The sequence below is a fragment of the Spirosoma oryzae genome (genome assembly GCF_003002825.1).
In the GTDB taxonomy this organism is placed as follows: Bacteria; Bacteroidota; Bacteroidia; order Cytophagales; family Spirosomataceae; genus Spirosoma; species Spirosoma oryzae.
In genome coordinates, this window is the sequence record NZ_PVTE01000013.1 from 114908 (window position 1) to 172578 (window position 57671).

40 protein-coding genes and 3 tRNA genes are annotated in these 57671 nt (G+C 49.1%); 22 read left to right on the plus strand and 21 right to left on the minus strand.

The window, feature by feature from the left end; translation table 11 throughout:
• Positions 1–191: 191 nt before the first annotated feature.
• The 5 genes from CLV58_RS16190 to CLV58_RS16205 all read left to right on the plus strand — a co-directional run bounded on the left by CLV58_RS16190 (position 192) and on the right by CLV58_RS16205 (position 3873).
• Positions 192–265: transfer RNA gene (locus tag CLV58_RS16190), tRNA-Cys, on the plus strand.
• 1 nt (position 266) lies between these two features.
• Positions 267–339: transfer RNA gene (locus tag CLV58_RS16195), tRNA-Phe, on the plus strand.
• 5 nt (positions 340–344) lie between these two features.
• A tRNA-Tyr gene (locus tag CLV58_RS28395) sits at positions 345–426 on the plus strand.
• A 109-nt stretch (positions 427–535) separates the two neighbouring features.
• On the plus strand, positions 536–1234 hold the full coding sequence (locus CLV58_RS16200) for a DNA/RNA non-specific endonuclease (protein ID WP_245882354.1): 699 nt from the start codon (positions 536–538) through the stop codon (positions 1232–1234).
• A 1049-nt stretch (positions 1235–2283) separates the two neighbouring features.
• Positions 2284–3873, plus strand: coding sequence for a matrixin family metalloprotease (locus CLV58_RS16205; protein WP_146141450.1), 1590 nt, complete (start codon positions 2284–2286; stop codon positions 3871–3873).
• Between the two features lie 379 nt (positions 3874–4252).
• On the opposite strand, the gene CLV58_RS16210 is transcribed toward CLV58_RS16205, so the two are convergent.
• From CLV58_RS16210 to CLV58_RS16225, 4 genes are all read right to left on the minus strand, one after another.
• A complete protein-coding gene (locus tag CLV58_RS16210; RefSeq protein WP_106138874.1) occupies positions 4253–5881 on the minus strand; it encodes a cysteine peptidase family C39 domain-containing protein in 1629 nt (542 codons plus the stop codon).
• Positions 5882–6066: 185 nt separating this feature from the next.
• A complete protein-coding gene (locus tag CLV58_RS16215; protein WP_106138875.1) occupies positions 6067–7374 on the minus strand; it encodes an HlyD family secretion protein in 1308 nt (435 codons plus the stop codon).
• A 1-nt stretch (position 7375) separates the two neighbouring features.
• A complete protein-coding gene (locus CLV58_RS16220) occupies positions 7376–9697 on the minus strand; it encodes a peptidase domain-containing ABC transporter (protein ID WP_106138876.1) in 2322 nt (773 codons plus the stop codon).
• A gap of 25 nt (positions 9698–9722) precedes the next feature.
• A complete protein-coding gene (locus CLV58_RS16225; protein WP_146141451.1) occupies positions 9723–11123 on the minus strand; it encodes a DUF6734 family protein in 1401 nt (466 codons plus the stop codon).
• 1622 nt (positions 11124–12745) lie between these two features.
• On the opposite strand from CLV58_RS16225, the gene CLV58_RS28400 reads away from it, so the two are divergent.
• Positions 12746–12907 carry a hypothetical protein gene (locus CLV58_RS28400; RefSeq protein ID WP_170108720.1) on the plus strand — a complete coding sequence of 54 codons (162 nt, stop codon included), beginning with the start codon at positions 12746–12748 and terminating at the stop codon, positions 12905–12907.
• Between the two features lie 75 nt (positions 12908–12982).
• Positions 12983–13177, plus strand: a complete 195-nt coding sequence (locus tag CLV58_RS16245) for a hypothetical protein (protein WP_106138881.1) — start codon at positions 12983–12985, stop codon at positions 13175–13177.
• Positions 13178–13547: 370 nt separating this feature from the next.
• On the opposite strand, the gene CLV58_RS16255 is transcribed toward CLV58_RS16245, so the two are convergent.
• The 3 genes from CLV58_RS16255 to CLV58_RS16265 all read right to left on the minus strand — a co-directional run bounded on the left by CLV58_RS16255 (position 13548) and on the right by CLV58_RS16265 (position 18301).
• Positions 13548–14975 carry an alpha/beta fold hydrolase gene (locus tag CLV58_RS16255; protein WP_106138883.1) on the minus strand — a complete coding sequence of 476 codons (1428 nt, stop codon included), beginning with the start codon at positions 14973–14975 and terminating at the stop codon, positions 13548–13550.
• Positions 14976–15093: 118 nt separating this feature from the next.
• On the minus strand, positions 15094–15900 hold the full coding sequence (locus CLV58_RS16260; RefSeq protein WP_106138884.1) for an AraC family transcriptional regulator: 807 nt from the start codon (positions 15898–15900) through the stop codon (positions 15094–15096).
• Positions 15901–16150: 250 nt separating this feature from the next.
• A complete protein-coding gene (locus tag CLV58_RS16265) occupies positions 16151–18301 on the minus strand; it encodes a hypothetical protein (RefSeq protein ID WP_106138885.1) in 2151 nt (716 codons plus the stop codon).
• A 338-nt stretch (positions 18302–18639) separates the two neighbouring features.
• Between CLV58_RS16265 and CLV58_RS28405 the strand changes: the two genes are divergently transcribed.
• The 6 genes from CLV58_RS28405 to CLV58_RS16295 all read left to right on the plus strand — a co-directional run bounded on the left by CLV58_RS28405 (position 18640) and on the right by CLV58_RS16295 (position 22860).
• Entirely contained in the window at positions 18640–18816 is a 177-nt protein-coding gene (locus CLV58_RS28405; protein WP_170108721.1) for a hypothetical protein, read from the plus strand.
• A 583-nt stretch (positions 18817–19399) separates the two neighbouring features.
• Positions 19400–19678: a hypothetical protein gene (locus CLV58_RS16275; RefSeq protein WP_106138887.1), complete on the plus strand. Its 279-nt coding sequence runs from the start codon at positions 19400–19402 to the stop codon at positions 19676–19678.
• 476 nt (positions 19679–20154) lie between these two features.
• Positions 20155–20442 carry a hypothetical protein gene (locus CLV58_RS16280; RefSeq protein ID WP_146141452.1) on the plus strand — a complete coding sequence of 96 codons (288 nt, stop codon included), beginning with the start codon at positions 20155–20157 and terminating at the stop codon, positions 20440–20442.
• A 50-nt stretch (positions 20443–20492) separates the two neighbouring features.
• A complete protein-coding gene (locus CLV58_RS16285; protein WP_106138889.1) occupies positions 20493–21407 on the plus strand; it encodes a hypothetical protein in 915 nt (304 codons plus the stop codon).
• 16 nt (positions 21408–21423) lie between these two features.
• Positions 21424–21795: a hypothetical protein gene (locus tag CLV58_RS16290; protein ID WP_106138890.1), complete on the plus strand. Its 372-nt coding sequence runs from the start codon at positions 21424–21426 to the stop codon at positions 21793–21795.
• A 63-nt stretch (positions 21796–21858) separates the two neighbouring features.
• Complete coding sequence (locus CLV58_RS16295; RefSeq protein ID WP_106138891.1) at positions 21859–22860, plus strand: hypothetical protein; 1002 nt, start codon at positions 21859–21861, stop codon at positions 22858–22860.
• A 73-nt stretch (positions 22861–22933) separates the two neighbouring features.
• Here the strand turns inward: CLV58_RS16295 and CLV58_RS16300 are convergent, their stop codons facing one another.
• Entirely contained in the window at positions 22934–24382 is a 1449-nt protein-coding gene (locus tag CLV58_RS16300; protein ID WP_106138892.1) for a hypothetical protein, read from the minus strand.
• 380 nt (positions 24383–24762) lie between these two features.
• Between CLV58_RS16300 and CLV58_RS16310 the strand changes: the two genes are divergently transcribed.
• The 3 genes from CLV58_RS16310 (at position 24763) to CLV58_RS16315 (ending at position 27238) form a co-directional block, all read left to right on the plus strand.
• The gene (locus tag CLV58_RS16310) at positions 24763–25092 is read left to right on the plus strand and encodes a hypothetical protein (RefSeq protein ID WP_106138894.1); all 330 of its coding nucleotides are present in this window, start codon (positions 24763–24765) and stop codon (positions 25090–25092) included.
• A gap of 25 nt (positions 25093–25117) precedes the next feature.
• Positions 25118–25360, plus strand: coding sequence for a hypothetical protein (locus CLV58_RS28055; RefSeq protein WP_146141453.1), 243 nt, complete (start codon positions 25118–25120; stop codon positions 25358–25360).
• Positions 25361–25549: 189 nt separating this feature from the next.
• On the plus strand, positions 25550–27238 hold the full coding sequence (locus CLV58_RS16315; RefSeq protein WP_146141454.1) for a hypothetical protein: 1689 nt from the start codon (positions 25550–25552) through the stop codon (positions 27236–27238).
• Between the two features lie 481 nt (positions 27239–27719).
• Here CLV58_RS16315 and CLV58_RS16320 read toward each other — a convergent pair whose 3' ends face one another.
• The 7 genes from CLV58_RS16320 to CLV58_RS16355 all read right to left on the minus strand — a co-directional run bounded on the left by CLV58_RS16320 (position 27720) and on the right by CLV58_RS16355 (position 37871).
• Positions 27720–28739: a 5'-methylthioadenosine/S-adenosylhomocysteine nucleosidase family protein gene (locus tag CLV58_RS16320; protein ID WP_106138896.1), complete on the minus strand. Its 1020-nt coding sequence runs from the start codon at positions 28737–28739 to the stop codon at positions 27720–27722.
• Complete coding sequence (locus CLV58_RS16325) at positions 28740–31274, minus strand: GAP1-N1 domain-containing protein (protein WP_146141455.1); 2535 nt, start codon at positions 31272–31274, stop codon at positions 28740–28742.
• Complete coding sequence (locus CLV58_RS16330; protein ID WP_106138898.1) at positions 31261–32112, minus strand: TRAFAC clade GTPase domain-containing protein; 852 nt, start codon at positions 32110–32112, stop codon at positions 31261–31263. The genes CLV58_RS16325 and CLV58_RS16330 overlap by 14 nt, the downstream gene beginning before the upstream one ends.
• Before the next feature lie 2 nt (positions 32113–32114).
• Positions 32115–33080, minus strand: a complete 966-nt coding sequence (locus tag CLV58_RS16335) for a TRAFAC clade GTPase domain-containing protein (RefSeq protein WP_106138899.1) — start codon at positions 33078–33080, stop codon at positions 32115–32117.
• A gap of 2 nt (positions 33081–33082) precedes the next feature.
• The gene (locus tag CLV58_RS16340) at positions 33083–34342 is read right to left on the minus strand and encodes a GTPase-associated system all-helical protein GASH (RefSeq protein WP_106138900.1); all 1260 of its coding nucleotides are present in this window, start codon (positions 34340–34342) and stop codon (positions 33083–33085) included.
• Positions 34343–34932: 590 nt separating this feature from the next.
• On the minus strand, positions 34933–35253 hold the full coding sequence (locus CLV58_RS16345; RefSeq protein WP_106138901.1) for a hypothetical protein: 321 nt from the start codon (positions 35251–35253) through the stop codon (positions 34933–34935).
• Positions 35254–36785: 1532 nt separating this feature from the next.
• Positions 36786–37871 carry a hypothetical protein gene (locus CLV58_RS16355; RefSeq protein WP_146141456.1) on the minus strand — a complete coding sequence of 362 codons (1086 nt, stop codon included), beginning with the start codon at positions 37869–37871 and terminating at the stop codon, positions 36786–36788.
• A 641-nt stretch (positions 37872–38512) separates the two neighbouring features.
• Here CLV58_RS16355 and CLV58_RS16360 point away from each other — a divergent pair.
• The gene (locus CLV58_RS16360; protein WP_106138904.1) at positions 38513–39220 is read left to right on the plus strand and encodes a helix-turn-helix domain-containing protein; all 708 of its coding nucleotides are present in this window, start codon (positions 38513–38515) and stop codon (positions 39218–39220) included.
• A gap of 759 nt (positions 39221–39979) precedes the next feature.
• Here CLV58_RS16360 and CLV58_RS16365 read toward each other — a convergent pair.
• Complete coding sequence (locus CLV58_RS16365) at positions 39980–41383, minus strand: DUF389 domain-containing protein (RefSeq protein WP_106138905.1); 1404 nt, start codon at positions 41381–41383, stop codon at positions 39980–39982.
• 326 nt (positions 41384–41709) lie between these two features.
• On the opposite strand from CLV58_RS16365, the gene CLV58_RS16370 reads away from it, so the two are divergent.
• The gene (locus CLV58_RS16370) at positions 41710–43020 is read left to right on the plus strand and encodes a DUF2254 domain-containing protein (RefSeq protein WP_106138906.1); all 1311 of its coding nucleotides are present in this window, start codon (positions 41710–41712) and stop codon (positions 43018–43020) included.
• 32 nt (positions 43021–43052) lie between these two features.
• Positions 43053–43403, plus strand: coding sequence for a hypothetical protein (locus CLV58_RS16375; protein WP_106138907.1), 351 nt, complete (start codon positions 43053–43055; stop codon positions 43401–43403).
• 22 nt (positions 43404–43425) lie between these two features.
• Here CLV58_RS16375 and CLV58_RS16380 read toward each other — a convergent pair whose 3' ends face one another.
• The 4 genes from CLV58_RS16380 to CLV58_RS16395 form a co-directional block, all read right to left on the minus strand.
• Positions 43426–44382 (minus strand): polysaccharide deacetylase family protein, encoded by a 957-nt coding sequence (locus CLV58_RS16380; protein WP_106138908.1) that lies wholly within the window; start codon positions 44380–44382, stop codon positions 43426–43428.
• Positions 44383–44748: 366 nt separating this feature from the next.
• Entirely contained in the window at positions 44749–47880 is a 3132-nt protein-coding gene (locus CLV58_RS16385; protein ID WP_106138909.1) for an efflux RND transporter permease subunit, read from the minus strand.
• A 102-nt stretch (positions 47881–47982) separates the two neighbouring features.
• Positions 47983–49065, minus strand: coding sequence for an efflux RND transporter periplasmic adaptor subunit (locus tag CLV58_RS16390; RefSeq protein ID WP_106138910.1), 1083 nt, complete (start codon positions 49063–49065; stop codon positions 47983–47985).
• Positions 49066–49153: 88 nt separating this feature from the next.
• Positions 49154–50482 carry a TolC family protein gene (locus tag CLV58_RS16395; RefSeq protein WP_106138911.1) on the minus strand — a complete coding sequence of 443 codons (1329 nt, stop codon included), beginning with the start codon at positions 50480–50482 and terminating at the stop codon, positions 49154–49156.
• A 366-nt stretch (positions 50483–50848) separates the two neighbouring features.
• Here CLV58_RS16395 and CLV58_RS16400 point away from each other — a divergent pair, with 366 nt between their 5' ends.
• From CLV58_RS16400 to CLV58_RS16410, 3 genes are all read left to right on the plus strand, one after another.
• Positions 50849–54031: an efflux RND transporter permease subunit gene (locus CLV58_RS16400; protein ID WP_106138912.1), complete on the plus strand. Its 3183-nt coding sequence runs from the start codon at positions 50849–50851 to the stop codon at positions 54029–54031.
• A complete protein-coding gene (locus CLV58_RS16405) occupies positions 54028–55239 on the plus strand; it encodes a TolC family protein (protein ID WP_106138913.1) in 1212 nt (403 codons plus the stop codon). The genes CLV58_RS16400 and CLV58_RS16405 overlap by 4 nt, the downstream gene beginning before the upstream one ends.
• Positions 55240–55321: 82 nt before the next feature.
• The gene (locus tag CLV58_RS16410) at positions 55322–56545 is read left to right on the plus strand and encodes an efflux RND transporter periplasmic adaptor subunit (protein WP_106138914.1); all 1224 of its coding nucleotides are present in this window, start codon (positions 55322–55324) and stop codon (positions 56543–56545) included.
• A gap of 74 nt (positions 56546–56619) precedes the next feature.
• Here CLV58_RS16410 and CLV58_RS16415 read toward each other — a convergent pair whose 3' ends face one another.
• Entirely contained in the window at positions 56620–57624 is a 1005-nt protein-coding gene (locus CLV58_RS16415) for a cation diffusion facilitator family transporter (protein WP_106138915.1), read from the minus strand.
• Positions 57625–57671: the final 47 nt, after the last annotated feature.

Genomic DNA, 57671 nt, shown 5'->3' on the forward strand with positions numbered 1-57671 from the left:
ACGGCTGCGAGATTTTTTTGCTGAAAAATATTGCCTCGTAAAATCGCCCATCTATATTTGCGACATGAAAGCTCTTGGGCACACCACATTCTTTTCGTTTTATTGCTTTAGTCGGAAGCAAGCGGACGAATAGTGCCTAATCTATAGCCATTATGTAAGCCGCTTGCTCCACAGTAAGCGGCTTTTTTTGTGCCTAGTATGCTCATTGGATGGGCGTTGGTCTGCAAAACTGATGTAGTCAGTTCGATTCTGACACTAGGCTCCATGGAACTGTTACCGAGATGGTCAAGGTGCTGCACTGAAAATGCAGTTATGTCGGTTCGAGTCCGACCGGTTCCACAAATGAGTATGCGCCGAAGCAGGAGAGTCGGGGCGGTCTGTAAAACCGTTGTTCATACTGAGTAGGTTCGAATCCTATCATACCCACTTTACTTACATAAACTTGTAAGATTCAAGAAAGGACAGCTCCTTGCGGCAACGCAATTGCTTATCGGGGCTGGCAGGGTATGGGGCGCGTAGACTGTATCGTGCAGTCATGAGAAGCACCTTTTATCGATTGGCGGTTCTGTTTGTTTTTGTTCAGTTCAGCAGTTGCAAAACCGGCCCCACCCCAGATCCAGTCCCAACCACGCCTACCCGCGACAATAATCTGGCGATGGGCAACCCGTCGCATGCGGCAACGGCCGATATCAATAACTATCTGCCTGACAAAGGCACGTATGTTATAAGTTACAATGCAGGGCGTAGTGGCCCTAACTGGGTGAGCTGGCGCCTGTCGGCAGCCTGGAAAGGGAGTGCGTCGCGCTACAGCGGCAACTTCATTCCCGATACAGAGTTACCGGGCGTAGCGTATCAGGTGAGCCATGCCGACTATACGAACACGGGCTTTGATCGGGGGCATATGTGTCCCAGCGATGATCGGGACAGTACGGCCGCCGAGAACCGCACAACGTTTCTGTTGACCAACATCGTCCCACAGGCCCCCACGCATAACCGGCAGGCCTGGCGACTGTTGGAGGAGTATACACGATCATTGTTGACGGCGGGGAACGAATGCTATATCATCGCTGGCTCAACCGGGCAGGGTGGTACGGGGGATAATGGTACTGCGTCGACGCTGGCGAGTGGTAAACTGATCGTACCGAATGCTTTGTGGAAAGTGATTGTGGTACTGCCGGTGGGCAGCGACAATGTACAACGTGTCAATGCGCATACACGAATCATTGCGGTTTAGATGCCAAATACAAACCACAGTAGGAGAAGGAAAGTGGAGTGACAACCGGGTGAGTGTGGATCAGATCGAGATTTACTATCGAATGTGCCGCAGAGCGTGCAGAGGACGATTGAAGCGAATGTTGATCAGCTAACGCTACAATGTAGTTTTGGCAAACAGCAGACACGCACACGCTTAGCTGTCTTCTGGGGAGACCCTATTCAAGATGAAGTTGATCAATAATAACATGGGATGAGGTTAGAGTAGGGCGTTGCTACAGTAGCTTTTTCATGCTTTCGGCGATAGCAAGCGAGCCTCATTAAGGCTGGAATACAAGCAAACCCATAATCGAGATGCAGAATCAACATGCGCCTTGAGATGGTACTTGCCCTGATACATCTGAGCAGAATCGTACATGTGAAAGCAGAGTTAGGAATAATCGCTATCGAATAGTACGCATGGATATTAAAAATATACTCTTCTCGTATTTATAATTATTAAAAGAATATTTATAGCTTTGAGGTATATGTCTAGTTAAGTATTTAGGAAAAACCTATCCTTTGTTAATTACCATGAAGGTAGATATTGAGTATAAAACCTAAGGAATCATACTCAAATGTGTGTTGACATACTCATAAAAACGAGATATAGTAATTAACGTATATTCATTAAGAGAAGCTTGTTTTCTGCCTTTGTACAGTATTATCTTCGATGCATTAACACTGAAGACTAGTGATACTGACGCATGTCTTTGGTGCATAAATCTCATTAAAAGGGCAGCTTTCACATCCTTTTCAGGCTGCAATACAAGTTGCTGTTTTCAATTACATAAACCTCAATACAAAATCTTTCAAGTATCAATCATCTGTATTCTGCCACGATCCAGAGTAAAATACCTGTACAGAACGGCATTCAACTAAAACTAGGCTCTGCTGTCCGCTTCGACCTATTCAAGTGGTGTATTGTTACAGGTACCCACTAGTAGTAAAATCTTAATCTCTTTTCTAATCTGTATTGCTGTAAACAGCCTCATTTGTCCAGTAAATCCTATATAATCAATAGTTATAACCTTGCATAAACTCTATCTTATGAAGACTACTTTTTACCTGCTGATGATGCTGTCCTGCTTAAGTTTTTTACCCGCACTAGGGCAGGCGAAATACGATGACTTTCCAACCACAGTGCCCCGTAACGCGGATGTTGGTAAGAAAAAATCGAACAAAGATGGCCCGTCAACCAACTTCGTACCTATTGGGACAAGCTGGGGCCGACGGGTGCTTTCCTATGCGTTTGAAAATGGGACTGACGATATAGCTGGCGATAACGAACGGCAGGCTATCCGGGATGCTTTCGCGTTGTGGGCCGCGCAGACTGACTTAGCCTTTGTAGAGACCTGTAATCCGAGCGAAGCTGACATCTCCTTTAAGTGGGCGTCGGGCTACCATGGCGATCCAAATTGTCCGGGTGGGGGCGCCTTCGATGGTCGTTATACGGTTATCAATGGGCAATACGTGGGCGGGGCGATTCTGGCACACAATCTAGGCGGCCCAGCGCCAAATAGTTGCGATGGCCAGGCGGCTGATATCCACTTCGACGAAGATGAAGACTGGACGCTTGATCTGCGGGGGGACGGTAATCAAGCAATTGATTTAGTCAGTATAGCCGCTCACGAAATCGGGCACGCCCTGGGCCTATTTCATACATCCGTGCAGGGTTCATTGATGTGGGCTACTTACGGAGGTTCGCACCGTTTCTTGGGTTCAGATGACATCGCGGGTATTCAAAGCATCTACGGACCCCGGCAAAATGGTATTATCCGTTCACCTAATATTGACCTGAATACGCAACCAATATGCGGAGGGGTGATATTGGTTGTTGATGCACCTGTCGGTACGTCGGTAAGCTGGTCTTCGTCGGATCCTAACGCCTTATCCGTTGGTAGTAATGGCTACGCTTCCCGGCAGAATAATTTTAACGGCCAGGTAACAGTAACAGCGGTGGTCAGTACGAACTGTAGCAGCGTTACGCTCACTAAAGTAGTAAGCGTAGGAGCGGGACGGACGGGCGGCACTTACAGCTACGGTGGGAATACTTACAACGTAACTGGAAATACTGGTATTTCCGTATCCAACTCGTCGAATACAATTTACTTCAATCTCAATAATTCGACTGATCCCAATGCATCCTACTCATGGAGCGTTACCAATACGAACGGAAATGTGTATCATAGTTTGAGTACGGGTAAGACCGGTTCAATCACATTAGGCGGGGGAGCTTCTGCAACGGTCACATGTACTATAGCAACGCCTTGCGGACAAACTTCCATTACGTTCTCGTGCTATAACTATAGTGGCTCATGGCTGGTGGCTTACCCCAATCCCACTAGCGATCTGATGACTGTCACTGCCTTTAAGGAGAGTGGGGGGCCAAGTGAAGAGCGATCATCCAGTAACAGAAGTGATGTAGGAATTAACGCTACCCCAACCGCAGCAGAAACAACCGTTAAACTTCTTGACAAGAACAACAACGTTTTACGAGAGGGTAAGCTCGTTAACGGTGAAGTCCAGTTTTCGCTAGCTCAATTGCCCAACGGCATTTATTATCTACAGATGAATACGGATGAGCGCCGTATCAAAAGGCAGATTGTTGTTCAACATTGACCAGTTGCCCGGCTTTGTAAGTCAGTACAGTGATAACAAAGCCGGGTCAGAAGTAACGAATTAAATACAACTAAGCACCCGTCTCGTTTAGGGCGGGTGCTTAGTTGTATTTAGTGGTTGGCTTTACTGATTTCCTATTTATTAGTGAGTGTAGTCAATTAATACACAATGGTTGGTTAATTGACTATCTCAGCTAACGCTTCAACTGCCTGAGTTGTATATAGATCTGTTGCTCATGTGGATTAGGCCACACACAGTAGTATCCTATCAAACATTCAGTTTCTGTATAAGCGCTGCAATTTGATAGATGATACACCCATCAGCACCTACTTAATAATAATTTTGATAATAGGTTTATGAGAAGTTTACGAATAAATTACTAATATTTCGAAGCACTTTCTGACAGTTCACCCGTTAAGGGAGAATACAAGGAATATCGCACCAGATCGCTCATTCGATAAGGAGTTGGAAGTAATTTTCCATCAAGTATAATAGCGGGAGTGTAAATGAAATTATTCTGTTCGCTCCAAGCCTGAGTGTGACGAATTAGCTCATCCCATTGAGAACTCTGTGAATCAATTGGATACAAGTTCGCCCACGACTCAAAATTTCTTGACCCAAACCAAGAGTCAAGTGCAGATACTAGCTGCTCAGGTTGGTAGTTGGCAAGCGCGTACATATGTCGTACGACTTTAACCCGTTCATCTGAGGGATTATCGATGTCGGCGACAAAGCGCATGATGATCCGTACACGGTCCGGAAAGCGAAAGAGTAATTCACTAAGATACTGATGAGCCAGCGCACAGGGCTTACAGAAAGGATTACTAAGTACGATAATTGTAACAGGGCTTTGGGGATTTCCTAAACAAATATCAGCTGGTTCGTCAATATGCCCTAGTAATGATTGTTCACTTAATACAGCCTGAAAAATAGTTTTATTTTGCCGGATTGATAATAAGTCACGCTTCAGCTGATCAATTTGTTGATAGGAATTCAAGTAAGGTTTTATGATAATGTTCACAAAGCCCACAATTGATAAGCAAGAAGCCAATAAATAAAAATCTGTGTAACTAAATGCCAACGGCTTACTGACTATTAGTCCCATGGTAATAGTCAGTAACCAAATTAAACTCTGCACTCCTACGCATAAGGGGCACCACTGCTTAATTACCTTAGCTTGGTAATATATCGAAAATATGGTGTAAGGCATGCATAGTAAACTTTCTACGAATAGAATCGCGATCAGACTAGGGGTTGATCCAGCAAACGCAGCAAGAAGTAAACACAAATAATTACCAGTGAAATAAATAAATCCAATTTCGGCCATACTGATAAGACCTCCTAGGGAGGCAGCAGGCGAACGTAGAACCCGCTTACAATTTGTCTTTGGGGTAAGCTGACAGAGGGATTGTAGGAGAGAGTGACCTGAATTATATTCTTCTCTGATCAATAACCAAGATAGTATACTGCCACCTAAATAGAACGTAGCTATTATAAATATAGCGGGATTAGACGTGAGTAGCCAACCCAAGCTGAGCAGAAAAATCAGAAAAAAGATCTGGAAAATTTTTCGAAAATTGGCTGCTACCTCCCGAGAATAGTTTGTCTTGTAATCAGCTTCTCCTGACTGTTTATCGGCCGCTACCAGTAAAGCGATTCCCGTCCATTTTGCGCTAAACTCCTTGTAATCTTCACGAATGACGCCTTGATCCGAATCGAAATAAATTACTTCGTTATCTGATACAGATAATAAGTCGATAAAATAGGACTGCTCATCTCCCGCTGATAATTGAGCGATGGCGGGGAAGGGAAGAGAAACGAGTTGATCAGACTCCACGCGAATAGCTATTGTCTCAACATGCCATCGATGCAGAGCGGTCGCAATAGACTCCAGGCTAGACTGGTTTAGTTCCTGAAAAGTGCGTCGAATCGTTGTAGCCGTCACTGATACGTTCAACTGGCGCAAAATATGGCGTGTGATCTTATATTGATTATCAAAGTGGGTCATACTGATGTGTATTTTTAATGCCAATAGTTTTAACGAGCCAATTTGCTTGAAAAAGATTTCGGATAGTAAATGAACAAGATTAATATAGTACTAGACTAGCATTAACAGAAGATTATTAAATGTCATGAGTCAGCATACATGTTATGACCAAGTGACGAGTAGCTGCAGTTTATCGTCTCTCTGGTTCAGTTGTATTCCCGGCTACTGTTGCTGATCAATTCTTTGAACTGATACACTATTTTTTCCAGAAGCCGGTGCGAATCTGTAATGACTTCTGCACTTCCTGTTAGGCCTACCTTATAGGGAAGACGTTGATCCGCACTTGTTTGCAAACCGGCTGGAAGGAGGACTCGGGCCAGTATAGAGCCATCTTTGGAAGGTATTTCGCTAATAGATACGATCTTTCCCCGTACAACTCCATACCGCTCAAACGGGTAGGCTGCTAATTTAATTAATACTCGCTGGCCGATCCGGACTTGACCATAATTTTGCTGGGCAATTCGAATCTCTCCGAAATAACCTTTAGCCGTAGGAGTGACGAGAAATAATTCTTGACCACTTGTAATTGGTTGGTTTTCCTGAACCAGCGACGAATTGAACAAACGCCCATCGACCGGGGCAAAAAGTATATATTGATGTTGCCAGTTTAGCACCGCTGCGCGCAGAATCTGTAAGCTCTGCATGAACGTCTTGCGCTCGTCGGACTGAGTTCGTTGTAATTCCAATAACTCGACCTGCTTACTGTGCTGATTTATCTGATTGGCCACCAATGCTGATTTTGTCTGCTGAAATGGTAACTGACGGGCTAACAATTTGCTCTCTTCTCGTTTCAGATCAAGGGGAGAAATGACCCGTTGGGCCAACAACTGCTTCTGAATGGCAAACTCTTCTTCAGCCAATACAGCATCTTTCTGCTGGATAGTCTGTTGTTGCTCTAGGGCTTGAGTCGCTTGCTGTAAATCAGTCAGTTCCTGTTTTAATAAGTTCTGCTTTTGGCCATAAAAACCAGGCTCAAGGGAAGCACAGAAGGCAACGTAATCAGTATAGAATGTTTGAAAATTAGCTTGTAGCTCTCCCAGTTGTTGGAAGTGTGTCAAGTGCATACGGGATACATTCGCAAATTCCCCTTTTTCCATATAAGCTCTCGCGGCTGTTAGGGCTAGGCTTAGTCGGTGAATTTCACTTGGTTTAGCGAGACTTTCCAGATAAGCCAACGCCGTTTCTGACTTTACCCAGGCTCCATCCTTGACTAGTAGCCGTTTCAATTTACCGTCATGGGTAGCTAGCACTGCTTTTGGCGTGTTTACGGGCGTTAATAGAAATTCAGCGCGCACGATGTCAGGGTATTGAATCACCCAAGCGAGGACAATTAAGCTAAGTAGGATTAAAAAGATAACGCTAGTCCCCCAGTGCATAATCCAGTTGGGTGGCCGGGAAAGCATTTCCTGTGCTTCTTCCGATCGTAAATCCACGGGTGTAATAAGTGGGTCCATGTCAAATACTTACTTCTAGTTGATTTTTTACCAGCTGCCAGTATGCTCCCTGTTGACGGATTAATTCCTCATGGCTTCCGGTTTCTATAATTTTCCCTTTGCCCAAAACAATAATCTTGTTGGCTTGGCGGACGGTACTTAATCGATGAGCCACAATCAACACAGTCCGGCTGGCAAAAAAAGTTTGCAGATTGTTGACAATGTCCGTCTCATTATTGGCATCCAAAGCATTAGTAGCTTCATCGAAAAAAATAAATTGGGGATCTTTGTAAACAGCACGCGCAATTAAAATGCGCTGCCGCTGCCCCTGAGAGATACCATTTCCCTCAGCTCCGATCTTAGTATTGATACCAGCGGGTAGCCTATCTATAAACTCCTGAAGATTGGCCATCCGAACAGCCTGAGTTAAACGATTCCGGTCAATATGATCATCTCCCACCGCGATGTTGCGGGCAATGGTGTCTGAAAATAGGGCTCCATCCTGCATTACAACCCCGCATTGGCTTCGCCATTGAGAATGATTAACGGAGCGCAGAGTAGAAGCACCCAGGCGTATTTCGCCCGTAAACGGTTCATAGAAGCGGAGCAGTAATTTTAATAGAGTTGTCTTTCCACTACCACTCATACCAACGATGGCCGTTGTTGTTCCACTAGGAATAGTCAGGTTAATCCCTTCTAGGACCAGTTCATTACCGGCTCCTGGATAGCGGAAGGACAGATTAACCATGTGAAGCGAAGCGGACAAAGGAAGTGGTATAGTTGCGCTGCCATCTTCAATTTGTTCATCGGCCAGAGTATGAATTTCATTAAGGCGCTCCAGGCTGAGTTTCGCATCCTGAAAACCCTGTACGAAACCCACCAATTGATCAATGGGAGCATTTAGCTGTCCAATAACATATTGCATGGCTAACATGCCTCCTAATGTTAGCTGACCATCAATCACTAATTTGGCCGCCAGACATGTAATCAGAACATTTTTACTTTCATTGAGAGCAAAGGTTCCGAATTGTTGAATCTGACTGTACGTTAATCCTTTCGTTTGTAACCCGAACAGCTTAATTTGAATCCGTTCCCATCCCCAACGCATGGGTCTCTCTGCATTGGCGAGCTTGATGTCCTGCATACCCTGTATGAACTGGACAAGGTAATTCTGGTTCTTAGCGGCTAAATCAAATCGCAATGCATCCAATTTTCTTCGCTGCCTGAGAAAAAGGCTTACCCATCCCACGTATAACAGAGTGAAAAGGCCAAAAATCAAGAAAATTGTACGGTTATAAATCAGTAAGACAACACCAAATATTAACAGATTAACAATCGAGAAAAAAACGGATAACGTCTGCCCAGTCAGAAATGATTGAATCCGGTTGTGATCACCAATCCGCTGCATAATATCTCCTAACTTCTTGGTGTCAAAGAATGACAACGGCAGATTCATTAGTTTGATAAAAAAGTCGGATAGGATATTTAGATTAACGCGAGAACTTATGTGAAGCAGAATCCAGGATCGAATAAAATCGATAGACAGACGGCCTGCAATCATCACTAGCTGAGCGGTCAGTACTAAGTAGATAAAAGACAGGTTTTGAGTATTGATGCCCACATCAACAATCGACTGCGTTAAAAAGGGAAATAGCAGTTGTAGGCCACTGGTGGCTAAAACGCCAAGTAGCAGTTGAACAAATAATCGCTTATAAGTTATTAAATAGAAACCAACGCTTTTGAAAGAGTAGGAAGTCATTTTTTCTTCGACTGTTTCGAAGAACGCGGGGGTAGGTTCAAGCAACAGGACTACGCCTTTATCGGTATTCCCCTGTCTCGTCGACAGCCAATGCTGACAGAATTCCTCAGCTGAGTAGGTTAATAAACCAGTCCCGGGATCGGCTACCTTTATAGTTATGGAGCGACTATTCTGGACTGCTGACAAAGAGGAAGTACCTTTACCTGTTTTCAGTTCGTAATCATCGCTTTCAGAATCTTCGGAAAAGCTTATTTTACGCCGTCCACCCATAATAGAAGCCATCCAGTTGCGGGTCGCTTTTACTTCGTAAACAACCACGAAATGATTTTGATCCCAGTGAACGATGCAGGGCAAGGGCACCTTTGTTAATAATGTGTCAAATGTGGCATGTGCTCCGAGGGTCCTGAGTCCGATCGTTTCACCGGCCTCCGCAATGCCCAACAACGAAACGCCTTCCCGATTAATCTGCGATTTATCCCGGATCGACTGCGCGCTGAATGATCGGCCGTAATATTTAGCAATCATACGTAAACACGTCGGCCCGCAGTCCATCTGATCGTGCTGGCGGTAGAATGGAAATGACATAGACGTCTGGGCTTACTTAGTAAGATTAATCCTTTTCACTGTCTGAAAGCCATTTGATGGCTCCCCAACTGAGTAACTCCCGAATCCTTGCAATGACAAGGTTCTGAAATGTGTCTGCTTGCTGTTGTATCTCAACAGAGTTATAATAGCCGGCAATTTCCTGAACCACATCCTGGATAGTTTTTTTCTGGTGAAAGGCATCCAGTAAAACCATATTCAGGCTGTCCAGCGTCATATGTACCGTATTGAGCGCATGCACGTTGATAAAATGCAGGGTCTGACAGAGCACCGATTCATAATGTTCAGTAATAAAGGCATCGTCATCAAAGCAGAATAACTGTTGTAGCAATTCACCTTCGGCCAGATTGAACACGAAGTCCACCTGTTCGTCCAGGCTCATTTGTTTTGCGTAGAAATATGTCCACCCATCGGCCTGGTCGTTCCGGGTTAAATTCCCCTGATTATAAGCATCCTTAAGGGAATTAAAGTAGCATGAGTCATATGCTGTAATTGATAGAGCGGGATGCTCGTAGGTTGGATTTGCTAACGGACCATTGTGGGTGCGACAAAGCTTAAGAACTGCATAATATGTATTAGGAAAATCACAACGAAGTCGCTTCCCCAAATTCATAGTTATTGCCGTATTGCGTTTGTACTGACCCATCGCATGCAGGAAAGTTTGCTTAACTGGAGCATCCTCAAAATTGGATAAACCAGGATAAGTAACATCGGTGATTGGCTGATCACCCAACTGACAACCCACTGATATTTGCTCGTGTTGAGCCAGGTAGTAGAGTAAACACTGCTCCATAAACATGTTAATGTCCCGGGCATGAAGTTGACGAATAAAATTCTGATTTCTTTCAACAAATGTTAAAGCTTCCTGGTAATAAGTGTCAAAAAAGTGAGCTTGGCATCCTCCAATTATACCAGCGTTGTAAGCATAGTATTCAATTGAATCAGTCGGTACGTAGTGTGGCAGATGTCCTTTCAGACTAGTTACTACTTGCACTGATTTCTTATACATTGGAAATTGATATTCCAGATTTTGAACAATTAGCTGATTGTTGAGTAAGCTTTCTGCAAAAGAGTCAAAAATAAATACGTCATTATCAACGTGTAAAAAAGGTTCCTTTTGGATACTCTGCGCATAAATCTTCGCTAGTCCCCAAAAAATAGGTGGCTGTTCGTCTAATTTATTTAACTCAACTCGTACAGATGTATAAGGTAATTTTAGTTGCTCAATCAGCACTTGATAACCGAGTTCATCGGTTACCAACTCGATTTTATCATAATATCTACGTAGCAGATTGGCACTTAAAGCCGTGCTCATCCAGTGGTATTCAGCCGAGTACCATCCCCCAGTTATTAATAGCGGATCAAAGTTTTTAGCACCGCCCGACCAAAATGATTGTACTATTTTCATGAGCAGCTAGAATTGATGAGCAATAAACATTTTAACGTTTAAACTTTAACATTGCTACGGTTCGAGGAAAGCATAGAATATATTAGAACTATTTATATGGCTTAGTATTTTTTCATTATTAAAACTATGTGTTGTGTAATTTAATTGTTAATATATAGGTGGTCATATCGGCAAATAAATTATTATATATGAGTATTATTAATCAATGATAAATTTATGTATTTATTTTTTAGAATTTTTTATAAGTGTGTAAAAAAAGTTTTTACATATGTTCTATTTAGGGAACTGATTATGAAGATTGAATAGTTGATATGCGTTATGTGAAATTAATTTACACCTAATAGCACTACATAGATAACTCGATTTTATGCAGTAGTATTTGTGTGAAATTTTTTTTGTTTTATGGACATGTAATATTATAAATGGCATGTGAATAATTGAACTTAAAAGCTATCAAGTTATATATGCAACTGGGTATTGATTTAAAGAACATTCAGTTCCTCCGATCAGGTACAGTTATACATATACGCAATTGTTAGTAAGAGTTGAAACATTTTCATAGCTCTTACTAACAATTAATTAATGATCAACATTCACTAACTTCAGTACCTGATACCTGCGTACACCCTGCTCCATGGTCACCTCCATCTGTATTGAAGTACGGATATCCTCCGCCAGTGCCTGGGTTGGGGTTGCTGCCCGGAGGTGGATATGAAGGTGGAGTAGCAGGGCTTCCTCCTTGAGGTGGAGACGTTGGGCCATAAGCTCCTCCATCACCACCCAATACCTTCCGCTGTTGTTCTTTAGACAGAATTTCAATTGCATCAAAATTCAATCCGGCAAATTTTGGATTTAACATTTCTAGAATATGACGCACCTTCCGGTTAGTACAACACTTTTCCTTCGTGTGTCATATTTGCAAAACAACTTGCTTATCATTACTTGTTAATTAAATCATAGTTAATATTACATTAATGACATATTAAGTTTTACAAGCGGAGCGTATACAGCTATGATGTGTCGGATAGATATCAAACATAACACGCAATATGATAATTGTTTCATTAATATATTCAGTTGTTACTTGTTCGATAACACTTACGCAGGTGAACACCTTTAAGACGATGCGGTGAAATATTGGTCGTTTACAAACTCCTGCGATTAGTACTCCGAAAGAAGTACCGCCCAAACATTGCTATAACCATGATCGCGGAGCCGACAAACGTAAGTCCCTGTTCGCCGGTTTCGCGACCAACGTATTTGAGCACAATCAGCCCGCCAAAAGAGTAGTAGCAGTATCGGTGATACGTCAATCTCCCGTGTCTGTCGGCATAGGTAGCTGTTGCAGATCTCATCGACTACGTAGGCGTCGATAACCGCTTCGCGCCGGATGCGGTCGGCCAGTTCGACGATCATGCGCGGGTTACCTTCGCTTGTATTGGATACTACACACGGAAGTGGGGCGACCACCGGGTTCGCATCGATGAGATCGAGTAGCGAACGGGTTACATTCTGCTGTCGAACGTGCCTAAAACAGTACAAAAATTATAGAAGCCGGTACTGATATGGTCAGCAACGATGCTTGGCCTGATTCACTTTGCAACTTTAACCTATCCATCTTCTTGCAAACCAACGTCTTCGTTACCCTGCTGCTGGTTGGTCTGCATGGCCCCAGCCTGGCCCAGCTTACGCCGTCCCATCCAGACTGGGAACGATTTACCAAACGTACTTACGTAGCCGGTAACGACACGCTTCGCTATCGGTTGTTGTATCCGCTCAACTAAGAAAGCCGTAAAAAGTATCCGCTCCTGCTGTATCTGCACGGCAACGGAGAGCGGGGCAATGATAACCAGACTTCAATGGTGCGCGTGCTCACGGCGCTGACCAATGAATCCGGTCGTCAACAGTTCCCCTATTTTATTCTGGTGCCCCAGTGTCCCAGGAAGCAGGGATGGGTCGACTTCCCCCACTTTTCCCAAAGTCTGCGCACGTCGGCTGAGCCAATCCGTCCTGCCCAGCTAACCTTGGCGCTTGTGGGCGAGTTAATCGATTAATTGGCCATTGATCCAGATCGCGTTTACCTTACGGGTTACTCCAGCGGAGGAGAAGGGGCCTTCGATCTACTGATGCGACCGCCCAGGCTATTTACGGCGGCTATCCCTGTGTGCTCAGTGGCGGACAGGTCTCGGGCAAAATCGATTCATGCCATCCCGGTGTGGCTCTTTCACGGCTCGGCCGACAGTGTCAACCCAGCGGTGTATTCCCGGCTGATGGTAGCGGCCCTATGTCAGCATGGAGGGAACCCTGTCTATACAGAGCATAGCGGGGCTGGTCACAACATTATCCAGCAGGCGTACGCAGAAGCAGGTTTATTTGAGTGGCTGTTTGGCCAAAGCAAACGCTACCATAAACTAAGAGCAATACCTAGTAAGCGATAATCTCCTTGCGATCTGACACTACTTTTTTGTGGGGATTCCTCAGAAAAGCCTGCATGAAGCGATCCATCTCAGGGCCGCTAACCATGTGGGCCCGATTCAGAAACAATAGTCGTTGACTGTTGGGCATGTAATGATGAATGCGATCGATGTAAAGTGGGCGACACGCATTGTCCATAGCACCGTCAGTCAATAACGCCGGTTTGGTCGAGTAGAACGGCTCTTTGGTTTCTGCTTTCACAGGTGCTACCTGCCAGCAATCACACATCTCCTTGTAGACATCATTGATGTGATAGCCCCGTAGATACGGGTAGGCGTTGTAGAGTTGTCGGATAACGGTCTCGCTGTGGTACGTGGCCTGATCCGCGCAGTAGACCGATATTCGCATGCCCGATGGGCCAACCCCACCCGCAAAGAGTCGATCAAGCATTGGCTTGACGTAAGGCGCATGATTACCCTGGATCAGTTCCGTTGCGATGTAAGCAATGTCTCTTATCGGGGCCCGGACCAAGATACCCAGCAAATCACTGCGGGTGTATTGAATGGGTATAGGCTGACTCGTGCCCTTTTCGAGGTAGGGTATGGTGAAGGTCTGTCCATCGATCGCGGTGAAATAGCGTTCAAATCGTGCTTTCAGATTCCGGTATCGATCGGTATGGGTTGAATCCTGCTCGACGTGCTGCCAGAGCACCGCCAATGATTCCGCAAAGTTGGCCGGTTCATCTTCATCGATCGGTACAAAAGTGGGAAGGGGCGAGTCAAGAATTAAGGACCGGACAGGGGCCGGGTTTTTCTGGAGTACGGCCAGCATAAGCCCCCCACTATACGAGCCCCCGAACAGATTGACCGAATCAAGCCGCAGCGTAGCAATCAGATCCTGCAGGTCCGCTGCGCTTTCGTCGGTGTTGTAGGCCGACAAATCGATGCCCTGTGCTTCCAGCGTCTTTTTATAGCGTTTAACGCCCACCACGACCATACTGTCCTTATTTAGGTTTTTGCGGTATGACTCCTTGATGGCATTGCTCAAATCGTCACGCCATAAGTTGGGCACCGCGTAGCGCGTGCCGCGTTGCTCAAAGGCAATACAATCCCGGTCATTGATCACTAGTCCCTGGGGAACGCTTCGGGTCCAGCCCAGTGAGCTTCCCCCAGGCCCACCGGCCGTAAATAGTAGTGGATCTTTCCGCTTATGCGGATTTTTGCTTTCCACTACCATGAAAGGCAGCTTCAGGGTCTTTGCGTTGGGGCGGCTACGGTTTTCGGGCACAATCAGATACGCACAACGCGAACGAAAGCTGCTGTCGATGGATACGGGACAAGCGCAGGGCTCAACAGGCCGGATCACCCCCGGCTGACTATACGCCCAGGAAAAAGGGCTACAAGCTGCGACTACCAGCAGCCACAAGAATCGGTTCATGCGCGGTTGATTTATGTTTCCACAAAGCAACCGCGTTACCCGCAGCGAGCGTAGTAAAAAACGGACAAAATGACGCTCTGTACTCTCGCTGACAGTCAACTGGTAGCCCTCCGGCTGCCTAGCGCGACTGGCCTACCTTGTGACCCGTAAACTTGACGACGTCTTTGTAGAAATGGCTCAGGTCATAGTAACCGTAGTCCTCGCAGGCGAATCGATTCTTATCGGCAACATAGGCTGAGAGCGCGGCCCGAATCCGTAGCTGGGATAAGTAGTGCTTGGGGGAGATACCCACCACGCGATGAAAATAACGATTGATGGTTCTGGAGGTAGCAAACAGTCGGTCGGCGAGCTGACCAGGGTTCAACACTAACCCACTCGCTTCAAAGGTGCCAATTGTGTCGGCGACGAAGGTGCGGTAATGGTTGACTTTTTTATGCTGCTGGTATTGATTCAGGAAGAAGTGCTGGAGTAGTTCGATGCGCTGCTCAAACTGGTCGACTTGTTTAACGCACTGAATCAGGCTGGCCGGTAAAACGGTTTCGAGCCGGACTACCTGATCAATCAATGGCGGCTGACTGATACCGAGTATCGCTTCCAGGCCGCCTGGATAAAACTTGATGGTGAAAATAGAATCGGTTGGCAGGTTGAAGCGTTCGACGGTGGTATTGCGCAGGATGAGTACGTCGGTATTGGCCTGGATCTGGTAGCGCTTCGCACCAATTGCCAGCTGATAAGGTGGGCCCAGATTGAGATAGCAGGTCGGCGTCCAGCTGGGAAACATTTTGATGGTAAACCGACTGTCAGCCACATAGCGGTAGGTTTCCTCGGCCGATGACTCGGCAAAGAACTCAATGAAGCTGGCCAGCTCACCGGTGGGGGCATAAAACCGGTATAGTTTTTTGATGTTTTCGAAGATTTCAGTCATCGACGTCAGGCGGGGGATCGACGAGCGGTGCTTGTCAGCCCTAATCTAGGTGATAAATCATACTTGTGCGCTACTAAATATGATCAACGGAGGATTTCGATTGCCGGCAGTCAATAGTATGTGTTAGTTTGTATTCAAGGATGTACAAAACTCGTCAAACGCTCCCTCGTTAGACAAAGAATCATTCGTCTTACGGGGGAGCGTTTGACGAGTTTTTTTTAGTATTGGCCAAATTCTGTAGCGTACGTGCCTAAAAGAATGCGGTGCTCATGCTCTGTAATTTCATGCCCTGCTGCCACATTTCGTCATACATCTGCCGCACCTGTTCACGGGTATACCCCCATACGACGTACTGCGCATTAGTATCGGGATCCCAGATACCCGAATAACGTATTTCGTTTCCCGAACGGACGGCGTCCACGATGGTAAGTTTACGCTTTGATCCCCACATTTCGCCGTACTTCTGCTGGAACTCCTGCATGGTCAGGTTCACAAAGGCGTATTGCTTGTTGTTACCAGGCACCCAGACGGCGTCATACCGGATACCACCATTGTTGGGCAGGCACCAACTATTCAAATGAATCAGACGCTGATTGGCTTTTGCCCTGTCGAAAAATTGCTTTCCAAAATCGGCCTGCGCGTAGCCCTGTATCCAATTTGCTGAGGCTGCACCTGCGTACCAGATTGCATTGATACGTACCTGGCCATCGGCCAGCAGATAAGAATCCAGGTGGGTCAGCCCTTTCCCTGCGGCCTGCTGCTTGGTGTTCTCCGCCTGAAAGTCGGCCACCGCCCAGCCCCATATAATATAAGGAGCGTTTTTGCTGGGGTTGAAGATGCCATCGTAGCGGGTAATGCCCTGCTTAGTGTACGCCTGCTGACTGGTTAGATACAGGCCCTGTTTGGCCAGCGCGGCCGCCTTTGCTTTCAGGGCGTTCAGGTCCATTCCCCATACATAGGCTTGGGCATTAGCGTTCGGCTTCCAGCACGCGCACACGTATTCGCCCGCAGCCGCCGTATCACCCAACTGCGTTTTCACGATCCGTCGTCGGTTGCCGCTCGTCAGCGCCTTACGCATTCGTTCAACCTGCTGCGGGGAATACGTATTGTCGAAGCACCCCTTGTAATAACTCATCGCCAGCGTCCGGTCGGGGCTATACGTAACGGGTGTACCATCGCTCAGCGTCAACGTTATGGTACCATCTTTGCCACAAGCATTGCCCGTTCCAGCCAGCATGTTTTCGAGTTGCAAAATGTGCGTTCCCTCATCGGGGGGGGTATCGGTTACGGCCCCTCGGTCGCCGTCCAGTAGCAGGGTTAGATCGCCGTTAGGAGCTTCAGTACGGTGGTCCTCGATATAGTCCGTTACACGTTTACGGATAAGCGCTAATTTCTGGTCGATTGTGGTGGTGGGGTCCGTGAATTCAGCGTTGGACAAGTAAAAGCCACCGCCGAACGTGTGCCACAGGTGGAGAAAATGGCCCATCTCGTGCGCCTGAAACCCGTGTACGTACCCGTGGGCCTCCCCATCGGTGGTGCCAATCTCACCACTTAGTTTAACGAACTCCAGATCCTCCCATGAAAAGCCGCCCCCCGACGGGCTGCTGAGCACCCACCGCTGAGCGGCATCATCGAAATTATAAGTAGTACCTTCGGCGTACAGGAGGACCATCTTTTCGGGGTATCTGGCAGCATAGGTATTGCGGTCCGGCGTGGTTGTGTACTGATTGGCCAATGCTTCCATTTCCTGGGCTGTCAGGGGCGTCTTTTTACTGAGTTGCTCCTGAACGGCAGCAGGCAGCACAAAATCCTGATTCAATCGGGTGTTATTGACAATCTCTAGATCGGCGCTGGGGTAGAACACAAACTCAATCCCGGCCATAGGCACGAAAATTTCGTTTACAGCCGCCACAATCTTTTGCATGGCAGGCCCCAACACCTGGGCGGTCTGACCCACCCGTGCCCCAGACAATAACCCGTCGTCATTGCGGCAAAAAATGGCTTGTAGGCGTACCCGCAGTTTAGGGTTAAAGGACGTACCGGGAATCACATCCTTTACCGCTATTGTTTCCGACTTGGTGACGCGTGGATCACCTGTAGTCAACACGAAATCAATTTGTTCTGACGAATCGGCTACGCTACGGAACGAACGTACGGGCTCCAGAAGACTTGTTCGCCGGATGGTACGCGTAGGTTGAAGGTTGAGTTTCCGGCTATGATATGGCCCCAGTGCGTAGTAGGCGGCCAAGTCATCATGCCGATCATCAGCGTGCTCGGGCGCGCCCAGCGAGGGGCGTCGGGGCAGCAGTGCCAGTGCCTGCTGTAGCTGCTGGGGCGTTACTAAGGCGCTGGCCCCAATCTCTGCTAGCTTACGACGAATAAAGGTGGTTGTGGTTTCCATTTGAGTTTGATTTACAGCAATCAAACCTACCGGATAGAGGATTGAGTGTCAATCAGATAAACATCTGAGAGTATAAGCTGGACGCAGCTATAAGCTTCCCAGAAAATGCTCATTTTACGAATTACTATTCTCACTCAAGGTGTAATAATTAGTGTAAAGATTTTACGGCAATGTGCTGAGAGCGAAAATTAGCTAGATTCCGAAAGAAGCCAGGCTGAGTAGTCATTCCATTTCGGAGCAGGACCCAAAGCTGGGAATCGGCCATCTGGCCAAGGGTTAAGTTGAGGAATAGATCCTGCCGTGTCAGGGCTTCGGCAAATGAGCAACTGGGTTTGCTGATGTCGTTCACTTTGCTTAGTTCGTCGGCCCATTCGCCGGTGATCTGGGGCAAACAGGCGACGGCGGTGTACTTGGCTTTGTTGGGCTGGTTGACGGCTCCGATCGTTGCCAGTATAGCCTGCCCGATGGTGCGGCTATTGCCCAGACCGGTTGAGGTTGTGTCAGGGGTTAGCTGACTGCCGAGTGGCTTAACATGGGCAGTTCTGCTGCCAGCTCATGAGGGATTTAAGCCGCTCATGTTTTCTATTGTAATGGCGCGCCTTTCGTAGTGTATGACTGGGGGGACTATCAGCGAGTACGTCTGGCGTCGCGTGGGGGAGCGCGTGGCTAGTGAGTGTCATACTGGTTGCCCCCGCTTGATACCAAAATATCAACGGTTGTATTACTCACTTTTATATACATACGTATGTATATAAAAGTGGAGATTCTTTGTTTTATCTAATTTGTATTTCAGGTAAAAACTGGCGTCTGGGCGTGGATAAATGAAGCGATTTAAGGCGATCTGCAGGCTTATCTGGGCATGGTGCAATACCTACACTACCGAGTCAGGCCGGCCCGTCGGCGGGGTTTCTGGGTCTGTAGAATGAGATGAGATTGATAGCTAGTTGCTGACTAGTTGTGGAGTGTGAAAGGTGAGAATTAACTGCCCGCAGCGGCTGTAACAACCCTCACGCTTGATCGATCGGGCTGAATCGACGTATCTTCGCTGACTGTCAACTAATTGTTGTTTTCGGTACATATCCAAGCTATATTCTCGAAATGATTTTGCATTCTGAAAATCCATTTGTGGCGGCCAAATCGACCCAGACTGTCACCGTATTCGCTCCCGATGATTACCGGCTCTCACTGCTGCTTATGACGCTTCCGGCAATGTCGCTACGTGTGCTGTACTACGCACTGGCCAATCTGGAGTCTGACGGCTCGATAGAGATCAGGCCGCAGGTGATCGGGCTTATGGCCTCGACAACCGGAACCTATGTCAGTGAGTCGGTACGCACATTGGTAAAATACAAGATATTGGCGCGTCGTACCCGCTGAAAATATTGGCTCTCGCCCAACGTGGCGCGAACGATGCAGATTCAGTTCTGATAGCCGCATGAGAATTGGCTGTACGATTTTTCCGGGGGATGACAATGCATTCGATTCTCATCGGCTATCAGAATAAAAAAATCTACTGCCGTATTGCGTACTGACCAGTAGTCAATACCGTTTCCCGTCTGGCCAGCAAAAATCGCGTCAGCAGTTTTCAAATCGGTAATACCGTTTCCCGTTGTCAGTTCCCTAGAATTTCATTTGTGTATTTCCACGCCGTTCCTGTATGAGCCGGGGGGGTAGATAAAAAAGTCCGCGCCGGGCCGGGGGTCGCAGCCGATAGTCCCCATTTTTAAGTACACACGTGATTCCTTCTCCCCGATTTTCCTCGGCTTTGATTGACACCGGGGGAAGCAAAAATCTACCTACAAGCGACTGTATGTTAAAATATTGGTTACCTCAGTATTTTCTTGATTTGGGCCATGCGGAAACGATACGCCGTTGTTGACCCCGAAACGGGGATGCTCGTCGACCGCGAAAACCTACCTGTCGGGCAACGTGCGCGAAAAGCTGCAACTGGGCATGCCTTCACCGATTCTACAAAGTACGGTGTTGGAGCCGCGCATATCGTGCTTCAACAGGATCGGCTTATGCATAAATCGGGACAAAACAGCAAACGCGCCTATTCGCTGAGAGCGCTACGCAATCTGTCCCTTGCCATCGCTGAACCACTTACCCTATTTGAGTCAATTCCGGTGAACGTAAAGTGATTCTGAACGAATTACGCTAAGAAGGCAGTAACTTTATTGTCGTCGCGGAAATGGAGAACAGGGCAGGTAAAGGTGGGCTCGTTCACAAGGTTAACCGCATTCAGAACCTGTACCCCAAAGATAGTCGGGGTATTGTCAAATGGATGCTGGATAATCAGTTGCTGTACGCCGACAGACAAAAAGCCCCGCAATGGCTTGCGGGGCTATTATCAAGCGGTCCCGTTGACGAGTACTCCGCCAATTCGAAGCCCGACTCAACTAAGGTACTTGAGGCTACGAAGGTAGTTAGAACTTTTAAGAACATAAAAGTCTCTGTTACCCCCAACCTAGTCGTTACCCAACTAGCTTCCACGATCGCACAGGCATTTCCTGGTGTAGAGATCGTTACCGATCCGGCGGCTCGTGAGCAAGCACTGGCCGAAAGTGGGGCGCTGGCGCTGCTCGACGAGCGACGGCCGCTGCTGCTGGCCGAAACCCAACTGGAAACCTACGGCGAAGCCTCGCACGTCGTCGTTGGGCCCCCGTTGCCAACGCAGTTGTACAAAGCCAATCCGGACGGTAGCCGCACGCGCTGGCCGAAGGGTACGGCCTACTACGATGCCGAATCCGATACGACCCAGTACCTGCTGTTCGATGCGGCCGGGCTCGATGCGCTGCGTAACCGCTTCTCACAGGGTACGGGCTACAGCGGGGAGGTCGAAACCTTCCAGACGCTGCGGGATTTCTACAATCAGGCGGAAGTGGTCAAACTGCTGGAAGAAGAAAACGGCTTTTTGCGGCCCGACCAGGCCTTCGAGCGGGTGGTCGATTACTACCCAATCCGCACGGTCAATTCCAGTCAGGACGCCCGCACCAAAAGCCGGGGCTTCTCGCGCACGCTCGACGAGTCGCGCCAGCTTGTCAACCGGCAGAGCGCGTCGAATGCGGTACTGCTGCGCGACCCCATTACCACGATGGGCGACTGACTACGAAGGCGCCGTTTTGGATATCTTGGAGCATGGCCGTCTGGTGGAAAACATCAACAGTCTGATCAACGGTATCCAGTCGGATTATACCGGCCCGCGTAAGGCGCAGATGGTGGTGACCTACCTCGAACAGCGCCGGGAGGACTTCCAGAACCACCGTCAGCGCGGGGCGGAAACCTACGAACGGCGCGGCTTCGCCAGTTGGATCGATACGCTGATCCACCGTTATACCCAGTCGGTGTTCTCGCTCAATTCCTGTCTGCCCCTCAAACAGACGGGTACCTACGCTGCGGCACTGGGTCAGGGTATTATCGACGATGAGTACATGCGCAGTATTGAAGCGACGTCGTTGCTGGCCAAACTGACGGGGGCGGCATACAGCAACTAGGATGCGCCTACCACCATCGTCGACTGTACCGCTCAGGGCTATGATACCGCCGAGCGGCCCTACATGGAAGAAATGTTCGGTAACGATATGGGCGATCCGCTCAGAAAACAGCGTCAGGTAAAACGCTTCGCCACGGTGCTCGACAGGCTGACGCACTCACAGACGCTGTACACGGGCGACGTGGAGTGGTCCGATCTGGGGCTCAACAGCAAGACGCTCGACAATGGGCAGAAAGCACTGCGGGCCTTCGACCAGTGGAATACCGAATACGGCCTGGCCGCCATGAAACGGGCTGACCGCGCGGTGATTCTGTCCTACTACACGGCCGCCAAACACCAGGCGATCGGGGAGGGGCTGGCCGAAGGTACCGATCAGTACTGGGATCGGGTGGCCGACCTGACCGAGCGTGTGGTGTACGCCACCAACCAGATGTCGAACCTGACGGAAATGACGCCGATGCAGACCTCGACGGACTTTATTGCGAAAATCCTGGGGTTGTATTCGGGCCAACAGCAAAAGCTGCTCAACACGGTCATGCAGGCTGTCAATCATTACGTCAAAACCGGGGAGGGTTCGCCCGAAGCGGTTGCAGCGCTCAAACAACTGGGTGTCGTGTTCGGCTGGTCAGTGGTCTTCAACGCGGCCTGGTTAGCCGCTATTTCGGCAGGTTCTGCGGCACTAATGGCGATTCTGAGCGGTGATCCTCCTCGGCCGTGGGAAGAGACCAAAACCCGAATTGGTTACGATTTCTTGCGCAACATCGCCGGCACTGTTCCGGGCCTGGTCCAACAGGCCATCGAGTACTGGCTGTCGCAAGTGGATGACCGGCCCGGTACTGATCCGCTACTTCTGATAACCGCAGCTGAGAACATTCAAACGGGTCTCGATGCGATCAGCGGCATGGCCGGCTACATCACGGCGGAAGATGAAGCCAAGCGCGAAAAAGCATTGGATTCGGTGATCCTAAACGTGACCAACTTCGCTTCCAAAGCAACGGGTACCCCGGCTAGTGTGGTGCGGCTGGGGCGCGAATGGCTGACAACGGATAAGGACGATCTAGAGTGAAAAGCTTAATTATGGCTCCTGTTATTTGCTACAGAAGGGGCCATAATAGCTCAAGGTGACAATGAATATGTTACTAATCTATATTCCAATACGCGCTCGGATCGCCATCGAAGGGATCATTATCGTCTTGCCAATACTTAGGAAGTCCATCAAAATCAGCCGCTTCGGTCCAATATCGTTCTTGCCGGTCTTCATCATCACGATAACTTTGTTCTAAATGCGCGAAATGTTCGTCAAGTTCCGTCAAATATTTTCTTACTGCATTGATAGCTTTTACTATTGATTCTTTATACTGGAAGGGGAATTTTGTTAAGATGTTAAAATCATACCTTCTATTCAAACCTAATCCATTGAGTCTTTCGACTTCCTTGCTTTCGATCAATTTCTTAAACAATATGGTTTCGATTTCTTCGTAGTCAAGGTCAAACAGTCCAGCTGTGGGCGTCTCAAAATCACTCGTACCGATGTATATTTGTTCTAAGGAAAAGTCAAAAACAAAAGAGTCATGGTCACTGTACACTGTGAACTTTGGAACGAATTCGTCGAACTCGATCGATGTGGCTAGAAAATATATTTTTGTAGATTCCTTCAGCTGGATAGCTAACGCATCGTAAATCAAAGGTTGTGCTAGAGCTCTGGGTATTATAGAAGGCTTTTGGCCCGAAACGATTGTTGAATTGTACCAAGCTAGTTCTTTTAATAAATCGTCATATTCCCGTATATCCCTAGTTAGAGTTGAATATGCTTCTTCATTGGAAGATCTGCACATGGGATATCGATCATAATAAAACGTATGTAAGAAGGAATTCATTGTATGTTTCAAGCCGCAGCGAATTACCTTTTCAGAATGCAAGCCTATAACGTACCGTAGTATGACATACTCCCACGTTCCTTGCTGATTGTACTGATTGTATACTTCTGGATCGACCAACAAGGGCTTTTTTACTGTAGGAACTATTTCCCAATTCCATAAGTCTCCTCCCAATCGAGAGAGGTTGACGTTAACTGTATCGTGTGGGTTGTCATCGTTTAACGAAATAGTCGCAATCTCAGAATTCCAAACATAGGATTTCCAGTCAGGTGTCAGGTCGCTTATGATAGGAGACTCTGAATGAAAATAGTGATAACTGGTAATGCCCCGTCTAGATATAAGTTTGGCGTCGGAATTGTTGCCAACTATAAGATTTAGAGACTGTTCAGTTGTTGATTCTATTGTTTGAATGTAAAAGTATTCTTTACCATAACCATGTTCTATGTGCTTTACACCTTTGAACCCTCGTACTGGTAAATTATTCTCGATAAAAGAAAGTATTTTGTCGCATTCTTCTTCTCTGAACCATGGAGAGTGTTTGGTTCGGCCACTAAAAGCATCAGTTTTCGTTAAACATGTATCATAAGCTTTAACGTATCCCTCGACAACAAGAGATACGGCAGTATCTTCATTCTTCAGAACCTGTATAGTGATGCTGAAATTCTCTTTGTAATGTGTGAAGGGTGGCACTATAGGCGAATCTACCTGCATGATTAGTGAGTTTTAAAAGTCAAGCTGTAGTAAGTAAGACGACATGCGGGTGGTACTGAATGCGTTCGCGCTGGCCGTTCCATTTGACTTGTGACAGTCTATATGCCTGGTGCTCATCTACTGCGTCAATCAATATCGTTTCGCTGGCATTCTCCATGAATTGATCAGTATGAGGGCATTTCCCTGCAACCCTAATTACCGTCATGATGTATGTCTTCATGTAATGATTTGTCAGTAGATGAACTCCCTAGCAACTCAATCTTCCAGGTACAAGATAGAGTATTCATCAGTTTAAGCTTATGACCACTCACACAAAAAGCGACGCTACTTTATCCGGGTAGCGTCGCTTTTTGTTTATTCTTGCGCCAAACCACCAACACATGAAAGTATTCGTTGTCAGTTTGTGTCTCTTCCTGATCGGCTCGGGCGCGGCCCTGGCCCAGCGGCAAACCTATGTGTACGGGCGTCGTACCGGGGGGGGACTATGGGTGCCGGGATATTATCGGCCGTATGCACCGAGCGATATTTACCGTCAACGCCGGGGTGTGGTGGTGATAGTGGCGGTGCCTGGCCAGGCACCACAAAAAGCGGAAACGCCGGCTATGCCTTCACTGCGGGATGATTCGGGCGGTTGGGTCGACGGGCTGGTCAAGCAGCAGGCTACCAGCGATAAGGCGATTGATTTTATGCGTAGAGCTGGTGAGAAATGAGAGAAGGAACTCGCTGCTAAGAAAAATGGAAAAAGTAAACATTAGTAGACATATGCCAGATCACGTACCAAACCCGCTACCGGAACTCAACTTTTCTATGATCAAGCATGATCAACCCGAAGCATTCAATGAGCTAGTAAGGTGGTTGCTTGAAAATGAATACCATTATAAAGGGGAGGAATTACTTATACCATTTCAGTTGATCAATGATTATTACGATGTAGATCTAATAGAAAAATACTTCAGGGAAAATAAAATTCTGGGTTAAGCCTAGTGGGATATTCCATAGCTATTACTTCGGAGGTCTAAATGCTGGCTGGGGAAGTGGCTATATATCAAAAGATGCAGCAAAAGCAGCTGCCCTTCAAGAAGCGTTCAAAAAAAGGCAAAAGGCACTTGTGTAATAGGGGCGAATCTTTTTTCAGTGAAGCTATTTAGTTTAACACAATATTTATAAATGGAGCGCAAAGTAGTTACATACGCCGGTTCTGAATTGTCTGACTTCATATTAGGTAAACTGAATCAGGATGGGTCAAGGACTTATTCAAACTTTGAGTTCCGTTGGGAACCCCCTAGTAGTCCAAGCCATGCTTACGATAGAGCAAAACGAATAAGCGGTAATCCAAATTACAGGCCTTGGCCATTTAAAATGCCGAGTGCTATGTGGGATTTTTCGACTAACCGTGCTTATTATATAGACAGTTTAAAGAGTCGTCCGGATTACTTTAACGCGACAGAAGAAGAGAAGTTTGAGGCTACTAATCCACCCAAATATCTGATTAATGGCTGGACAAGATTAGGAGGGAGCGTAGACGAATTTACTGCGAGTATAAGCAATGTGGACGTAAATTCAGATATATACATAAACGATACTACCTTTAATGATACCCTACTGATTAATTATCTAGTATCTAAATATTATATACGTTTTAATAATTGCGTGTTCAAAGATACTGTCAATTTATTGTATTCTCAGATCGATCAAGTGTCATTCAGTCATTGTCAATTTGAGTCAGGTTTGTTTGTTACCAATTGTGATATTAATAATCTGGCAATAGAGGGTAATTCAGTTGTAAAGAATATTAATATCAAGATTGATGCAAAAGAAGATTATCCTCTGCGGATACTTCAAAATGATATGCCTCATAAAGTGGAAATTTTACGAATCAAAGATACGAACGTAGAGGAAAAGCTAGAAGTGATTGGGAGGAATATTGGCAGCATTGCTTTTGATCAGGCAACAGTTAAGCAAACTGTTATAAGGCTTGAGCAACCTTCTATTAATATATCAAGTGATAGTAAAAAACACATCGTTGATCAGTTGGAGTACACTTGTACAGCAGGAGAAACACCATCTAGCTATGCTATATCTAACCTTTCGATTGAGAACCTGAAACTGGATGGATTTATAAATTCAGATGACGTGTTTAAAATAACTTCTTGTGACGTTAAAAGATTTCAGTTTCAAGATTTCGCTAATGGAGGAAAGTTTGTTCTAAACGATGTTCGAGTGTCTGATGAATTAATAATAGATAAATCTGATTTAGCAGAGGCTTTGTTTATTGGTGTGAATTTGAGGAGCGTAAGAAAGTGTGAAATAATTAAGTCTAATATTATAGAAATAAGTCTTTATAATACTTCTTTTTCTAATAATATTAATGAAAAAAATGATTCGCTTTACGAAATAAGAGATATATACAGGCAATTAAAGTACGCATCTTCTAAGCAAAATGACAGGCTGAATGAACTTAGGTATGAAGCCGTGGAGTCGTCTGTAATTCGGAAGATATTAGAAAATGGTAACGATAAAGATAAGTGGATTTTTAAATTTAATGACTGGAGTAGTAGGCATGGGCAAGACTGGGTACGCGCAGGGAGTAAATTGTTTTGGTGGGGACTGGCGTGCTTTGGTATTATTCAGTTATTAATGGGTTATATTAATTTTATGCCGCAATTAATCTTTGAGAATATAGCAAATTTTATAGCTTTTTTAAATCCTATACATAAATTTTCTGAGATATTTGGTGAGCCATACACTCCGTTTGGTAATGGATTGGCTATGTTTATTGATGCAGTCTTTAAGTTGTTCTCTGCGTACATGCTATTTCAGTTTCTCCGAGCTTTTAGAAAGTATTTCAGATCTTAAAAAAAGCCGCCCGATTTTATCGGGCGGCTTGTTACTTCTATCCACACCATTTATTGCGCGTTTGGCGCGCAATAATATTACAGGTAGGTTAATGCTATAATAATCGTTGTTATTAAAGACGAGAGGGGAAGAAAAGCAGCCCATTCAATAACCAGGCTGTTTACTAGTGTTCCTAAACCCTTAACCACTTATATATGAAAAAACCGGCGGGCCAAATGGGCCTCGAACCCGCGCCTGCACTTGCTTGTGACATGCATTGTAAGTGGCCGTGTTAGGCTTCTTTGGACTCAACGTATCTTAGCGATGCTACAACCAACTTCGCCAGCAAAGCAACGGGTAATCCGACCAGCGTGGTGCGATTAAGCAAGGAATGGTAGACGACTGATAATGACGATCGGAAATGAGGTAATAAGTTACGAAGCTGAAAAGATCTATTTTTTAATCTACGCTAGATTAAAAAATAGATCTTTTCAGCTCAACCCTAGTCTCTAAACAAATCATTTTGAGAATTAGGATTGTCAATTCTTATCTGCTCAATTAATGTTTGTAAAGTAATATTCGCTCCTCCACCACCAAGTGCTAAACGCTCAAGCGCATTGTACCACTGTGATCGTCGGTTCATGCTGTTAATTAAGATAGACACATCGCCGCCAGCTCTTTTCCATATATCATCTTGCTCCGGCCCTTGAGAGTACATTTCAACTAATGCGTTAAGAAGCTTACCTCGGAAGACAACATCTTTTATGTCATTTCTTTTTCGAGTATCAGCTAGCTTTTGGCGAATCACTGAAAAAACAAAAGCGGCTGCATTGTCAGCGGCTCTAGGTTGAGAACCACTTGCGTCAGCCTCATCTTTATCGCTGATCATATCGGAAATTCCTCGTATCTCCATTGCATCAGTGTTATGGGCGTGTGATGCCACCATAAACCCAATTCCTTCCATACCTACAGCTAAGGCATCGCTACAAAATCTTCGCAAGTATTGGAAGGTGATGGCTCTTTCTGAAGCAACGACCTTGTCTCCAGCAGCGATAGGTTCTACATAAGCTTTTACCTGATCTCTAGTTTCCATGGGTAAATCTTCCTTCCAAGTATTATCTCGCAACAGCTGTTTAGCGATCTGCTGTAGCGAGTATGCGGAGGGAATAGTGTCCAGACGTGGCCGGAACTCATCATCGTCTTTGCCCATTTCATACCCAATTACCTTTGTGCTTGCGACAACATCACCAAGTTTCACATCTTTCAACCCACCAGCAACACCGACAAAAAACGCCACATCCGGCTTAAAATACTCGAGGGCACGAGTGGTTTCATCAGCTGCCCGGACGTTACCGGCACCAGTCTCTACTATCAATACTTCTGCCTGGTTGCCATGGTGAGAGAATGTCCCTCTTTCGTATTTAGATGCCGTTTGAGAATGGGTTTCAGATTTTACGTCGCTTATGTAAGCTTTCATTGCACTGAACTCAAGACTCAGAGCCGTTTGTAATAATATTCGCATTTATTTGAAGTAGTTTGATAATTCTCTCAAGTCAGAATTATTTGGATGATCTTCCAGCATAATTCTAAGTAATGATTTAACAGTAAGGTGTTTGCCTCCACTACCTGACCGCAACATCTCGATTGCATTCCTCCAATTTTGTTCTCTGCTAAAGTTGTTGCTTAGCTTAGAGTTTTCACCGCCCGCACGTTTCCAAATGTCATTTTCCTCGGGACCTCTATCATAAAGACGAATTGTCACTTCCAACAACTTACTGTATATTTCAGATTCTGAGACAACACGACCCAATAGATGACCGTGTCGAATCATTTCGAAAAAACCTATGCTAATCAGAGACCGGCAGACAGATAGAGCAGGATGATAGGAACGATCATCCTTAGCTTTTTCAAAAACTTGCCGGGCTGAAAGTGTAAACGTTTTTGTGGCGATTACTCTACCTAAGTGTATAGAAAGACCTTCGTACAAAGGTGACGTATAACGGGCGATGTAATCTGCCAAAAAATTGTCTCTTAGTCCTGGAATACATTCATAAACATTGAGAACTGCATCTATTCGTTGTCTGTAATTCCACAAAAACTGGGTAATTACTGAATCCCGTCTGATTTCGTTTACTAGTTCTTGTTCGGGAGTTGACAACTTTTCGCCCTGTGCTATTCGCGTCAAAAAAGCCTGTGCAGTGGCGTTTATGAATCTAGAACGGATAGGGGAAGGAATTTTGATCCAAAGCTCCTCTCTGTGCTTGTTATCTACGAGGTTGCTATGTTCACTCTCTGCTAACATAGCTAGAATCTTCACTGGAATATTTTTGCCTTTTAGTAATTCACTGAATATATCTGCTGCTTTTTGGGACAAATCTATGATTCCATGCGACAAGTTTTTTGTTTTGTCTAAGCTTGCTGCCCAAATTCTCAGCCAAACATTAATATGTATATCAAGCGGGTTGAGTAGTACCCCACTCCTTACACTTCGAGTAGCATAGTCACTGATGAAGATGTCATCTTCAAATTTTTTACATAGCTCAAGTAGATCGGTATCCGAAAGCTTTGGTACTAGAAATTTGGTTCCTATGAATAACGAATCAGTAGATGTGAACTCGAGTAGATATTGCTCAGTGACCGCAATATTCAACGGTCTAGCAATCAGTAATAATTTTGCATGTAGTAAAAACCAGTTGCGAGGTTTGATAAATAACGCAATATTGTCTGCTGCTGCTTTGGAAAGGTCTAAAGGAAGATGAGTGGATAACAAATCGGACGTTGCTGAGTCAGTAGGGACACGTTTCAGTATCGAAGCTATGGGAGCATCAATATGTCCTAGCAGTTTCCACAGTACTCGTATTGCTGAGGGTTCTGCAGAACTTGAATATATGGTTAGTATTTCTGCGATTAATTCTGACCACCAGTTTGCTTCTGGTATTGAATCAACAGCGCGATATAAATCAAGTATGAGTTGTTGATCTATGACAAGCTTGCCCGTAAGCATGCTTAGTAAAAACTCTTTGATTGACCATCCCAGTAGTATTTCGCCCTTATGGAACTCGTGCAATGTTAAGTTCTTTAGTGCTTTTACGTTCGTATCTTGGCCTCTTCTAATCGAGTTTGCAACGTACTCTAGTACTTGATTCTTTATATCAGACCCTGATGTTGGTGCCGGTGAGATTCTTGCAATAAGGCGTAAAAGTAGCCTTGCTTCATTTGGACTTATGTCAGATTTCAGCTTCACGTAAAGTTGATAAGCTTTGACTGTAGGATTAAGTATGCTCCAGTCGCTCATCGAGACCTGTAATGTCCGTATAAAACTCTCGAAATCGTTCTCTGCCCTTCGAGTAAGAATATATTTCTCTACTTCTGTAAGATTAGTAGCTATCATTTTATCCTTACCTCCCGTTACAGCTGTTTTTCTGAAAGCAGTTGCTAAAGATGGTTGGACATAAACAATCTTCTTCTTACTATCTAAGTTATTGGGAGAAAATGCTACCGTGAACGTTAAGCTTTCTCGGAGTGACACTGGTAGCCCCTTCCAGATCGCTGCAATGGCTTCTTCGAAAGCAGGAAGTTCACCACAGAATATAACCGGAGACTGATTTTCAATCAAACCAGCAACTATTTCTTGACTATCCATTGTCGGAGAATCCGGCAAGGATTGATGTTCATCTACCATTAAAGGTAAACTAATGGGTTGAAGTTTCTCGAATACTTCTGGTTTCGAAGTTACAAAAAGTGCAAAGAGATGTTTTAAATTATTAACAAATGAAAGATCATGGATGTCAATTATTAAGGCATGACTAAAGACCATACCTCCTCTGCTTGCACTGTAGTCGGTAATAGTGCGGACAAATATGAATTTAGTTCCATGATTCATTCCGGAAATATAAGGAGACATTTGAATGCCTGCCGGTATTCCGCTAGGTCGGTCGGTAAAAGCGGTCAAGAAAGAAGCCATGCCGAAATCCTCTGAAGAGGAATTGATGCAGCCATGAGCGCGGTTTACTTCACCATAATAAGCCTGCTGAATTATTATATCAGTGTTTTCCAAGCAGAATTTTAATTAAGACAGTTAGGTCTTTGTTCAACTCACCTTGTGGTGAGATAAAAAATCCAAAATCTTCTGGGCCACGTTTTACAAAGTCTAAATCTACTTCAGTTAGCGAGAGTGTACGTTCGGTCGATGAAAGGCCAACCACTGCATAGTTTTGAGACCAAGTCGACTCGATAAATGCATAGAGAGCTGGCGCTTTTTCTTTAAGTACTTCTAAGGGAATTTTCTTCTGATCAACTTCCTCTATTAAGTCCCAACATGAAAGAGATACTACTAATCTTGGTTGAGATGTACGATTGGACGCTATCTTTTGCGCGTAAAGCAAAATCTGGAGTAGCTCTGTATAGAAAGCTGACGAAGAAAGCTTCAACGGTGTCTCATTCTTACTACGTTGTTCCAGTATCTTTTGCTCAGGAAGGCCCCGATTGATTATATCCTCGATAATAGGCAGGCGGTCTAGTCTAATGAATAGCATCCATGAGGTGCTTTCCTTTAGTTGATTAGTCCAATCCTTATTGACCCTTCGATCTATTACAATCGAATTAACCTGTTCCCCGCCATAGTCGGGAAATCTCAAAGAAGTTGCTCTACCCGTATCGTCAATAAGATCGAGTTCCAAAACTTCGTTGGCCGATACGTTAGTATGACCAGCCGAACGACCTTCGTTTAGGTTCTCCAATACCTCTTTAAATACCGTGAGGTTTTCGGGTGGCGAGGTGATTTTGTAAGAACCTGTACGGCTTTGTAACCTGCCATACAGTTGTCCACCAAAGTGGGTTTTTCCTACATCTGGCCCACCTATAATTAGTATGTGTTCACTTTTCTGTCGTTCCATGCTTAGCGTATAGAAAGAAACATATCCTCAGGCTTTTTCGAAATAACTACAGGGGACTCGTTGAGGTCCCTGTCAAGCATTGAAAGTACCCAAGCGATGCTGGCACAGACGTTAGCATGATACTCTCCCTTTCGCCCTTCGCGTACACTAGTTTCGAATTCTTTATATTGACTGATAGGGGAATTGGTGATGTATGTACTGATTTGAGCTTTTATATCAGGATCGAGTGTCACATCAGATTTCGACCAGATCAAAGCAAAGGGCCTATTATTGATACCTTGTTTTATTCGGTCAGCAACCATTCTTGTCTGCTTCCGGGCTTTGCCAAGCTGATTACTCGCAAGCATGTCACAGTCAGCAAAGAGCAGGAATGCATCTGCGATAGTATGAATCCACAGCGCCCCGGCTGCGTTAGGATCTTTTTCGTTAAAGGCCCAGTGATCGAACCATTCTCCTGGAGCATCAGTGAAAATAAGATCTTTTGTCCTGTTATTCTTGTCCCGAAGCTTCAGATGTAGAAGGCCTGGTACGCGCCCTGCATTGCTGGTCGTATGTTCTGGGAATTCTATTGAATTATCTTCCTTCCAACTTAAATACCAAGCAATATTCTCCCAGCCAGTCAAGGTTAGTGATCCTGCAAAGCGATATTGCCCAACGGTAGCACCTTGCCTGAGGAGACAATATAGAGTAGCCAAGAATGTGGTTTTTCCTGCACTTGCAGCACCCGTGATACCTATAACCGTTAGTTGGTTTAGCGATGCTAAATACTCAAGATCTTTAAGACCCATCGCATTACCCGTCCAAGGTGCCCTAATGAAGAATTCATCAGCATCGGTTTGTGGTACTTGTTCACCAGCCGTCTTCTGAGCCGGCTTATAATGAGGACAATCTTTTAGTACTTCACATCCTTCATTATTACATCCAAATTCATCAGGATAACAGCTATCTACTTCACAATTTCCGGCCATTGTTACAAATCGCTTAAGTAGTGCACGTATTGATCTTTCAGAATTATCACCGCAAGCTCTGAGTTACTGATAAGGGCATCGGGTGAAATTCCAGTTCGTGACTGGAATTCATCAACACTTACCTTGTCGTAAACCCCCAAGCTTATAAAATTTAGCAACCCTATCCGGCCATTTATTTCCTTGTCTTTCAAGTAGTTTTTTAGAATCTTCTTATTGCTGGGTGTCAGCAATTTAGAAAGCATCTCAGTGAAGTTTGTCTGTTCTCGAGCTTGAGCGCTTAGTGTTGATAAGGTACTCTGTAGCAAAAAGTTTACGCTAATTGGAGCAACTGCGGGTAGTTGATGGAATAGATCAACAGACATTATCACCGGCTGAAGTTCATCACTCAGCGTATGATAACTGTTTTTTAATGAAGGTGAATACATCGTCTGTTTCCACCAAAGCAGCTTACTCCGACGCTCAACAGCGATGAGCGATTTTAAAGAGTTGCCTAAGACCTGATCAAGCGCTTTTCTTAGGTCGGTTGCGAATTTATTTATAGGCGTTTCGACAGAAGCAGGTGAAAGTGAGCCACTGAACTGATTTAGTGTATTTTCAACAAATTCGACTATTCCATCTCCCGCAAGTTTCGAGAAATGAGCCCCCCACTGAGCGGGATGATTGTAAGGGTCATGGCCATTTGAAGTTCTTTGAGCTGCATTATTTAGTGCGGCCTTCAGCTTAGTATCAACAGTTTTGACTTCACCAAATTGCAAGCCTGTAATTTTGAGCGTTGGCACTCTAAGGCTGGGCTCCGTCTCGTCCAATGACCATTGCTCTGCTGCGTCAGTTTCGACGAGATCTCCAAATTCATTGAGCAATCGTTCGATGATCGTTTTTTCACGGCCTAATTTAGCATAGGGATAGAAGTTGCTTCCTGCCAGATAAATTATACGTGCCAAGTCAACATCAGCAGTGCCAGTATTATATAGGGCATTGATTATCACAGCTCTAATTATCTGCACAGGCCTATCTGAAAACTTTGCGCGTAAGGCCTTCCAATGAGCTGAAATGATTGTCTCTACATCAATAACCGCAGGCTCATCGGTTGAGACGTCTGGATCCAGCGCCGTCAGAACGTATTGTTCAAGGAGGGAAGGCGTTGCCTTTAGTTTCGCTTCGAGATCCGCTATAGAGTTTTCTATGTTAGTAAGTCGCTCATCGCTGTCGCCTATGTCCAGCAAGCCCGCCTGAAGTACGGGTTGTAAAAGGGGGTTCTCCATACGAGACTAAATCGTTTGATTATAAAGGTTTGGAATTGTAGGAAAAGAAATGCCAATTATAATGTCAATCTTGATATTATTACTTACCCTTTTATCAGAAGGTATCAGCTGATATAGTTACGTGTCTGAGTCAACCGTTTTATTCTTCTTACGATCTTCTCGTCAAGGGCGATATAATTATACGAAGATTAATCATGATATAATTGTTCTGAGAGCTTGTGTGGCCGACACGGCATCGGAAAGCCACATACAACAAAGTGTTTGGTACCGGTTGACTGATAGCCAATCAAACCGGCTGAACGGACAGACTGTTGGTGCTGGATCTTTACTGATCTGCGGACGTAGGGCACAAAAAAAAGTCTTACCGGTAAAGTCAGACTTTTGAATTTAAGCTAGGGTAGGGATCGACCCCACGACCATAGGCTTGAGTGAATCTACGCTCTTCCAACTGAGCTGTGTTGACTTATAGCCGCCAGATAGCATCAGAATCGTCTGTGGAAATATTGTTTTTTTATGTAATTCCAACAGCGGCAAAGCAAAGTCATCTTATGAGGAATGCTTCGCTTTGTCGCTGTTATTGGAGTGAAAAACTATCCGAAGTTAAGGGCGATGTTAGCCCACATATCAGCTGTCCCCTCCCACATCTGCGCCGTACGTAGTTTGCTCAGTGCTTTCACTGCCAGTTGCTGCTGTTCCAGATAAGGTGAGTTATCCGAGAGGGCTATCAGCCGCTCCGTACAGTTGGCTCGGCTATTGGCTGGGGCGCTTCGGCTGTCTGCTGATCCTGGTGGCTTCCTATGCCGGAGGAGTGTCCTGGGGCTGGTAGCGTCGACGGGGGTACTTATCGCACTGAGTGTTTCGGCGAGCGGTGTTGCCGGGGCTGCTTCTGATTTGGTGGTTTGCTTTGCCATTACTTGAGGTGGGGCGGTTCAGCGCGCCCTACGCACTGAAATGAAACGATGTAATCGGCAGCCATTAAAAACGTCAACCGCGTTCTTATCGTCAATGACCAACTGAATCGCGCTGGAGCTAATGCTTGTCGTGTCGGTCTGGCACCTGCTGAAGTGCGTGAAGGAAACTTATCAACTGCCGTCGCATTTGCTGGTTACTGCGTCGACTAGGAATGACGTTTGGGTGCTGTGGCGTATTGGTCGGGCATACTGACCAAAGCAAAAGATATTCTGACATTTTAAATATAAAATCTCTCATATTTTAATGCTTATGATAGTTAAGTATTTTGGTGAGAACGTACACAAGCGCTAATTGTGTCATGGTTATTGAAAGACTTGACTACAGTTCGTTGAGTTCTGAACTCGGTCTGTCAGCCTCTACGACGGTCGATATTGATAATGCTAACCAGCGCAGCCTGCACGTGCATCAGGCTTATTGGTGGTAGCCTGCCAGGCTGGCTGACCAGCAGCCTACGGGCTTAAACCTACTGGCCGATACACCCTATACTCCCCAAGCCAATATGCCGGACCACCTGGTTATTTTCGTCGTTGCCACCACCGAACCGGCCAAGCCCCGAGTCTCTGTCGACTAGCAAAGCTGGTAGTATGAAGTGGTAGCGGGGCTGGTACCGGCATCAACGTTCCTAAAGGTTGTGATTCCCTACTGGTACGTGCTGCTAGTGTTATGTCTGTACAGGTCAGTGCATCACGGGGTGATGACGAATAAACTGCCCCGTCGACGGGTTCTGATCCGATGGCTGGCCGGTAGATAAAGGGTTCGCGGTTGATGACCGAGTTAGAGAGTCTACCCGAAGCGGTGGCCAGCAGCCGCTTAATGTACAACTCCCTTAGGTAGTGATACTCTGGGCCATCAGCCCGCTTTCTGTCAAGTAGCCCAGTTTTTTAAGATTGGTGGAATCCATAACAATGCCTAGCCCAGTACGGCCCAGTTCGGATATCACCGAAAACAGGTGTACCTGCTCGCCCCGATCGTATACATCCAGTAGCGCCTGATGGACGCTGGCGTGTTCGGTGTTGTAGAAAACTTCGCCATCGCCCAGCAAGGCGCGAGTGGTAAAACGGTGATGGAGTAATCGAGCAGAACTAACAGCATTTTGCGCTTGGCTACCCGGTCTCCGAGCAGCAGGTGAACTTTATCCGTCCTGTCCATATCCACCGTGGGGGTGGGCCTAGAGAATATTAGCGATTTAGATATGGTCATAGGTTTTAATTACGGGTGCTAGTAAATGACCTGCTGGAGTCAATCTGATAGGGCAGGAACGACGTTTCACGCAGTCGTCCGTGGGGGCGGTAGGCCCACAGTGGAGGCAGGGGTACCCCGCCCGTCAGTTCGACATGCTGGTTGTGCTGTTCCCAGTCGGCTATTGCTTCGGGGTCAATCTGCTGGCTGCTGTGCGCCGGGCGTGGTAGGCGCTCTGATCGCGGAAGGCGGGGTCTTCGGACCACGCCACGAATGGATGCTGGGGCATGGGTCAGTCGATCTCGTAGCTGCCGAAATCAACCGGGCGGTTAGGATCGTAGGGAGCGCCTTTGACCGGGGCCGGTCGCCGGTTGACGGCATCGCGCATATCGCTGGCGAAAAATTCCAGCAGCCTGCCCAAGTTGCGCTGACTGCGGATGTCCTCGTTCATCGCCCGCTGCTCGATGAAGGCGTCAACGAATGACTCGTCGATGCGGACTTTGTGCTGCATGGCGAAGGTTTCGCTCCGTGTTCCCCGGTAGATGTCCAGAATGATTTTCTTCAGGCTGGCCTTCGACTGGTCAGCGTTCATGTACTGGCACCAGACCTCATCGGCGGGAATGATCTGCTGGGGACTTAGCGATGCTCTATTCCGCAGGACAAAATCAGGAAGAGGAAAGGAAGAAGAAGGAGGTGGGGGGGCTGAAGGTTGCGCTTGCTCAAGTTTCGGCTCGTCGCTTACCACCCCACTACTTACTTCCTTATCTACAAACATTCTATTTACTATAATACTGGTAATTGCGTTTTTGTCAATTGCAACTGACGTTTTTGTCAAATGGCCATAAGGCTCATTTTGGCCATTTGACAAACCTGTCAATTGGCCATTTGACAAATCTGTCAAATGCGAATCCGGCTCGTTTTGGCCATTTGACAAATTTGTCAAATGGGGGTCTATGGGCGTGGTCGGCTGGGGGTCGGGCGTCTGATCGGCCAGCTCGTCGTCGTCAATATTCTGTAGCTGCCGCATCACCTCGGCGGGGATATTGATGGTAGAGATCGTGTCGGTGAGCGGTACGCTGGTCTGATCGGCGACGGTATAGAACCGGGTTCGATTGTGGCGGACAGCGTTAAAGTTGCCGACCAGGATAGCCTTCTGTTTGACGAGTGAATTCAGGATGCGGTAGAGCGTGCGCTCGGTTTTCCAGTAAGGGAAGTACCCCACCATTCGGTGTACGGGCATCCGAACCCACGTATGCCCTCGGTGATAATGAAGGCCGTTTGCTGCGTTACCAGCCTGCCATATACGGAGGCTTTGTAGAAGAATTGCTTCGTGGAGTCCGAACTTACCGGCTTCCTGCACGTCAAAACTGTGAGTCATAGCGTTGGTTTTTTGGGGCGAGTGAGTCTAGCATATACAAGCTGGGGGAAGCTTAAAAAGCCCATCACGCAACAGTGTGATGATGGGCGGTAATGGTGAGGTCAGGCGGCTGCAGCAACGCTTGGCCATCGACAGCACCTTTGTTTCTCGCTGCTGGCTTTCGGCGGTCTGCTGGCTGATATAGGCCAGTAGATGCTCACTATGACCTTCTGTAAACCGGTGAATTGTTGTCGTATTGTTCATATTATGGCAATAGTATCTTGTACATATAGATGGGTAAAAAAAATAACCTCGGTTGTTTAGTTAGATGCTGGAATTATTTCGGCCCAGTTTGCAGACTCCGGTAAGAATCCACATATAAGTTTGCATGTTAATCTCCTTTCATGGGGCATAGTAAAAGGCGTGAGGAATGGCAGTAAATTTCCTATCTGCGCGATGTGGCTTTGATTTAGCTTGTTCCATATTTTTGATCGATTTCGTGTGTTCAGATAAAAGTTTATGTTCTTCTTCGCTAATAAGCATGACTAGTTGCTATTTTTGGTATCACGAAGTCGATATAGTATTGGCAAAAATATGTACAAGTTTATATTATGTACAATCTTGTTCGTTCTTAAATTTCCATGACCACTCACTGAGCGTATATGCAGGATGCACAACTTACTAAAGGTGAACGGCTTCGCAAGCTGCGCCTTCAGTTAGGCTATAACCAGACCGAGTTCGGTAACGAATTGCAGCGGGTGGGCATTCCTGTTGCTCAGAACTACCTATCCAAAATTGAGAAAGGTGAACGTAATATGGGTTCCGACGTGCAAACGCGCATCGAAGCCCGGTTCAATATCCGTCCCCAGTGGCTCAATGAGGGTATTGGTGAAATGTTCGTCAATGGTGAAGCCCCGTCGATGGCTCCGCTCACCGAACAACGTCAGGAGCAGATAAAAAAGGCGCTCGGTAGTTTGCCTAGCCGTATCGCCCGGCAACAGACACCGACTTGGGTATCGGTTCGGGAGCGTAGTCTGTTCCTGCGCGAATCTGAGCATGTGCTGCTGCGCCGGGCCGGACTGCCCCAGATCGCCGAGCGTACCTACGGCTTCGAGGTGGCAGACGGCTCGATGATGCTCCGCTTTCCAATCGGTGCATACCTGATTTGTACTCTCACCCATGTCAGTGAACTCGTTAGAGGACTGGCTTACGTGCTGGCCACCAATGAGCAGTTATACATCGCCCAATTTGAAGGTATCAGAGAGGAGAACATACAACTAGGGTATCTCAACGATAGTCGGAAAGATATGATTCAGGTTGCCGCTGTCCGGGGCGCTTACCACATCGAACTGATGCTGGTAAAGCCCTGACCTGACCCAACTACAGAAACGGAAACGGCCTCTTTCGGAGGCCGTTTTTTTAGAGGTATACAGAAGGATTAGACAAGCTTATGCTGGCAGGTAAGCAGTAGAGCGTCCTGATGTCCCAGAGACTTGACGCTGGTTTAATAGACGCCGAGTTGCTCGATCAATAGTAGAGATCATTCAGGACGAGGCTAGATAAGGTTAACATATTCATCAGGTCATTGTGTTGAATAAGTAGAGTACTATCGCCGGACGGTACCAAACATGACTTAAGATAGGGATAGCAATGCATCATTTTATGTTGGGCAGTTTTCATACTTCCTGTAAAGAGCAAAAGAGCCCTAAAGTACGTATCTGTCTACCTCAGCAAAAAATCGGCTTCGCTTATATATCGGTCCTTTGTCACTAAAAAAGCCATTTTTGGTGACATTAAAAATTCGGCTACTTTGCAATTGATCGACCCGTTAGGGGCTGTAAACCCGCCCGATTGCGGGCTGGGAACGCGCCCGTACTACCATATTATAAATAGAATTTTCCGGATTTTTCGGGGGGGGTGTTTGAGCAATGTTTGAGCAAAAAGGAAAAATGCCCTCTTACGCAACGCAGAGAGCATTTTTGACCCGTATTATGAATACAACCTGAATTGAAAAATCCTGTTTCCAACAGTAATAGTACTACTGAATACATGCCAAAATTGTTGAATAAAAAGAAATAATTCAACTATTCGGATAGGATTAACCTAAATAAAATAGTTTACGAATACGGTTACTCAACGATAAGCTTGACGCGGTTACTCTTTGTACGGCTGCGTAGCCAGTTTTCAATCCGCTTTTTTTCAGTTGCCGTATGGGGGCGGCTGAACCGGGCGTAGACAAGCAAGAGCGTATCGGGCCTGGTGCTGGTAGCTGTCATGAGTAAGGCACGGGATGCCGTAAACGTCCGTACGTCAGGCAGTAACGTCTTCAACTCGTCGCGCAGGTCAGCGACGGGCAGACGCGACAGCTGGGTTTGTTCGATCTGTCGGCGCAGTGAATCGATGGTGTGGTCTTTACGCGCAATCGACGCCTGACTGTACTGAATAACCTGGTCGGTGATGGTCGACGTGATGGCATCGACGTCTACGTTGGCGTCTTTAAAATTTCCCTGCTTGATGACCAGATTTGTGTTGTCGAGACCATAACTGGGCATGGTCGATTTGAGTTGTGCGAGCGAGTCGGGTAGGAGCGGTTCACCGACAAGCGTTAATTCAACGACGGGTTGGTTGCGGTGGAAGCGGGCTTTGTAGCCGATCAGTTGCCGGGTCTGCGAATTGAATTCTTCGTCGACAAAGCGCTTGACGTTCTGCTCGAATATTGTTTTACGAACAATCTGATAGCCCAGGTACGTGCTGGGAACGATCGCAATGACGACGGCTATCCAGATCGTGGTTCGGACGCGTCGTTCGATCTGGGCTGATGGGTACGGCTTCTGTTTGTAGCCCAGGAAGCGAACGATCAGGAATGCACTCAGACTGATACAGACGCTATTGATCAGGAACAGATAAAAGGCACCCGCGAAATAGATCGGGTTGCCGGTTGCGATGGCGTAGCCCGCCGTACAGAGGGGCGGCATAAGCGCGGTTGCAATGGCAACGCCCGGTATAACGTTACCGACTTTTTCCCGGCGCGACCCGGCAATGATACCCGCCAAACCGCCGAAGAACGCGATGAACGTGTCCCAGACGGTGGGCGAGGTGCGGTCCAGTAATTCTGACTGCGCTACGTGCAGTGGACTAATCAGGAAATAAAGCGTTGAGGCAATCAGGCTGAACAACACCGCAATGGCCAGATTTTTTAGCGCCCGCAGTATCATGTCGAGGTCGTTGATACCGACGCCCAGCCCAATTCCCATGATCGGACCCATTAATGGGGAGATAAGCATAGCCCCCGTAATCGCTGCGGTCGAGTTGATGTTCAGCCCGATGGAGGCAATCAGGATGGCGAAGATCAGCGCCCAGAGGTTGATTCCCCGGAATTCGATACCCCGGCTGATCGACTGAACAACCGCTTCCTGGTCGTCTTTGTCGTCGTCCAGACTAAAGCGGTCGTGAAGAAATCGTCGGAAGGCGACCCAAAAACTGGTGTTAGCAGGGGGGGACGAATTGGAGACAGGCTTCTGAGTTGGTGTCATAGATGGATAGGGGATAGGTGAAAAAACTGGACATACATGACCAGACCGTTCTATGGTAACGCCCTACTTCCGGTCAGTGTTGCGGTTCTGAGTGACCTCCTGGCTGTACATGTCGTTGCCGGAAGGTGCGCGGAGACACACTACAGAAGAATACCTGGTCAAGTTCCGGGAGCTATATCAGTATGCTGACTGCGCTGCCCGTTGTCGTAACCATCACGTCTGTCGTGGTGTTATTCACGGTGATTGGACAGGGACTGACACTAGAACGACTGATTCGGCGACTATATCCGTAACGTATACTGTACCTGTATACCGAAAAGAGTACTATGAACGCAAAAATACACCAGCTCTGGCAGCAACTGACGGATTCACTCTGGTTCATTCCGGGGCTAATGATCGTAAGCGCTATGGTGCTTGGTCTGGGACTGATTGAACTGGAAGTTTATTACCCAATTCGCGGCAGCACTGAGTATCCGCTGCTGTTTGGCGTTGGTGCCGAAGGGTCGCGTAGTATGCTGTCGGCTATTGCCAGTTCGATGCTGACGGTAGCGGGGCTGAGTTTCACTCTAACGCTGTCGGCAATTTCGCAGGTCAGCGGGCAGTACTCACCCCGGCTGCTACGCAACTTCATGAAAGACCGGATCAATCAGTTTGTGATGGGGTATTTCACGGGATCGTTCGCGTACTGCCTGATTGTCCTGCGCACGATTCGGGGTAGCGACGAGCTAACGTTCGTACCGTCGATTGCGGTACTGACCGGCTTGTTACTGGCACTGGGCGGTGTACTGGCGTTGATTTTATTCATTCATCACATTGCCGAATCGATGCAGATCAGTACCATCATCTACAAGATTATGGATGAAACGACTACGGCTATCGACAGGCTTTTTCCGCAGGAACTGGGTGAGCCGGCTCCGGCGGGAACGCTGGTCGACAAAGCGAAACGACTGATCGATGCCCCCGAAGGCTGGATTACCGTAACGGCGTCACAGTCGGGGTATTTGCAGCAAATACACAGCGAACTGCTTCTTGAGTGGGCTGTTGATCATCAGATGCTCGTCCGACTGGAGTATGCTATCGGTGACTTCGTTGGGAAAGGGTTTCCGCTGCTTAGCGTTCGGCCGGTCAACGAACGGCAGGACGCCATAGTACTGACCAGCAACGAATCGGAAGCTTTGCAGGATTGTCTACAACTGGGCCGCTATCGCGCGGTAGAGCAGGACGTTCGCTTCGGTATTCAGCAACTGGTTGATATCATCACGGGGGCGTTGACACCGAGTACCAACGATACCACCACCGCCATTATGGCCATCGATCACCTATGCGTTATCATCAGCCGACTGGCGGCTCGTCCGTTTCCATCGCCGTTCCGCGCCGAAGATGGGCAGTTGTACGTCCTCACGCGGTCGGCTTCTTTCGCGCAGATGGTAGCCGATGCATTTGACCCGGTGCGCATCAGCGGCAAAGCCAACCACGCCATTTTCGTGACACTGCTTCGTGTGTACGAGCGTCTGACGGCCCATACGCACGACACGGCCCGCCTGTCGGTAATCAGACAGCAGATAAAACTCGTTCGCGAAGCATCCGATACGACACTGGAAACCAGCTACGAAAAAGAGCTGGTAAACGCGTTATAGCTGGTTTGATGCAAATTCATAAAATGATCTGAATGGAATTAGACTCCAAACAACTATTTGTCAAAGCCGAGTTTTTGTCTTATCAAGTGGAGTGGGCCAACGATTGGCAATACATTGGTTTAGAGACTGGTTTTGAAGAGCGTTTCGCTAGAATTCTTGGTACTATTTTCGGTAGTGAAAACGTCATCTTAATTCGCGGACGGCATGATTCGGCCGTCTTCTCTCAACGTGATATTCGCAACCTACTCTTTCAAGGTTTGGGTGACTCTGATTTTAAAATCTGGAGCCTGGATTTTGCACTGGTGTTGGCGTTTAGCCGAATTGGCGTGTATCGCCGAGGTTTGGCAGGGCAGGGTTCGGGTGACCGGAATATCGTCCCATGAGAAGATTGTCATCCTACCATGTTTACTCGCGACGCAGATCGTACAGGAGCCACTGCCGGTTGGCGATGTCGGCCTGATGCTGCCGGAGGAGTTGCAGGAAATCCTGGACGCCTACCGGCTCGTTGCCGTTGCCGTGAATCAGTACGATACTGCCCCAGCCCGGCGTCTGCCCTTTTGCCAGCCAGGCATCGCTGCCCACGGTGATTAACCCGTACTGACCGATGCGTTTGACCAGTTCCTGATCGGAGATAAGCCCCGGAAAGCGGAAGAAAACAGAGGGAATCAGGCCGTTGGCAAGCATGGCCTGTTCAGTCAGCAGTACTTCGTCGTTCAGGTTGGTACCGGGTTCGAGCAGGAAGTTTTCGTTCAGCGGTTCGGTCGCCGATACACGGTGGTGGAACGAGTGGTTGATCCACGTAATCGACAGCACGCCTTTGTTGGCCAGTTGTTTGAGCCAGGCCAGATCATCAGGGTGTTGCTTCATCCAGACGCCGGTAATGGAGAGCGCCAACGGAACGGGTGATTCGTACTTGCCCAGTTCCTGCGCCAGACTGGTGAAAATGACCCGGTCGAGGGGTTTGTGCGACGGGCAGAGGTCGATGGTGAGTGTAATGCCTTTCTCGCGGGGCAGCGTGTGCGTGAAGCCCGCATCCTGCAACGGTTTCGCGTTCGACGCTGCTGCCGACAACGCCTGACTATACGGAGAAGACAACTGAAAGTTTAGCAGATCGGCCAATGTCAAAACCGTCGGACTGTTGGACTGATCGGGGACTACGTTTGTCTGGAGCGTCTGCGGATCGACCAGCAGGCAGTAGGGTTTGCCGTTCAGCTCGAATCGGCGCAGAATCAGCAGCGTCTGCCGATTACGGGTAATCGACCCAAAACTGACGCGGTATTTACTGATGCGAGGGGGGAGCGTTTGACCCCCGGTTTGTATGACGATGACGAGCATCAGAACCAGCAACAGCCGGACATGCATGGTGATAGGGAGATTATAGGTCGTGGATAAGTAAGCAACTGTTTTCTCTTGACCGTGGTGGCAGGTCTGGATCGCCAGCCCGGCCTCCGTGGTCCGGCCCCCTAGAGGGACTGGGCTGTTAAGTTCTGGTCAGCCCACCCCCAGCCCCCTGAAGGGGGTGAAATTAGCACGCGAACAGCTCCCCCTTCAGGGGGCTGGGGGGTAGATGAACCGAAGGAAATTTGGCCATCATCAGTGCTAAATCAAGAACTTAACAGCCCTGCCATTCAGGGGGCTGGGGGTATTGTAACACTACGTAAAACACTCGTAAACAGCTGCGCCGGGCTAGACCCGGCGCAACGTTGCTTTATTGGGACACCGCACGACTTATACCATCGCTTTCCGTTCCCGACGTTCGGATTCCCGACGGATACGACCGCTGTGAATCAGGTTATACATGATCGGCAGAATCAGCAGCGACAGAATCGTACAGGTAATCAGTCCGCCGATCATGACCGTGGCCAGCGGTTTCTGCGTCTCCGAGCCGATACCGCTGCTGAGGGCGGCTGGCAGCAGGCCCAGCGAGGCCATCAGGGCAGTCATGACTACCGGCCGAACCCGCGTCTGCGCGCCCTCGCGCACGGCGTCGAGCATCGGCATCCGGTTGTGCAGGTTTTCCTTGAATCGGTTGATCAGGATAACGCCGTCCTGCACCGATACGCCGAACAGACAGATGAACCCAACCCCCGCTGAGATACTGAAGTTGATACCCGTCAGCCAGAGGGCCAGAATGCCGCCGATGAGCGCAAACGGTACGTTCAGAATAATGAGCGTGGCGTCGATGGCGCTGCCGAACGTAAACAGCAGAATCAGGAAGATGATCGTGATACTGATCGGCACGACAACGGCCAGCGTGTGTTCGGCCCGCGTCTGATTCTCGAACTCACCCGCCCAGCGCATCCGGTAGCCTTCCGGCAGCTTGACCGCTGCGCCCACTTTCTGCTGCGCTTCGGCGATGGTGCTGCCGAGGTCACGTCCGCGTACCGAAAACTTGATGGCGATGAAGCGGGCGTTGTTTTCGCGGTAGACAAAGGCCGGTCCCGACCGGGTACCGATGTCGGCCAGTTCTTTCAGCGGAATCTTCGAGCCGGACCGCGTCGGTACGAGCAGGTTAGCAATCTGTTCGGGTGCAAACCGGAACCGCTCGTCGTAGCGCACTTTAACGTCGAAGTGGCGTTCGCCTTCGTACAGTTGGGTGGCCGTTTTACCGCCAATGGCCGTCTCGATCACCGACTGCACGACATCGGTCGGAACGTTGTAGAGGGCAAGCTTGGCGGGATCGAGCGTGATGCGAAATTCCGGCTGACCAAGGTTACGGAACACGCCGAGATCACTCACGCCCGGTACTTTTCGCATGATGTCGTATACGCGCGTGGCCTCCTTGTCGAGCACGTTCAGGTCCTGCCCGACAATCTTGATCGCCATCGACCCTTTTACCCCCGATACGGCTTCTTCCACGTTGTCGGAGATGGGCTGCGAGAAGTTGAACGAGACCCCCTTGAAGCGCGCCAGCTTCTGCTGCATCTGACTAACCAGCTCGTCTTTCGAGATGCCACTTTTCCACTCTTCCCGTGGGTACAGGTCGACAAAGAATTCGTTGTTAAAGAAGCCCGTGGGGTCGGTACCGTCGTTGGGGCGACCCGTCTGCGAGATGACGCCCCGTACTTCGGGAAACTCTTCGAAGATGGCCCGGAACTTCCGCGTGTACGCATAACTTTCGTCCAGTGCTACCGAATATGGCAGCGACGCCCGGACATAGATCGATCCTTCGTTCAACTGCGGTAGGAATTCCGAACCGATATGAAACAGAAACAGGTAAACGGCGAAAGCCAGCGAACCGATGGCAATACCGATGATCGACGCCGGTTTGCGGATAGCCCAGTCCAGCGCGGGGGTGTAGCCTTTCTCCAGTCCCAGCACAACGGGGTTGTGCCGTTCGCGGACGTTCTTTTTCAGCAGCAGTGAACACAGCAGCGGAATCAGCGTCAGGCTGACGATCAGCGAACCGAGCAGCGCGAAGCCGATGGTCCAGGCCAGTGGGCTGAACAGCTTACCTTCTACTTTCTGGAAGGTGAAGATCGGAAGCAGCGCCGTGATGATGATAACCTTCGAGGTAAAGATCGACTTACCCAGTTCGGTGGCGGTGCTGGCGATCCAGCTGAGTTTGCCGCGTCCGTTGAATTTCATCATGCCCAGGTGCTCGGCCCGCGTAGCCAGCATGACGAACAAACCTTCGACCATCACCACGGCCCCGTCGATGATGATCCCGAAGTCGAGCGCACCGATGCTGAGCAGGTTGGCCGTCATGCCCCGTGCCCGCAGACAGATAAAGGCAAACAGCAGCGCCAGTGGAATGACGATGGCCACCGTCAGGGTCGTGCGCCAGTCGGCCAGGAAGATCAGTAGAATGAGCGTGACGAGGAAGATACCCGTCAGTACGTTTTCGCCAACCGTGTGCAGCGTGTAGTTGTTCAGCGTGGTCCGGTCGTAGAACGTTTTGATCTTGACGTCTTTCGGCAGAATCTGGCTGTTCAGCTCATCGACCTTGGCTTTGAGTGCGGGAATGACTTCGTTGGGGTTTTCGCCCTTCCGCATCACCACGATACACTCGACCACGTCGTCCTGCTTGTCGCGGCCGACGATACCGAGCCGGGGCTGGAAGCCTTCCCGCACCGTTGCCACGTCCTTAACCTTGATCGGCACGCCGTTGACGTTGTCGATCACGACACCGGCAACGTCTTCGGGCCTGGTCAGCAGACCGATACCGCGCACGACGAGCGACTGGTTGCCTTGTTTGATGATGTCACCCCCGACGTTGATGTTGCTTTGTTGCAGGGCCTGATCGACGTCGATCGACGTAAAGCCGTAGTTGGCCAGTAGTGTCGGGTTCAGGTCAACGTTGATCGTTTTGACCTTGCCGCCGAAGCTGACCACGTCGGCAATACCGGGTACGCTTTTGATCTGCCGCTCGATAACCCAGTCCTGGATGGTCTTAAGTTCAGTAACGTCCTTGGTTTTCGACTCCAGCGTGAAGCGGTAAATCTCCCCGGTAGGGCCGTAGGGTGGCTCGATTTCGGCGTTGGCTCCGTCGGGCAGATCGACGTCGGCCATGCGGTTGGAGACGTTGGTTTGGGCCGTGAAGTTGTCGACACCATCGTCGAAAATCATCGTCACCACCGACAGACCAAACAGCGATACCGACCGCAGCGTGCTTTTACGGGGCACCGAGTTCAGTTCAGTTTCGAGGGGAATGGTCACAAACCGCTCCACTTCCTCCGCCGACCGGCCCGGCCACTGCGTAATAACGATCACGTTGGTATTTGTGACGTCGGGAAACGTTTCTACGGGCGTGTTCATAAAACTGACAACACCCCCCACGATGATGATACCGATGCCGAAGAACACGGCAAAGCGATTCGTCAGCGCGAACGTGATAATACTGCGGATGAAAGAATTCATAAGTTAATGATTGAGTGACAGAATGATAGAATGATCGAATAGGCCGTCCGGGAAAATGTGATTTCGTCAGCCTATTAAAGCATTCTATCAATCAATCATTCATTAATTCGTTAAATCGTTGTACAACAGCAGGCTGCCTTCGGTGACGACGCGGGTGCCGGGCTTGAGGTTGCCCCCTTCGACAAAAGCGTAGCGAGTCGTATTCTGGATGACGTTCACTTCCCGGACGTCGAACTTGTTGGGCGCGTCCTGTACGACGACGTAGTAGTGGTCGCGGTCGAAGACGAGGGCTTTCTGCGCGACGGCCATGCCTTTCTGGGCAGCGGTGTTGGGCAGGTGTACGTGAATGGTGGCAAACATATCGGGTTTGAGCAGGCCGTCTTTGTTGTCGAGCACGATCCGCACTTTCAGCACCCTTGCCTGTTCGTCGAGGACGCTGCTGATGTTGTCGACACGCCCCCGGAACACTTTGTCGGGGTAGGCCAGTACCTGCACGTCGACGGGTTGTCCCTGTTTTACTTCGGGAATGTCGGCCTCATACACGTTGGCCATCACCCAGATTTGCTGCAGGCTCGAAATTGTATACAGGGGGTTTGTATTGTCGGACCGTAGATCCTGCCCGGTGTTGACGTTCTTCTCGACGATATAACCCGCAATGGGTGCTTTCACCGTAAAATAAGGTTGCCCGCTGGTGTTGCTGCCCCCATATACCCGCAGGATGTTGGCCGAGCGCCCCAGCTCGTCTTTGGCTTTCTGCAACGCATTCTTCGCCGTGATAAAGTCGGTTTCGGACGTAAAACCGGCTTTGTACTGCGCCTGCACGTTTTTCAGGTTTTGCTGCGCCACTTCCAGATCGGCTTTGTCGGCCTGGTAGTCGTTGACGTAGTTTGAAATGTCGCCGGAGCGAATGACGGCCAGATCCTGCCCCTTCTGCACGTAGCTGCCGAGCGTGACGGTTGCCTTCTCGACGTTACCCGATACCAGCGGAAACACCCGCACGACGTTATCTTGGTCGAAGGTGACCGTGCCGTTGAGGGTCAGTTCGCTTTCGGGGTTGAGCCGCCGTACGGAGTCCGTCAGGTAACTGCTGGTCGAATCGGCGGATGAGGTAGGGGGCTTCGTGTCTTCTTTGTGCCCGCAGGCAGCCAGAACAAGCCCGGATAGAAAAATGAGGGGGAATTTCATTGGGTAAAGAGCGAAAGAGTGATTGAGCGAAAGAGCGAAACGTTGGCTCAAGAGCTTTCGCTCTTTCACTCATTCGCTCTTTCACTCTTTAAAAAAATCGCGTGTTGGTTACGTAATTGAATAACTGCTGCGACTGGAAGAGATTATTGCGAAGATTGATGGTGTTGAGCTGCGCCTGCTGATACGTCCGGATTTTGTCGAGGTAGTCGAGCAGGCCGATGGTCCGGGCGTTATATGCTTTGGTTGCTTCGACGGAGATGTTCTGAATCCGGTCCAGATAGCCCGACGGGCGGGTGTTGTATTGCTGGTAGTAGGTGTTCAGCTTGTCATACGCGTTGAGCACATCGCTCTGCACGACCGTCTGCTGATTGTCCAGGCCACCCGTAACCGATTTCAGCGTCGTCTCTGCCGACCGTATCGCGCCCTGATTCCGGTTCCGGATGGGCAGATCCATAGCCGCCTGAAAGCCGGTGAAGTTGTCGTATGCATTACTGTACTTTTCAAAATACAGTCCCAGTGTCAGGTCGGGCGTACGGCGGGCCCGTTCCAGCGTCAGGCTGCGCTGGGCATTGTTAATCTGCTCCTGCGACAGGGCAATGTCGGGCCGGTTAGTGAGGGCTGAGTCGAGTGCCGTGCGTAGCTGCGGCAAACCGTTCGTGGCGGCCGGAACGTCGACGGGCAGGATAAATGCATTCGACGGCTGACGGACCAGTATACGTAACGTAGCCTGTTCATCGGCGATCTGCGCGTTGTAGTTGGCCAGATTCGCTTCCAGATCCCGCACGGCTACTTCCAGACGCGTGACCTCGTACGGGGCTACTCCGCCGGTCTGTAGCGCAATCCGGTACGACTCGACCAGCCGCTGCTGCCGGGCCAGCTCTTCGGTGAACAACTGCCAGGCCTGAATGTCGTAATACAGATTGGCGTAGGTCGAGTAGAGCTGGTAGTGCAGCGTCCGCATCAGATCGCGGAAGGCTACCTGGGCCAGCGTCCGGTTGCTTTCGGCCAGCGCGACCAGTTTGCTACGCTTGCCAGCCAGCAGAACAACCTGCTGTAGCTGAACGGCATACGCACCACTGTTGTACTGCCCCGAGGCCCGGTCCTGCTGGGTTGGCGGACCATACTGCAGGAATTTGCTCGTCTGTGGGTTGTACAGGTTCCCCTGAAACCAGAGATTCGGGTTAGGCCGCAGCCCTGCCTGCGTAATGGCTGCATCGGCGATGTCGATCTGATACCGCTGGGCCAGCAGCTGGAAGTTACGCTCTACGAATTGCTGCTCAAGCTGAGGCAGTGTAACGCGAAGGGTATCAGACGATTTGGAGGGTGGGTTGATGACCTGGGCTCCGGCGAAACCGGCACATAGCCAGCCTGTTAGAAGCAAAAATAAACTACTGCTTAGCGTGCGAGTGCGTATCATGTGGTAGCGTACTGACTGATTCGAAATCAGGTGAGCTGGCTGTTAGTTGAACCAGAACCTGATTTCGTCGGCAAATAGCGCGCCTAAAATTAAGCTGTTGTTAAAGCGTTGTTAAGTGATTCTTAAAAAAATGAGTAAAAGTGCTCAGGCGGGAAAAGGCGTAATCGCCAGCGTAGACGACGTTCTGTCGTAAGCCAGTTAGCCTGACTGATTGCCGCGTTGGGCGTTTTAGGGCAACGTGAACGGCATCTTTGGGAAACCTTTTTCTCTTTAATCCTATTTTAACTCTAATCGGTGTGTGGCTACGAGAGCCCTCGCTGCCGGTATGTATCGGATTACTGCCGGTAATTTCAACGTACTGTGCTTATGATCGATCGGCTGATTGCGTTCAGTGTACGAAGTCCCTGGACGATTGGTTTTCTTGTCCTATTGCTTATTCTGGCTGGTGGGTATTCCCTAAAAAAACTGCCTATCGACGCCGTTCCCGACGTAACAACCCAACAGGTCGACGTCATTACCAACTCGCCGAATCTGTCGTCGCTGGAGATTGAGAAGTTCATCACCATACCGCTGGAGATGGCCATGGCCAACATTCCGGGGCTGGTCGAAACGAGGTCGGTGTCCAAATTCGGGTCGTCGGTTGTCAAGCTTATCTTCACCGATCAAACCGACATCTACTGGGCGCGTCAGCAGGTCTTCGAGCGGCTCGAATCGGTCAAGGCCGACATTCCCGATGGGGCCGGTACGCCCGTGCTGGGTCCGGTTTCTACCGGCTTAGGCGAAATTTATCAATATGTTATCCGGCCCAAAGACCCGAATAACCCCGGCTATACACTTACCGAAATTCGTACGATTCAGGACTGGTACGTTCGGCGGAAACTACTTGGTATGCCGGGGATCGCCGACGTCAGTGGTTACGGGGGGTACAGCAAGGAGTATCAGGCCAAGCTCAAGCCCGAACGGATGCGGGCACTGGGCGTCACGGTCGATGACCTGTACGCGGCTCTGTCGCAGGGTAATGGCAATACCGGGGGCGCATACATCGAGAAAGACAACAAGGCCTTTACCATTCGCGGTATCGGTCTGGTCAACAGTCTCGATGAAATCGCGCAGACGGTTATTCGCAAAAACGGCAACGCACCGGTACTGGTACGCGACGTGGCCGACGTCGACATGGGGCACGCGCTGCGGTTTGGGGCGCTAAGCCGTAACGGGCAGGGCGAAGTCGTTGGTGGGTCGATTCTGATGATGAAAGGGGCCAACGGCAACGAGGTCATTAACCGGTTGAAAGAACGCTTTGTCGACATTCAGAAGGGGATGCCGAAGGGCCTGGTGATCGAGCCATTCCTCGACCGGTCCGAAATCGTGACGGCGGCCATCAATACCGTCGCGCACAACCTGCTCGAAGGGGCTGCTATCGTCGTTATCGTTATTCTGGTACTGCTCGGCAACTGGCGGGCGAGCTTGCTGGCGGCTTCGGTGATTCCGCTGGCGATGCTGTTCGCCTTTATCTGGATGGGCCAACTTGGTATCGTCGGTAACATCATGAGCCTCGGCGCTATCGACTTCGGTCTGCTGGTCGACCCGGCAATCATTGTCGTTGAATCGGCGGTACTGTTTCTGGCGCTGGCCATGGCCAAACATCAGGAAGAAGCCAAGGCCGCTGGGAAGTCGACCAAAATGACGTACAAGGAACGGCAGACGCTGATTACCAGTGCAACGTCGGAAGTGAAACGGTCCGTTGTGTTCGGTGGCCTGATTATCCTGATCGTATATTTTCCCATTCTGACCCTGGAAGGCGTCGAAGGCAAGATGTTCTCGCCCATGGCGAAGACAGTCGGCTTCGCCATTCTGGGTGCCCTGCTGCTGTCGATTACCTACGTGCCGATGATGAGTGCGCTGTTGCTGCGGCCCCCCAAATCGGCGCACGATCACGGTTTTTCGGAGAAGATTGTCCAGTTTTTCTACCGGGGACTACGACCTGTACTGGCGGCCGCGCTCCGGGCCAAATATGTCGTCGTGGCCGTTGCCGCCGGGATTCTGGTACTGGGTGTCATCGGCTTCAGCCGGATCGGGGGGGAGTTTATTCCTAAACTTCAGGAAGGCGACATGGTGATCGACATGGACTTACCGACGGGTACCCCGCTTACCGAATCGATTCGGTTGAGTCAGGAGTTTCAGGGCGCGCTGCTGAAAGCGTTTCCCGACGAGATTCAAAGCATCGTGTCCAAGATTGGCACGTCGGAAGTGAAAGTCGACCCGCTGCCGCTCGAATCGCAGGAGTTATACCTGTCGCTGACGCCGAAGGAAACCTGGAAAAAGGCGGGGCGGCAGCAGGAACTGGCGGTGAAAGTGAATGATTTCATGGCGCAGTATCCGGGACCGGTCTACGCCATTACGCAGCCCATCGAAAGCCGGGTCAACGATATGATGAATGGAGCCCGTACCGATGTCGTCGCGCAGTTGTACGGCGATAATCTCGACACGCTGGTGAAAAAAATGCGGGAGGTTATCGGCGTGGTGCGGCAGGTACCCGGCGCGGTCGACGTGAAAGCTAGTAAAGTATTCGGCCTGCCGCAACTGAACATCAAATACGACCGGCATCGGCTGGCCTTGCACGGTATCAAGGTCGAGCAGATCAACCGGGCGATTCAGATGGCCTTTGGTGGCGCAACCGCCGGGGTTGTGTACGAAGGCGACAAGCGGTTCGACCTGACGTTCCGGCTGGCGGGCGACGACCGGGTCCGGCCCGAAGCCATCGCCAATCTGCTCGTCAACGATCAGAACAACAACCCGATTCCACTGCGCGAACTGGCGGATATCACCGAAGACGTTGGCCCGTCGGAGATTACCCACGTCGACATGAAGCGCCTGGTGAACGTCGGCTTCAACGTGCGGGAGCGCGATCTGGAGTCGGTGGTCAACGATGTAATCAAGGCCGTCAACGCGAAAGTGAAACTACCCGCTGAGTATTCGATCACGTACGGCGGTGAGTTTGAAAACTTCAGCCGCGCCAAAGACCGCCTGTCGATCGTGCTGCCGATTTCGCTGCTGGTCATTTTCGGGCTGCTTTACCTGACGTTCGGTAACTTCCGCGACAGCCTGCTGATTTACGCCGTTGTGCCGCTGTCGGCGGTAGGTGGTATCTTCTCGCTGCTGCTGCGGGACATGAACTTCAGTATTTCGGCCGGTGTCGGCTTCATTGCCTTGTTTGGGGTGGCCGTGCTGAACGGTATCCTGCTGGTCAGCCACTTCAACGCCCTGGGCGCGGAAGGCATTGAAGACCCGAACGAACGCGTGCTCCAGGGCCTGAAAGACCGATTACGCCCCGTACTGATGACCTCATTCGTAGCCGCGCTGGGCTTTATGCCGATGGCTACCTCGACCAGTGTCGGTGCCGAGGTACAGAAGCCGCTGGCAACCGTCGTGATCGGTGGCCTGCTGACGGCTACCGTGCTGACACTGATCATTCTCCCCGTACTCTACGCCATGGTATCCCCCCGTGTAATTACCCCCACCCACCAGGAACAAGAAGCCGACGCTGTATGAATAAACACCTGTCACTAACCGGAGCCGCCGTGGCTCTGCTGCTTACCCAACTGACAAACGCGCAACCCGGTCAGTCGCGCCGGGTTATTACCCTCCAGCAGGCGCTCGACCTGGCGCAGGAAAACAACCCGCAGGTCAACGTGGCCAACCTGCGCATCGATAAACAACGGGCGCTGATTCCGGGGGCGCTCAGTCTGTCGGGGCCGGAGCTGATCTTTGAAGCACCGACGACAACGCGTTTCCAGCCCGGCATACTGCTGCCGGTGTCCCTGCCGACCGTCTACAAAAATCAACGCGTCGTACAGGAGCAGCAGGTAAAGCTGAGTCAGCGTGAAAAGGCGGTAACGACCAATACGATCCGCTATAACGTCCGTACCACCTACAACAACCTGCTGTACCTGCGCGAAAGCATCAATAACTACCGGCGGCAGGACAGTCTGTTGCGCGTGTTCACGCAGGTAACGGAGGTGCGGCAGCGCGTGGGACAGATCTCGCGGATTGAAGTGCTCAACGCCCGGTCGCAGCAACAGGAATTGCAGTATCAGCTCGACCAGACGCGGGCGCAGGTTCGCAGCAACCGGATTCAACTGGGGTTACTAATCGGTACCCCCAACGATACGTCGCTACGGGCTACCGGGCCGTTCCAGAAGATGAGGTTCACCGACCCGTTTCTGACCACCGATAGTACGTTTATCCGTAACCCGCAGACGGACTATTACAAACAGAATCAGGTGCTGAACGAAGCCGCGCTGGTGCTCGAACGGAAACGACGGTTGCCCAATATCATCGTCGGTTATCTGAATCAGGGCGGGCCGGAGTCGCCGATGCTGTATCGATTCCGGTTCGGTCTGTCGCTGCCCGTCTGGGGCTGGGTGGCGAGTTCGCGCATCAATGCGGCCAAGACCGACGTCGAAATCGCCAAAAGTCAGATCAAGCTAAACAATTACGAATTGCAGGGCGATTATGACAAAGGCTACGCTGATCTGCTGCAATACACGGAAGCGGTCGATTATTACGAAACGATTGGCTTGCGACAGGCCGACGAGATCGTCAAAGCGGCTGGTGACGGTTATCGGCTGGGTAGCATCGGGTACTACGATTACCTGCTCAACGTACAGCAGGCGTTCAAGATACGCTTTGGGTACCTCGAAGCCCTGCGCAACTACAACCAGGCCGTTGTCACGCTCAACTACCTGAAGGGGGAATAAAACCGGTTTTTGGTTTTCGGTTTACAGGTCACAGTCCGTGGCGAACCACCGAAAACCGTAGACTGAAAACTGTAAACCGACCATGAAACAGACAACGATATACGTAGGAATGGCGCTGCTGGCAATGGCTGGTCTGAGCGCCTGTAGCGACTCGAACAGCAAAGACACCAGCGAGAAAGAAAGCGGGCGGGAAACCGCTACGAACGACTCACCCGATGGCCCCGCTGCCAAAGCCTCGTCCGGGAGTGCCGACACCGTGCGGCTGACCCCCCGCCAGCTGGGGCTGGTGAATGTCGACATGATCAGCTACAAAACGCAGCCGCTGAAGCCCGTTATTCTGGCCAATGGCGTGCTGGCGCTGCTGCCCGACAGCCGGGCAGAGGTAAGTAGCCACATCGAGGGGAAAATCAACAAGATTTACGTGCGCGAAGGACAGCGGGTTAGCGCCGGGCAGCCGATCGTGCAACTGGCTAGTTTTCAACTGCTGGAATTACAGAATCAGTACGCCGAAGCGCATAGCGAAGCGGAGTTCCTGCTGGCCGAATACAACCGGCAGAACGAGTTGCGGAAAAGTAATATCGGTGTGCTGTCGCAATACCAGTCGGCCGACGCCAAGCTGAAAGCCGCCCGTGCCCGCGAGATGTCGTTGCGCGACAAACTGCGTCTGATCGGTGTTAGTACCAACGGAATTGGGAAGGGGGGCAGCATGACGGCGACGCTCATTATCCGCTCGCCGATCAACGGCTATATCTCGGAATTTCACGAAAACATCGGTGCGCTGGTACAGCCGCAGACACTGCTGGCCGAAATCATTAACCCTGACCGGATCGAAGCCAACGTATTTGTCTACGAGAAGGATGCTGACTTCGTGCGTGAGGGACAAACCATCGATCTCAGCTTCGTCAACCGCTCACTGCCGACGGTGAAAGGTACTGTGGCCTATATCTCCCGCGCCGTCGACGATGAAAACAATGCCATTACGCTGCACGTCAATTTTACGCGGCCCAAGGGCGAGATGCTGGCGGCTGATATGAGTGTACAGGCCCGTATTGTCGGGACAGGTGAGTACGTCAGTAAGACAGCCATACCCCGCACCGCCATTCTTGATGACGGAGAAGGTAAATTCATGTTTGTTACCAGCCGTTCTACCGCCGATACGATCCCGTTCCGGAAGCAGAAAATTGAAATCACCCGGCAGGGCGATCAGTACGTAGAAGTAAAGCCGCTGGGCAAGCTCCCCGCCGATATCAAAATCGCCAACAACAACGTCCTGGCCCTCGAAGCCGAACGAAAAAAAGGCGAGTAACGAGCCAGTTGGTTGGCAGGTAAAACGAAAAAGCGCCGGATGATACCCGGCGCTTTTTCGTTGACTTAATGTTCTTATTCCGGGCTGAACACGGGTGGCGAATGCTTCTGGTTCAGCGGTAAATTGTCGGCTGTCCAGTCGACGTCGCGGACAAACGCCATGCTGCGAACGGGGCAGTCGGCCACGCGGCAGTACGAACAGCATTCCCGCACGCAGGGGTCGGCATGGACGAATATTTCCACTTCCGCCTGAAAGCCTTCCTTGAGCGTATCCTCAAAATGATGCACTTCGTCATGGACGCGGTTTAAATCCCAGTAGTAAGGCAGTGTCAGGTGGCAGTCGACGTGGAGATCGGCTCCGTATTTCTGCACGCGCAGGTTATGTACGTCGATCCAGTTTGCGTCTTTGTGGACGTTCAGGAGCGTGACGACCCGGTCGAGCGTCGGGATGTCGGTTTCATCCATCAGCCGGGCCACCGACTGACGGGCCAGTTGAAAGCCGTTGTAAATAATGACCAGCGCCAGGACCATCGACAGGACCGGATCGAGCCAGGTCAGGCCCGTTGCCCAGACCAGCCCGACGGCCAGCATGACGACAACACTGCTAAAGACGTCGGTGAGCAGATGTCGTCCGTCGGCCATCAGCGCCAGCGAGTCGACGCGTTTACCGATGTTAATCAGTCGGTACCCCACAAAGGCATTGGCTGCTGCCGTTATGCCGACCAGGAGAACACCCCAGTCGAGGTTAGCCAGCGCGTGGGGTTCAAAAAAGCTGAGGATCGACTGCCAGACGATGACCAGCCCGGCCGACAGAATCATGGCACCCTCAAAGCCTGACGACAGAAATTCGACCTTACCGTGGCCGTACGGGTGGTTCTGATCGCGGGGTAAACCGGCCAGATAAATGCTGTAAAACGCAAAGCCACTGGCGACGACATTGACGATCGATTCGACCGCATCGGTCAGGATGGCCGTTGAATAGGTTAGAAAGTAAGCGGTAAATTTGACCACCAGCAGTACCACGCTCAAACCGAGCGAGATACCCATCCAGCGGTATTTTAGTTGTTGAATCGACTGCATAATGAACCGTAAAGGTAGCCGTCGCCTACGAAAAGTTCGTACTTTCG

Coding starts and splice junctions, on each gene's coding strand:
- CLV58_RS16200 (WP_245882354.1), top strand. CDS start 536: ATGAGAAGCACCTTTTATCGATTGGCGGTTCTGTTTGTTTTTGTTCAG.
- CLV58_RS16210 (WP_106138874.1), bottom strand. CDS start 5,881: ATGACCCACTTTGATAATCAATATAAGATCACACGCCATATTTTGCGC.
- CLV58_RS16215 (WP_106138875.1), bottom strand. CDS start 7,374: ATGGACCCACTTATTACACCCGTGGATTTACGATCGGAAGAAGCACAG.
- CLV58_RS16220 (WP_106138876.1), bottom strand. CDS start 9,697: ATGTCATTTCCATTCTACCGCCAGCACGATCAGATGGACTGCGGGCCG.
- CLV58_RS16225 (WP_146141451.1), bottom strand. CDS start 11,123: ATGAAAATAGTACAATCATTTTGGTCGGGCGGTGCTAAAAACTTTGAT.
- CLV58_RS16245 (WP_106138881.1), top strand. CDS start 12,983: ATGGTGCGCGTGCTCACGGCGCTGACCAATGAATCCGGTCGTCAACAG.
- CLV58_RS16255 (WP_106138883.1), bottom strand. CDS start 14,975: ATGAACCGATTCTTGTGGCTGCTGGTAGTCGCAGCTTGTAGCCCTTTT.
- CLV58_RS16260 (WP_106138884.1), bottom strand. CDS start 15,900: ATGACTGAAATCTTCGAAAACATCAAAAAACTATACCGGTTTTATGCC.
- CLV58_RS16265 (WP_106138885.1), bottom strand. CDS start 18,301: ATGGAAACCACAACCACCTTTATTCGTCGTAAGCTAGCAGAGATTGGG.
- CLV58_RS28405 (WP_170108721.1), top strand. CDS start 18,640: ATGTCGTTCACTTTGCTTAGTTCGTCGGCCCATTCGCCGGTGATCTGG.
- CLV58_RS16275 (WP_106138887.1), top strand. CDS start 19,400: ATGATTTTGCATTCTGAAAATCCATTTGTGGCGGCCAAATCGACCCAG.
- CLV58_RS16280 (WP_146141452.1), top strand. CDS start 20,155: ATGCGGAAACGATACGCCGTTGTTGACCCCGAAACGGGGATGCTCGTC.
- CLV58_RS16285 (WP_106138889.1), top strand. CDS start 20,493: ATGGAGAACAGGGCAGGTAAAGGTGGGCTCGTTCACAAGGTTAACCGC.
- CLV58_RS16295 (WP_106138891.1), top strand. CDS start 21,859: ATGGAAGAAATGTTCGGTAACGATATGGGCGATCCGCTCAGAAAACAG.
- CLV58_RS16300 (WP_106138892.1), bottom strand. CDS start 24,382: ATGCAGGTAGATTCGCCTATAGTGCCACCCTTCACACATTACAAAGAG.
- CLV58_RS16310 (WP_106138894.1), top strand. CDS start 24,763: ATGAAAGTATTCGTTGTCAGTTTGTGTCTCTTCCTGATCGGCTCGGGC.
- CLV58_RS28055 (WP_146141453.1), top strand. CDS start 25,118: ATGGAAAAAGTAAACATTAGTAGACATATGCCAGATCACGTACCAAAC.
- CLV58_RS16315 (WP_146141454.1), top strand. CDS start 25,550: ATGGAGCGCAAAGTAGTTACATACGCCGGTTCTGAATTGTCTGACTTC.
- CLV58_RS16320 (WP_106138896.1), bottom strand. CDS start 28,739: ATGCGAATATTATTACAAACGGCTCTGAGTCTTGAGTTCAGTGCAATG.
- CLV58_RS16330 (WP_106138898.1), bottom strand. CDS start 32,112: ATGGAACGACAGAAAAGTGAACACATACTAATTATAGGTGGGCCAGAT.
- CLV58_RS16335 (WP_106138899.1), bottom strand. CDS start 33,080: ATGGCCGGAAATTGTGAAGTAGATAGCTGTTATCCTGATGAATTTGGA.
- CLV58_RS16340 (WP_106138900.1), bottom strand. CDS start 34,342: ATGGAGAACCCCCTTTTACAACCCGTACTTCAGGCGGGCTTGCTGGAC.
- CLV58_RS16345 (WP_106138901.1), bottom strand. CDS start 35,253: ATGGCAAAGCAAACCACCAAATCAGAAGCAGCCCCGGCAACACCGCTC.
- CLV58_RS16355 (WP_146141456.1), bottom strand. CDS start 37,871: ATGACTCACAGTTTTGACGTGCAGGAAGCCGGTAAGTTCGGACTCCAC.
- CLV58_RS16360 (WP_106138904.1), top strand. CDS start 38,513: ATGCAGGATGCACAACTTACTAAAGGTGAACGGCTTCGCAAGCTGCGC.
- CLV58_RS16365 (WP_106138905.1), bottom strand. CDS start 41,383: ATGACACCAACTCAGAAGCCTGTCTCCAATTCGTCCCCCCCTGCTAAC.
- CLV58_RS16370 (WP_106138906.1), top strand. CDS start 41,710: ATGAACGCAAAAATACACCAGCTCTGGCAGCAACTGACGGATTCACTC.
- CLV58_RS16375 (WP_106138907.1), top strand. CDS start 43,053: ATGGAATTAGACTCCAAACAACTATTTGTCAAAGCCGAGTTTTTGTCT.
- CLV58_RS16380 (WP_106138908.1), bottom strand. CDS start 44,382: ATGCATGTCCGGCTGTTGCTGGTTCTGATGCTCGTCATCGTCATACAA.
- CLV58_RS16385 (WP_106138909.1), bottom strand. CDS start 47,880: ATGAATTCTTTCATCCGCAGTATTATCACGTTCGCGCTGACGAATCGC.
- CLV58_RS16390 (WP_106138910.1), bottom strand. CDS start 49,065: ATGAAATTCCCCCTCATTTTTCTATCCGGGCTTGTTCTGGCTGCCTGC.
- CLV58_RS16395 (WP_106138911.1), bottom strand. CDS start 50,482: ATGATACGCACTCGCACGCTAAGCAGTAGTTTATTTTTGCTTCTAACA.
- CLV58_RS16400 (WP_106138912.1), top strand. CDS start 50,849: ATGATCGATCGGCTGATTGCGTTCAGTGTACGAAGTCCCTGGACGATT.
- CLV58_RS16405 (WP_106138913.1), top strand. CDS start 54,028: ATGAATAAACACCTGTCACTAACCGGAGCCGCCGTGGCTCTGCTGCTT.
- CLV58_RS16410 (WP_106138914.1), top strand. CDS start 55,322: ATGAAACAGACAACGATATACGTAGGAATGGCGCTGCTGGCAATGGCT.
- CLV58_RS16415 (WP_106138915.1), bottom strand. CDS start 57,624: ATGCAGTCGATTCAACAACTAAAATACCGCTGGATGGGTATCTCGCTC.